This is a genomic window from Enterovibrio paralichthyis, from assembly GCF_019209835.1.
In the GTDB taxonomy this organism is placed as follows: Bacteria; Pseudomonadota; Gammaproteobacteria; order Enterobacterales; family Vibrionaceae; genus Enterovibrio; species Enterovibrio paralichthyis.
This window is the reverse complement of sequence record NZ_JAHUTS010000015.1, coordinates 1-57,671: the sequence shown is the minus strand read 5'-3', so window position 1 is coordinate 57,671 and position 57,671 is coordinate 1. Positions and strand designations below refer to the sequence as shown.

Annotated in this window: 46 protein-coding genes and 2 tRNA genes (1 of these 48 running past the window's edge); 34 read left to right on the top strand and 14 right to left on the bottom strand. The window is 50.8% G+C overall.

Going from position 1 to position 57,671, the window contains the following annotated elements:
- On the top strand, positions 1 to 837 hold the 3' portion of the coding sequence (gene cysS, locus KU854_RS16615) for a cysteine--tRNA ligase (protein ID WP_218359553.1). The gene continues 549 nt to the left of window position 1, outside the view; the window shows 837 of its 1,386 coding nt (coding positions 550–1,386); its start codon lies beyond the left edge, outside the window; the stop codon is at positions 835 to 837.
- Positions 838 to 870: 33 nt separating this feature from the next.
- Here cysS and KU854_RS16610 read toward each other — a convergent pair whose 3' ends face one another.
- Positions 871 to 1,710, bottom strand: a complete 840-nt coding sequence (locus tag KU854_RS16610; RefSeq protein ID WP_218359552.1) for an ion transporter — start codon at positions 1,708 to 1,710, stop codon at positions 871 to 873.
- A gap of 120 nt (positions 1,711 to 1,830) precedes the next feature.
- Positions 1,831 to 2,682, bottom strand: coding sequence for a MurR/RpiR family transcriptional regulator (locus tag KU854_RS16605; protein WP_218359551.1), 852 nt, complete (start codon positions 2,680 to 2,682; stop codon positions 1,831 to 1,833).
- A 234-nt stretch (positions 2,683 to 2,916) separates the two neighbouring features.
- Here KU854_RS16605 and murQ point away from each other — a divergent pair, with 234 nt between their 5' ends.
- The gene (murQ, locus tag KU854_RS16600) at positions 2,917 to 3,819 is read left to right on the top strand and encodes an N-acetylmuramic acid 6-phosphate etherase (RefSeq protein ID WP_218359550.1); all 903 of its coding nucleotides are present in this window, start codon (positions 2,917 to 2,919) and stop codon (positions 3,817 to 3,819) included.
- A 31-nt stretch (positions 3,820 to 3,850) separates the two neighbouring features.
- Complete coding sequence (gene murP, locus KU854_RS16595) at positions 3,851 to 5,296, top strand: PTS N-acetylmuramic acid transporter subunit IIBC (RefSeq protein WP_218359549.1); 1,446 nt, start codon at positions 3,851 to 3,853, stop codon at positions 5,294 to 5,296.
- A gap of 81 nt (positions 5,297 to 5,377) precedes the next feature.
- On the opposite strand, the gene KU854_RS16590 is transcribed toward murP, so the two are convergent.
- On the bottom strand, positions 5,378 to 6,016 hold the full coding sequence (locus tag KU854_RS16590; protein ID WP_218359548.1) for a YchE family NAAT transporter: 639 nt from the start codon (positions 6,014 to 6,016) through the stop codon (positions 5,378 to 5,380).
- A gap of 606 nt (positions 6,017 to 6,622) precedes the next feature.
- Here KU854_RS16590 and adhE point away from each other — a divergent pair.
- Positions 6,623 to 9,331 carry a bifunctional acetaldehyde-CoA/alcohol dehydrogenase gene (adhE, locus tag KU854_RS16585; RefSeq protein WP_218359547.1) on the top strand — a complete coding sequence of 903 codons (2,709 nt, stop codon included), beginning with the start codon at positions 6,623 to 6,625 and terminating at the stop codon, positions 9,329 to 9,331.
- 173 nt (positions 9,332 to 9,504) lie between these two features.
- On the opposite strand, the gene KU854_RS16580 is transcribed toward adhE, so the two are convergent.
- The gene (locus KU854_RS16580) at positions 9,505 to 10,194 is read right to left on the bottom strand and encodes an SDR family NAD(P)-dependent oxidoreductase (RefSeq protein ID WP_218359546.1); all 690 of its coding nucleotides are present in this window, start codon (positions 10,192 to 10,194) and stop codon (positions 9,505 to 9,507) included.
- Between the two features lie 267 nt (positions 10,195 to 10,461).
- A complete protein-coding gene (locus KU854_RS16575; protein ID WP_255555611.1) occupies positions 10,462 to 11,079 on the bottom strand; it encodes a VC2046/SO_2500 family protein in 618 nt (205 codons plus the stop codon).
- Positions 11,080 to 11,209: 130 nt separating this feature from the next.
- Here KU854_RS16575 and KU854_RS16570 point away from each other — a divergent pair, with 130 nt between their 5' ends.
- Positions 11,210 to 12,703, top strand: coding sequence for a helicase HerA-like domain-containing protein (locus KU854_RS16570; protein ID WP_218359545.1), 1,494 nt, complete (start codon positions 11,210 to 11,212; stop codon positions 12,701 to 12,703).
- Positions 12,704 to 12,768: 65 nt separating this feature from the next.
- On the opposite strand, the gene KU854_RS16565 is transcribed toward KU854_RS16570, so the two are convergent.
- The 3 genes from KU854_RS16565 to KU854_RS16555 all read right to left on the bottom strand — a co-directional run bounded on the left by KU854_RS16565 (position 12,769) and on the right by KU854_RS16555 (position 15,245).
- Positions 12,769 to 14,037, bottom strand: a complete 1,269-nt coding sequence (locus KU854_RS16565) for an O-acetylhomoserine aminocarboxypropyltransferase/cysteine synthase family protein (protein WP_218359544.1) — start codon at positions 14,035 to 14,037, stop codon at positions 12,769 to 12,771.
- Between the two features lie 82 nt (positions 14,038 to 14,119).
- Positions 14,120 to 14,797: a YoaK family protein gene (locus KU854_RS16560; protein WP_218359543.1), complete on the bottom strand. Its 678-nt coding sequence runs from the start codon at positions 14,795 to 14,797 to the stop codon at positions 14,120 to 14,122.
- 160 nt (positions 14,798 to 14,957) lie between these two features.
- The gene (locus tag KU854_RS16555) at positions 14,958 to 15,245 is read right to left on the bottom strand and encodes a 2Fe-2S iron-sulfur cluster-binding protein (protein WP_218359542.1); all 288 of its coding nucleotides are present in this window, start codon (positions 15,243 to 15,245) and stop codon (positions 14,958 to 14,960) included.
- 165 nt (positions 15,246 to 15,410) lie between these two features.
- Between KU854_RS16555 and KU854_RS16550 the strand changes: the two genes are divergently transcribed.
- Together KU854_RS16550 and KU854_RS16545 are read left to right on the top strand one after the other, a co-directional pair.
- Positions 15,411 to 16,901: an FAD-binding domain-containing protein gene (locus KU854_RS16550; RefSeq protein ID WP_218359541.1), complete on the top strand. Its 1,491-nt coding sequence runs from the start codon at positions 15,411 to 15,413 to the stop codon at positions 16,899 to 16,901.
- A 72-nt stretch (positions 16,902 to 16,973) separates the two neighbouring features.
- Complete coding sequence (locus KU854_RS16545; RefSeq protein WP_218359540.1) at positions 16,974 to 18,068, top strand: GGDEF domain-containing protein; 1,095 nt, start codon at positions 16,974 to 16,976, stop codon at positions 18,066 to 18,068.
- A 7-nt stretch (positions 18,069 to 18,075) separates the two neighbouring features.
- On the opposite strand, the gene KU854_RS16540 is transcribed toward KU854_RS16545, so the two are convergent.
- On the bottom strand, positions 18,076 to 18,546 hold the full coding sequence (locus tag KU854_RS16540; RefSeq protein WP_218359539.1) for a hypothetical protein: 471 nt from the start codon (positions 18,544 to 18,546) through the stop codon (positions 18,076 to 18,078).
- A 280-nt stretch (positions 18,547 to 18,826) separates the two neighbouring features.
- Between KU854_RS16540 and KU854_RS16535 the strand changes: the two genes are divergently transcribed.
- From KU854_RS16535 to KU854_RS16420, 24 genes are all read left to right on the top strand, one after another.
- A complete protein-coding gene (locus KU854_RS16535; RefSeq protein WP_218359538.1) occupies positions 18,827 to 19,867 on the top strand; it encodes a PstS family phosphate ABC transporter substrate-binding protein in 1,041 nt (346 codons plus the stop codon).
- Positions 19,868 to 19,970: 103 nt separating this feature from the next.
- Positions 19,971 to 21,353, top strand: a complete 1,383-nt coding sequence (gene pstC / locus KU854_RS16530) for a phosphate ABC transporter permease subunit PstC (protein WP_218359537.1) — start codon at positions 19,971 to 19,973, stop codon at positions 21,351 to 21,353.
- On the top strand, positions 21,346 to 22,647 hold the full coding sequence (gene pstA / locus KU854_RS16525; RefSeq protein WP_218359536.1) for a phosphate ABC transporter permease PstA: 1,302 nt from the start codon (positions 21,346 to 21,348) through the stop codon (positions 22,645 to 22,647). The genes pstC and pstA overlap by 8 nt, the downstream gene beginning before the upstream one ends.
- Before the next feature lie 109 nt (positions 22,648 to 22,756).
- Positions 22,757 to 23,524, top strand: coding sequence for a phosphate ABC transporter ATP-binding protein PstB (gene pstB / locus KU854_RS16520; RefSeq protein ID WP_472848986.1), 768 nt, complete (start codon positions 22,757 to 22,759; stop codon positions 23,522 to 23,524).
- Positions 23,525 to 23,692: 168 nt separating this feature from the next.
- Positions 23,693 to 23,783 (top strand) — tRNA-Ser (locus KU854_RS16515).
- A gap of 85 nt (positions 23,784 to 23,868) precedes the next feature.
- A complete protein-coding gene (locus tag KU854_RS16510; RefSeq protein ID WP_255555610.1) occupies positions 23,869 to 24,786 on the top strand; it encodes an integrase in 918 nt (305 codons plus the stop codon).
- Positions 24,787 to 25,393: 607 nt separating this feature from the next.
- Positions 25,394 to 26,359: a hypothetical protein gene (locus tag KU854_RS16505; protein WP_218359534.1), complete on the top strand. Its 966-nt coding sequence runs from the start codon at positions 25,394 to 25,396 to the stop codon at positions 26,357 to 26,359.
- A gap of 451 nt (positions 26,360 to 26,810) precedes the next feature.
- Positions 26,811 to 27,590, top strand: a complete 780-nt coding sequence (locus tag KU854_RS16500) for a DUF4355 domain-containing protein (RefSeq protein WP_218359533.1) — start codon at positions 26,811 to 26,813, stop codon at positions 27,588 to 27,590.
- Positions 27,591 to 28,098: 508 nt separating this feature from the next.
- Positions 28,099 to 28,189: transfer RNA gene (locus tag KU854_RS16495), tRNA-Ser, on the top strand.
- 537 nt (positions 28,190 to 28,726) lie between these two features.
- Positions 28,727 to 29,170 carry a PTS sugar transporter subunit IIA gene (locus tag KU854_RS16490; RefSeq protein ID WP_218359532.1) on the top strand — a complete coding sequence of 148 codons (444 nt, stop codon included), beginning with the start codon at positions 28,727 to 28,729 and terminating at the stop codon, positions 29,168 to 29,170.
- Positions 29,171 to 29,180: 10 nt separating this feature from the next.
- Positions 29,181 to 29,444 carry a PTS sugar transporter subunit IIB gene (locus tag KU854_RS16485; RefSeq protein WP_002536881.1) on the top strand — a complete coding sequence of 88 codons (264 nt, stop codon included), beginning with the start codon at positions 29,181 to 29,183 and terminating at the stop codon, positions 29,442 to 29,444.
- A gap of 14 nt (positions 29,445 to 29,458) precedes the next feature.
- A complete protein-coding gene (locus KU854_RS16480) occupies positions 29,459 to 30,811 on the top strand; it encodes a PTS ascorbate transporter subunit IIC (protein ID WP_218359531.1) in 1,353 nt (450 codons plus the stop codon).
- A 52-nt stretch (positions 30,812 to 30,863) separates the two neighbouring features.
- Positions 30,864 to 31,700: a transketolase gene (locus tag KU854_RS16475; protein WP_218359530.1), complete on the top strand. Its 837-nt coding sequence runs from the start codon at positions 30,864 to 30,866 to the stop codon at positions 31,698 to 31,700.
- Complete coding sequence (locus tag KU854_RS16470) at positions 31,697 to 32,635, top strand: transketolase family protein (protein WP_218359529.1); 939 nt, start codon at positions 31,697 to 31,699, stop codon at positions 32,633 to 32,635. The genes KU854_RS16475 and KU854_RS16470 overlap by 4 nt, the downstream gene beginning before the upstream one ends.
- A 161-nt stretch (positions 32,636 to 32,796) precedes the next feature.
- Positions 32,797 to 33,525, top strand: coding sequence for a GntR family transcriptional regulator (locus KU854_RS16465; RefSeq protein ID WP_218359528.1), 729 nt, complete (start codon positions 32,797 to 32,799; stop codon positions 33,523 to 33,525).
- A gap of 515 nt (positions 33,526 to 34,040) precedes the next feature.
- Positions 34,041 to 35,024: a galactose/glucose ABC transporter substrate-binding protein MglB gene (gene mglB, locus KU854_RS16460; protein ID WP_218359527.1), complete on the top strand. Its 984-nt coding sequence runs from the start codon at positions 34,041 to 34,043 to the stop codon at positions 35,022 to 35,024.
- Positions 35,025 to 35,164: 140 nt separating this feature from the next.
- Complete coding sequence (mglA, locus tag KU854_RS16455) at positions 35,165 to 36,673, top strand: galactose/methyl galactoside ABC transporter ATP-binding protein MglA (RefSeq protein ID WP_218359526.1); 1,509 nt, start codon at positions 35,165 to 35,167, stop codon at positions 36,671 to 36,673.
- Between the two features lie 9 nt (positions 36,674 to 36,682).
- On the top strand, positions 36,683 to 37,690 hold the full coding sequence (gene mglC, locus KU854_RS16450; RefSeq protein WP_218359525.1) for a galactose/methyl galactoside ABC transporter permease MglC: 1,008 nt from the start codon (positions 36,683 to 36,685) through the stop codon (positions 37,688 to 37,690).
- Positions 37,691 to 38,186: 496 nt separating this feature from the next.
- Positions 38,187 to 40,358 carry a catalase/peroxidase HPI gene (gene katG, locus KU854_RS16445; protein WP_255555609.1) on the top strand — a complete coding sequence of 724 codons (2,172 nt, stop codon included), beginning with the start codon at positions 38,187 to 38,189 and terminating at the stop codon, positions 40,356 to 40,358.
- A 249-nt stretch (positions 40,359 to 40,607) separates the two neighbouring features.
- Positions 40,608 to 42,341: a sensor histidine kinase gene (locus KU854_RS25065; protein WP_218359524.1), complete on the top strand. Its 1,734-nt coding sequence runs from the start codon at positions 40,608 to 40,610 to the stop codon at positions 42,339 to 42,341.
- Positions 42,319 to 43,683: a sigma-54-dependent transcriptional regulator gene (locus KU854_RS16435; protein ID WP_218359523.1), complete on the top strand. Its 1,365-nt coding sequence runs from the start codon at positions 42,319 to 42,321 to the stop codon at positions 43,681 to 43,683. The genes KU854_RS25065 and KU854_RS16435 overlap by 23 nt, the downstream gene beginning before the upstream one ends.
- Positions 43,680 to 44,915 (top strand): ABC transporter substrate-binding protein, encoded by a 1,236-nt coding sequence (locus KU854_RS16430; RefSeq protein WP_218359522.1) that lies wholly within the window; start codon positions 43,680 to 43,682, stop codon positions 44,913 to 44,915. Before KU854_RS16435 ends, KU854_RS16430 begins: the two co-directional genes overlap by 4 nt.
- 319 nt (positions 44,916 to 45,234) lie before the next feature.
- On the top strand, positions 45,235 to 46,605 hold the full coding sequence (locus tag KU854_RS16425) for a solute carrier family 23 protein (protein WP_218359521.1): 1,371 nt from the start codon (positions 45,235 to 45,237) through the stop codon (positions 46,603 to 46,605).
- A 53-nt stretch (positions 46,606 to 46,658) separates the two neighbouring features.
- Positions 46,659 to 48,281 (top strand): acyl-CoA synthetase, encoded by a 1,623-nt coding sequence (locus KU854_RS16420; protein ID WP_218359520.1) that lies wholly within the window; start codon positions 46,659 to 46,661, stop codon positions 48,279 to 48,281.
- A gap of 143 nt (positions 48,282 to 48,424) precedes the next feature.
- Here the strand turns inward: KU854_RS16420 and KU854_RS16415 are convergent, their stop codons facing one another.
- A complete protein-coding gene (locus KU854_RS16415) occupies positions 48,425 to 49,888 on the bottom strand; it encodes a sugar porter family MFS transporter (RefSeq protein WP_218359519.1) in 1,464 nt (487 codons plus the stop codon).
- 533 nt (positions 49,889 to 50,421) lie between these two features.
- Between KU854_RS16415 and KU854_RS16410 the strand changes: the two genes are divergently transcribed.
- Positions 50,422 to 51,249: a sugar phosphate isomerase/epimerase family protein gene (locus KU854_RS16410; protein ID WP_218359518.1), complete on the top strand. Its 828-nt coding sequence runs from the start codon at positions 50,422 to 50,424 to the stop codon at positions 51,247 to 51,249.
- Between the two features lie 69 nt (positions 51,250 to 51,318).
- Positions 51,319 to 52,305, top strand: a complete 987-nt coding sequence (iolG, locus tag KU854_RS16405; RefSeq protein WP_218359517.1) for an inositol 2-dehydrogenase — start codon at positions 51,319 to 51,321, stop codon at positions 52,303 to 52,305.
- Positions 52,306 to 52,387: 82 nt separating this feature from the next.
- Here the strand turns inward: iolG and KU854_RS16400 are convergent, their stop codons facing one another.
- From KU854_RS16400 to KU854_RS16385, 4 genes are all read right to left on the bottom strand, one after another.
- Positions 52,388 to 53,080: a 3-oxoacid CoA-transferase subunit B gene (locus KU854_RS16400; protein ID WP_218359516.1), complete on the bottom strand. Its 693-nt coding sequence runs from the start codon at positions 53,078 to 53,080 to the stop codon at positions 52,388 to 52,390.
- Complete coding sequence (locus KU854_RS16395; RefSeq protein WP_218359515.1) at positions 53,080 to 53,733, bottom strand: CoA transferase subunit A; 654 nt, start codon at positions 53,731 to 53,733, stop codon at positions 53,080 to 53,082. Before KU854_RS16395 ends, KU854_RS16400 begins: the two co-directional genes overlap by 1 nt.
- Positions 53,734 to 53,742: 9 nt before the next feature.
- Entirely contained in the window at positions 53,743 to 54,951 is a 1,209-nt protein-coding gene (locus KU854_RS16390; protein WP_218359514.1) for an acetyl-CoA C-acetyltransferase, read from the bottom strand.
- A 210-nt stretch (positions 54,952 to 55,161) separates the two neighbouring features.
- Positions 55,162 to 56,052, bottom strand: a complete 891-nt coding sequence (locus KU854_RS16385; protein WP_218359513.1) for a LysR family transcriptional regulator — start codon at positions 56,050 to 56,052, stop codon at positions 55,162 to 55,164.
- A gap of 578 nt (positions 56,053 to 56,630) precedes the next feature.
- On the opposite strand from KU854_RS16385, the gene iolE reads away from it, so the two are divergent.
- A complete protein-coding gene (gene iolE / locus KU854_RS16380; protein WP_218359512.1) occupies positions 56,631 to 57,524 on the top strand; it encodes a myo-inosose-2 dehydratase in 894 nt (297 codons plus the stop codon).
- Positions 57,525 to 57,671: the final 147 nt, after the last annotated feature.

The following is a 57,671-nucleotide window of genomic DNA, read 5'->3' as shown; positions in this document are numbered from 1 at the left end:
TGGAAAATGTCCAAACCGGGTGAGCCAACGTGGGAATCACCATGGGGCCCAGGCCGTCCTGGCTGGCACATTGAATGTTCTGCAATGAACTCAGCAATTCTGGGTAACCACTTTGATATTCACGGTGGCGGTTCAGACCTGACGTTCCCGCACCATGAAAACGAAATCGCACAATCTTGCTGCGCACACGACACCCAGTACGTAAACACCTGGATGCACAGCGGCATGGTAATGGTTGACCGCGAGAAGATGTCCAAGTCACTGGGTAACTTCTTTACCATCCGTGACGTACTTGCTCACTACGATGCAGAAACCGTGCGTTACTTCCTGATGTCCGGTCACTACCGCAGCCAGCTGAACTACAGCGAAGAAAACCTGAAACAGGCACGCGCGTCTATGGAGCGTCTGTACACGTCGCTGCGTGGTCTTGATACCTCTGTAGCCGCAGAGGGCGGTGAAGAGTTTGTTGAGCGCTTTAAAGTGGCGATGGATGACGATTTCAACACCCCAGAAGCTTACTCTGTACTGTTTGATATGGCGCGCGAGATCAACCGCCTGAAAGCGGAAGACGTAGAAGCTGCGTCTAAGCTGGGTGCCCGTATGCGTGAACTGGCTGAAGTGCTGGGTCTGCTGGAGCAAGATCCTGAATCCTTCCTGCAAGGCAACTCGGAAGGCGGCGATGACGAAGTGGCGCAAATCGAAGCCCTGATCAAAGCACGTAACGATGCCCGTGCAAGCAAAGACTGGGCAGCCGCTGACGCCGCGCGTGATGCACTGACCGCGATGGGTATTGTGCTGGAAGATGGTGCTCAGGGTACAACCTGGCGTCGCAAGTAAGCCAAACCAGATTTGAACCTTGAAAAGCGAAGCTCAGGCTTCGCTTTTTTTATGGGTGGAATCGGCCGAGAGATCACTGCCGCAGTGTTTGCAAAAACTGGCGTCATTGTCGTGTCCTGAGCGCGAGCAGTTCGGGCAGCGGATAAGCTGGCGCTGGCGTTTCAGATCCTGCCCCATCTGTGCGGTAATAATCCCTGTTGGCACAGCGATGATGGAATAACCCATCAGCATGGTGATTGCTGCCAGTGATTTACCGATACTGGTTTGCGGCACGATATCGCCATAACCCACCGTTGTCATGGTCACAATCGCCCAGTAAATCGAATAGGGGATGCTGGTAAAACCGTGCTCCGGCCCTTCAATCACAAACATCAGCGAACCGAACACGGTCACCAGCACCATCACTGAAAAGAAGAAAATAAAAATCTTGCGGCTCGACATCCGGAGCGAAGAGAGCAGTGCATCGGACTCCTGCAGGTAGCGCATTAACTTGAGGATCCGGAAAATCCGAAGTACCCGCAGCAAACGGATCACCATCAGGTAGTTTGCACCAGGCAGGAATACCGCAATGTAGGTGGGCAGGATGGCGAGCAGATCAATGATGCCGTAAAAGCTTCTCACATAGGCTTTAGGAGCAGGGGAGCAATAGAGCCGTAGGGCATACTCAATGGTAAAGAAAATGGTAAATCCCCACTCAAGGGCATAAAACAGATGCCCATGCTTCGCCTGCATGTCACTGACAGATTCCAGCATCAGCACCAGAATAGACGCAAGGATGATGACGATGAGCGCCACATCAAACGCTTTCCCGTGTTGGGTTTCTGTACCGAAAATGGTGGTGTAGAGATAATCCTGAACAGCATTCCTGCTCATGTCATGTCCGCTAAAACTCTATGAGATATGAAAAGTTTAGCAGCCTGAGCCCGCTTTATTGGTCAAGTGGCAGACGGGCACAGGGATTTTGTTGGGCAATGCTAATCAACGGGATCGGCATCACTTCAGGATTTGGCGAATATCGGAAGAGATATCGTCAATCAGTTGTCTCGCAGAGGCCTCTCGCAGCTGTACCAAAGAGAGAAAAATCAGATCGGTCAGCACGTTTTGCGCGGTGCGTGAGGCAATGGCCGAAGTGCGATACTGGTTTTCATCAGCAATGGTATCGAGCGAAATATCCGCCAATTCGCGGAGTTTGTTTTTTCTCGGCGCAGTGAGGGCAATCAAGGTTGCACCCTGCTGTTTGGCGGCTTCCGCTGCCACCAGAATCTCTTTCCGTTCGCCGGAAAACGAAATGGCGATCTGTACATCTCCGGCGCTTAAAATCCGCGCCGTTGCGATTTGTACGTGGCTGTCCTGCTCGGTGAGCGTTGTGATGCCAAGCTTCAGTAATTTGAAGGCGAGATCTTTGGCGGTGAGGGCGGAACCGCCGATACCCGTGATTTGAACCCGCTTGGCCTGATCCAGCCACTCAATAACTTTTGAAAACTCATCCAGACGCAATGCATTGGTGGTGTGGAACATTGCGTCAGTTTTGGCCTGTACCAGTTTTTGCGCCGTCACCGCCAGCGGATCATCCGCCAGAATGTTGCTGTGCAAGGGCTGGCTTTCCAGCGCCGTTTTCCTTCCCAGCTCCTCAGTGAGTGCCAGTTTAAATTCGCTGTAACCTTTAAATCCCAGGCGCTGGGTAAATTTAACAATGCTGGATTGGCTGACCCCTGCATTGGCAGCCAAAACCTGGCTGGTCAGTGTCGTGCTGAGGGCTGGGTTAGCAAGCACCCAGTCTCCAATCTGGCGCCCGGCATCAGACAATTGGGTACGGCGGCTGACAATTCGTTGAAGGACAGACATTCTTTTCCTGATTTCTTGAATAAATTATTCCAAATGGAAAATTGCCATGAATACTGTGTGGTTTATTTTTATCAACACGTTATGGCCGATTCTTCATTTCTGATACTGCAATTAGACACCATTATTCCAGCGTATCACGCCAATAAGAATAACTTCAGCTGTGATTTTTATCACTAAATGGGAATATTTTATTCCGTACGATTGCCCGCAATTCTCCTGACGAAGAGACAGAAAATGAAGATTGATTTAACCCAACTGGTCACTGAAAGCCGTAATCCTGCCAGCGCACAAATAGATACCCTGACAACCCAGGAAATGCTGCAGGTGATTAACCAACAGGACCAACTGGTAGCCCTGGCGGTAGAAAAGACGCTGCCGCAGATCGCGCAAGCAGTGGACGCCGTCGCTGCGGCGTTCGCGCAAGGTGGACGCCTGATTTATATGGGCGCCGGTACGTCTGGCCGTTTGGGTATTTTGGATGCCAGTGAATGTCCGCCGACCTACGGCAGCGATCCCAATATGGTGATAGGTCTGATTGCCGGTGGTCACAAAGCCATCCTCAAGGCGGTGGAAAATGCCGAAGACAACCGCGAGCTGGGTAAAGCGGATTTGGTGGGTCTGAACCTTTCAGCCTGCGATGTGGTAGTGGGTATCGCTGCCAGCGGCCGCACACCGTATGTCATTGCCGGGATGGAGTACGCACAGTCAGTCGGTGCAAAAGTCGTCTCTCTTGCTTGTAACCCTGGCTGTCCGATGGAAGCGCATGCAGACATCGTAATCACACCGGTTGTTGGCCCAGAAGTCGTCACGGGTTCATCGCGTATGAAAGCCGGTACGGCGCAGAAGCTGGTGCTCAATATGCTTACCACGGGCGCAATGATCAAAAGCGGCAAGGTCTTCGGCAACCTGATGGTGGATGTCGAGGCGACCAACGCCAAGCTTATCCAGCGCCAAACCAATATCGTTGTAGAGGCTACCGGTGTGTCTGCCGAAGAAGCGGAACAAGCCCTGTCTGCCTGCAACCGTCACTGCAAAACCGCAATCCTCATGCTTCTTGGTGGCTTTGATGCTGAAGAAGCAAAACTAAAACTGGCTCAACACCAAGGCTTTATCCGCGCGGCACTCAATGACCGTTGATAGGTGCGGGTAATTGTAAGGAGTTCCTTGTATGGCAAAAATAACCAAACCCATGATAGCGGAAGTGCTGTCACTGGTTGGTGGCAGTGGCAACGTCACCAAATGCGGAAACTGTATGACCCGGCTGCGTTTGTCGCTGGCAAATCCTGACTTGGCCGATCACACGGCGATCAAGAAAATCGCCGGTGTGATGGGCGTCATTGAAAGTGATTCACAGCTACAAATCATTTTAGGGCCAGGGAAAGCACAATCTGCTGCCGAGATGATGAATGCAATGATTGAATCCGGCGAAGTGGTAGAAGCGACGGCGGTGAATAACGATCTGTCTGCGATTGCTGCCGAGCAGAAAAAGCAGATGAAAAGCAAACAGACCAGCGCGGTGCAACGTTTTCTAAGCAAATTTGCCACCATTTTTACCCCGCTGATCCCAGGTTTTATCGCTGCCGGTTTGCTATTGGGTATCGCCACTCTTCTGGAACAGGTCTTTATTGTTGGCCAAACACCCAGCGAGTTCATGGTCGATTTGGTTGCTTACCTGAAAGTGTTCGGTAAGGGCTTGTTTGCCTTCCTCAGCATCCTGATTGGCTACAACGCCCAGCAGGCGTTTGGCGGTTCTGGTGTTAACGGTGCCATTCTGGCGTCGCTCTTTGTCTTGGGCTATGACCCGGAAGCAACCCGGGGCTTTTATTCCGGGATGAGTGAGTTTTTCGGCTTCGCGATCGACCCACGCGGTAACATCATCGGTGTGTTGCTGGCAGCAATACTGGGGGCACAGGTGGAGCGCAAGGTGCGCGAATACATGCCTGACGACCTCGACATGATACTCACGTCGGTGGTGACCTTGCTCATTATGGGCGCGGTAACCTTCCTGGTGATCATGCCTATCGGCGGTGAGCTGTTTAAAGGTATGTCCTGGCTGTTCCTGAACCTGAACGACAACCCGTTGGGCGCGGCAATTCTGGCAGGCCTGTTCCTGATTTCGGTGGTGTTCGGTATTCACCAGGGGTTTGTCCCTGTGTATCTGGCGCTGATGGAAGCGCAGGGCTTTAACTCCCTGTTCCCAATTCTGGCGATGGCGGGTGCCGGTCAGGTCGGTGCCTCTCTGGCGCTGTATGCCAAAGCGAAGAAAGATGCGGTGATCCGTACTCAAATCAAAGGTGCCATCATTCCGGGTATTCTTGGGATTGGTGAGCCATTGATTTACGGTGTGACCTTGCCGCGCGTGAAGCCCTTTATTACAGCGTGTATCGGCGGGGCGGGCGGTGGCTTCTTTATCGGTCTTATTTCGACCCTGGGCTTGCCAGTGGGTTTGAACACCGTATTCGGCCCTTCCGGCATAGTGGCTATCCCGCTGATGACGTCACCGGATGGGATATTCGCGGGGATGGCAGTGTTCACAGGTGGTTTGTTGGTGGCCTATACCGTGGGCTTCCTGGTGACATATTTCTTTGGTACCAAAAACATCGACCTTAGCTGATAAACAAACCCCAATAAAAAACGCGCCGGACAGTGCCCGGCGCGTTTTTTTGTTCTCGGTATCCCAACCAAACCTTGCGGTTTAACTCAGGCCTGGGAACAGTGCACGTAAACCATTGGTGATAAATTCAATACCCAACGCCGCCAGGATAAGACCCATGATACGTGTGATCACGTTGATACCGGTCTGGCCGAGGAATTTCACGATGGTTGGAGCCAGACGCAGCAAGCCCCAGATACCTGCAGCAAACAGACAGATACACACAATCAAACCGACGGTGTCTACTGAGCTTGGATAACGGCTGGCGTATACAATTGTCGAACTGATCGCACCCGGGCCTGCCAGCAAAGGCATCGCCAAAGGCACAACGCCGATTTGCTCACGGCTGACTGATTCCGACTGCTCCTGTTTGTTCTGCTTATCCTCACCCAGCTTACCGCTCATCATGGTAAAGGCGATGCTTACCAGCAGCAGGCCGCCCGCGACGCGGAATGAGTCCAGAGAGATGCTAAAAAAGTCCAACAGTAACTGACCGGCAAGCAGAGACACCACTAGAATGGCAGCAACAGCAATACTCGCGATGTAGGCGGTTTTATTGCGTTCTACCGGTGCCTGATGTGCAGTCAGCGAAACAAAGATTGGCATGATGCCCAGCGGGTTCACCGCAGCAAACAAACCGATGAAAAACTGAAAAAATATTACAAGCTCGATGCTGTTCATTCCCAAACACTCGAAATCTGAGAAACGGAAGGATTAGACGCAGATCGCACAAAGTGCATTCGCGGGCGCTAGTATAGCGCCGAAAGAGTAAATGCCAATCACAAGCAGCGGGATAGGTGTGAATATTTTTTGGCATATCTTTTTTAGGGTTTTCAAGGCGAAAAAGACCAATAAGTGTACTAAATATAATCCGTTGCATTTGTGTGGAAAATTACCTGTACAAAAATTACAACAACCATATGCGTGATAGTGATCACATAAAGAAATCTTGCCGCGACATTGAAAACAAAAGGGGTTATACAAGTGTATGAGACACAATGCGCATGTGTTACATTCACGTGGTTTTTTTGGGGTTTTTGGCTTTCAGGACGTCGATTACAGGGTGTTTTGCTTAAAAATTGACCGTGTGGTGAAATTCTTTGTGAAAGTTTACTACACATGATCCGGATCAATTTTCTGCTTTTATGAAATCCTATAATCAGTTTTGAAAGTTATTTACTAAATGCTTGCCAAGGCACACAGGGGAGTTGTGTTGCTTAGGCCTCTAACCAAATGAGCATGTAGTTACTAAATAATTTTCAAACTTTAGGTATGTAGGAGACAACTATGCCTGTAACTAACGTAGCCGAACTCAACGCAATGGTTGAGCGTGTTAAGAAAGCGCAAAAAGAGTTCGCAACTTACTCTCAAGAGCAAGTTGACAAAATCTTCCGCGCTGCGTCTTTGGCTGCTAACAACGCCCGTATTCCTCTGGCACAACAAGCTGTCGAAGAATCTGGCATGGGTATTGTCGAAGACAAGGTCATCAAAAACCACTTCGCTTCTGAATTTATCTACAACAAATACAAAGACGAAAAAACCTGCGGCATTCTGGAAGAAAACGAAGAATTCGGTACTTTCACTATCGCTGAGCCTGTAGGTATCATCTGTGGTATCGTTCCAACCACCAACCCAACCTCAACCGCGATCTTCAAATCTCTGATTTCTCTGAAGACCCGTAACGGTATTATCTTCTCGCCACACCCACGTGCGAAAAACTCTACTAACGATGCAGCAAAACTGGTTCTTGACGCAGCAGTAGCAGCGGGCGCACCAAAAGACATCATCGGTTGGATCGACCAGCCTTCAGTAGAACTGTCTAACGCACTGATGAAGCACGACGACATCAACCTGATCCTGGCAACAGGTGGCCCAGGCATGGTTAAAGCGGCTTACTCTTCTGGTAAACCAGCTATCGGTGTTGGTGCGGGTAACGTTCCAGTTGTTATCGATGAAACTGCTGACATCAAACGTGCAGTAGCTTCTATCCTGATGTCTAAGACTTTCGATAACGGTGTAGTGTGTGCGTCTGAGCAGGCTGCAATCGTTGTTGACGCAGTATATGACGAAGTGAAAGAGCGCTTTGCTTCTCACAAAGGTTTCGTACTGAGCAAAGAAGAAGCGGACAAAGTACGTAAAGTGCTGCTGATTGATGGCGCGCTGAACGCAAACATCGTAGGTCAGCCTGCAGTGAAAATTGCAGAAATGGCGGGTGTAACTGTTCCTGCTGACACTAAAGTACTGATCGGTGAAGGCCTGGGCAAAGTTTCTTACGACGACGCATTCGCACACGAGAAACTGTCTCCAACACTGGGTCTGTTCCGCGCAACTGACTTCGAAGACGCAGTAGCTCAAGCGGTAACTATGGTTGAAATCGGTGGTATCGGCCACACCTCTGGTCTGTACACCAACCAGGACGTAAACCAAGACCGTATCAAATACTTCGGCGACAAGCTGAAAACCGCACGTATTCTTGTGAACATCCCAACCACTCACGGTGGTATCGGTGACCTGTACAACTTCAACGTTGCACCATCACTGACTCTGGGTTGTGGTTCTTGGGGCGGTAACTCTATCTCTGAGAACGTGGGTCCTAAGCACCTTATCAACAAGAAAACTGTAGCGAAGCGAGCTGAAAACATGCTGTGGCACAAACTACCGAAATCTATCTACTTCCGTCGTGGCAGCCTGCCAATCGCTCTGGGTGATCTGGAAGGCAAGAAGCGTGCATTCGTGGTAACTGACCGCTTCCTGTTCAACAACGGTTACTCTGATGAAGTGGTTGCCCTGCTGAAAGCGCAAGGCATGGAAGTTCAGACTTTCTTCGAAGTTGAAGCTGACCCAACGCTGACTGTTGTTGAGAAAGGCGCAGAAGCAATGAAGAGCTTCCAGCCAGACGTAATCATTGCCCTGGGCGGTGGTTCACCAATGGATGCAGCGAAAATCATGTGGGTAATGTACGAGCACCCAGAAACGCACTTCGAAGAACTGGCAATGCGCTTTATGGACATCCGTAAACGTATTTACAAGTTCCCTAAAATGGGTAAGAAAGCGGAACTGGTTTGTATCACTACCACTTCAGGTACGGGTTCAGAAGTCACACCTTTCGCGGTTGTAACTGACGACAAGACTGGTGCGAAATACCCACTGGCTGACTACGAACTGACACCACAAATGGCAATCGTAGATGCGAACCTGGTGATGAACATGCCTAAGTCGCTGACCGCATTCGGTGGTTACGATGCAGTGACTCACGCTCTGGAAGCATACGTATCTGTTCTGGCGAACGAATACTCTGACGGTCAGGCTCTGCAAGCACTGAAGATGCTGAAAGAATACCTGCCATCAAGCTACGCGAATGGCGCGAAAGACCCAATCGCTCGTGAGAAAGTGCACAACGCAGCAACTATCGCTGGTATCGCGTTTGCGAACGCCTTCCTGGGTGTATGTCACTCAATGGCGCACAAAATCGGTGCTGAGTTCCACCTGCCACACGGCCTGGCAAACGCACTGCTGATTTCTAACGTTGTTCGTTACAACGCAAACGACAACCCAACCAAGCAAACTGCGTTCTCTCAGTACGACCGCCCACAAGCACGTCGTCGTTACGCAGAAGTGGCTGACCACCTGGGTCTGAGCCAAGCTGGCGACCGCACTGCTCAGAAAATTGAGCGTCTGCTGGCATGGCTGGACGAGCTGAAAACTGACCTGGACATCCCAATGTCTATTCAGGAAGCAGGCGTGAAGGAAGCAGACTTCCTGGCGAAAGTGGACGAGCTGGCTGTTGAAGCGTTCGATGACCAATGTACTGGTGCGAACCCACGCTACCCACTGATTGCAGAACTGAAAGAAGTCCTGCTGGCGGCTTACTACGGTAAAGCGTTTGTAGAAGGTGAAACTTTCGAAGGCACTACCGTTATCAAGAAAAGCGAAGACCGCACTGCAGCCGCCGCTAAACCAGCAGCGAAAGCAAAAAAAGAAGCAGCTAAAGCATAATTGCTGATTCAAATCCAAAGAGAAAGCCCGCGTTAGCGGGCTTTTTTTTGGCAGTGGCATTACCCAATTGAGGAAAACTGTCCCTAATGATGAGTGGTAATACTCATCACCGGAAAACAGAGAACTTCAAATTAAATGGGCTAGAAGCGGCTACGGCAAATTTCACCGGCCGTTCAACTTGCAGCTTCTAAGATACGGCCAGTGAAACTGTCGTTTTCAACGATGTAAGCGGCACCATCAATCATGTCGTAGTTTACCGCGGGGTGGTAACGCACGTTACCGTCTTCAGAATGTCGCATACGCGGCAATACACCACCTACGCGAATGTTTGCGTGCTCCAGTTCTTGCGCCCAGCTTTGGGTGAGCCCCTTAATTACCGCGTTCGAACTATCAAGCGCCTGATTAACGCCTTGATCAGACATTACGCCGGGAATGTTTACAATCACCCCTTTACGGCCCTTGTCCAGCATATTGAAGGCAGCGCCCCGCCCAAACAGGTAAAGGTTTGATGCCACATCAGCAATAGTGTCTGCAATGCTGTCGTTTGCTGGGTGTTTGTGCGTCAACAATCCTGGAACAGAGCTGCCAGCTTGCCAATAATTAATCAGCACATCCACAGCACCCATTTCACGGTTAATCTCTTCAAACAGATAAGCAATGTTATCCACACTGCGATTGGCAAGGAAAAACGAAAAACAGATCCCACCCGCCTTCAGGCACGCTTCATAAGTTGCCTGAAGTTTCTGGCAATCTGTATCAACCAACGCCACGCGAGCGTTGAGTTTGCAGAAGTGTTCAGCCATAGCTCGCCCCGTTGGGGTTCCTGCTGCAGTGATCACAATGACAGATTTGGCGATATTCATTGTTTGACCTTTGTTGTCTGTTTACCACTTTTGAGATTGTTATACGGCTTAACTAACAACTTATACCCAGCTTTTTCAAGGGCGGATAACAATCTTGGACCATGATCTGTGAAAGTGGTGTGAAATTGTTCAAAAAAGGTTGTGTAAACTGTGTGCAAAATTAATTTTTTAGTAAGTGATCACAGTTTGATTTTTTATGACGCAAGAAGTTGAACCTGAAACTTGACTATGATAGCCAGAGTGGTCAATTCGTTTATAAACAGAGGGTTAGATGGCGACGTGTAGCTCGTTAAAGCGTTTTGCGGATACCAATTGGTCGTAGAGGGCAGCAGTGCTGAGGCCTGCGACTTTGTTATTTTCGCTATCCAGCTTTCTTCGTAGGTGGCCGTCTAGATTGTGATAGACATCTTCGCCCAAACCATGGGTTCCTACCGCAGGAAAATGCAGGGCAGACGGTGAAACGCAGTGATTAAGTTTGGCACTTGCCAATCCGGCGCTATGGAATGATGCGGCTTGAGTGCCACAAAGTTCATAATCCCTTTCTTCTGCGCTCAGTCGGGCAGGTTGAGGCAAACTCAGCGCTTTACGCAGATCATCTTCTGTTGAAGTTTCTGGATAGGGTGGTTCAAGCGGGGTTGTCTCTGTGGCATCACCAGACAGTAGCGCCAGCATCAATGCAAAATCCGAACGACGGCCCTGAGTAACAGCATGATTTAGGTTATCACCTAGCTGTACATCGGTTATTAACTGGGCTTTGTCGAGCGCGTGAATTTGCATGGTTACCTGAGACAATGTTCTGACCCTTTCTTTATCGGTAACCCGCTGTATTACTTTAACTAAAAAGTGAAAAAAATTGCGATGTTGACCCGTTTGGGCATTCGCCAACCTTTTGCACCTGCAAAATCAGCTTCTGACGCTCCAAAGCCTTCTGCTATCAGTCTCACCGTCACAACATATCAACCCCGCAACCTGCTCTATCTTTTGCCTTACAACAAGGCAGATAAAGGTTCACCGGATGAACAGTGAAAAAGCGTTTACCATTGGCGGCGCGCGCGGCGAAGCGATCCCCCAGTTGGGCAAGATGAGTAACCGGCACGGGATGATTGCCGGGGCGACAGGAACAGGGAAAACGGTCACTTTGCAGGTATTGGCGGAAGGCTTCAGCCAGCTGGGCGTACCTGTGTTTGCCGCTGATATTAAAGGTGATCTTTCTGGCATTGCTGAAACGGGCAAGCCCCATCCCAAAATTGACGAGCGTCTGGCGCAAATTCCGCTTCCTCATTACAGCCGTCAGGGGTTTCCTGTCAGTTTTTGGGATATCTATGGTGAAACGGGACTGCCGGTCAGAACCACCATTTCAGAGATGGGGCCCTTATTGCTGGCGAATTTGCTCGAGCTGAATGACACCCAGGAAGGCGTTCTCTATGCCGCTTTTAAGATTGCAGACGATCAGGGCATGTTAATGCTGGATCTGAAAGATTTGCGCGCCATGCTCCAGTGGATGGGGGAAAACGCCAAAAGCCTTTCGCTCGATTACGGCAATATCTCCTCCCAGAGTATCGGCGCAATTCAGCGCAGGCTTTTGGTGATGGAAGAACAGGGCGGCGACAGGTTTTTCGGTGAGCCCGCGTTAGAACTTCAGGATCTGATGCAGGTGGACTTTTCCGGCAAGGGAGTGATTAACCTGCTGGATGCGACCCGCCTCTATGCCGAATCGCCCCGACTTTACAGTGCTTTCCTGCTGTGGATTCTGTCTGAACTCTTTGAGCAATTGCCCGAGCAGGGCGATGCAGAGACGCCAAAACTGGTGTTCTTTTTCGATGAAGCGCATTTGCTGTTTGAAAATGCTTCCAAGCCTTTACTGGAAAAACTGGAACAGGTCGTCAGGCTGATCCGCTCCAAAGGCGTTGGGGTGTATTTTATCAGCCAAAGCCCGATGGATATTCCTGACGATGTTCTGGGGCAGCTGGGCCTTAAAATTCAACATGCTCTGCGTGCATTTACCCCAAAGGACAGGAAAGCGATTAAGTCTGTGGCGGAAAATTTCCGCGCCAATCCAGATCTCGATACCGCTTCTGTGCTGACTGAGCTGGGTATTGGTGAAGCACTGGTCTCCCGCCTTGATGCGAAAGGAACACCGACAGTCGTAGAAAGAGTGCTTATTGCGCCGCCCCAATCAAGAATTGGCCCTTTAACAGAGAGCGAACGTGAAAGCCGCGTTGAGCGTTCACCGCTTAAAGCTAAGTACACGCAAGCTATCGACAGGCACTCCGCCTATGAAGCGTTAAAGCAAAAAGCCGAGCAAATTGCGGCGGAAGAAGCGAAAGCGGCAGAGGTGAAACCGGCTGCAACGAGGTCGCGTTCTGCATCGTCGCGCAGCACCAGTTCAGGCGGGATGGATATTGTCGATTCGCTGGCAAAAAGTGCTGCCCGTGCGATGGGAAGTCAGCTTGGCAGGCAGATTGTCCGCGGCTTGTTGGGCTCTCTGTTTGGTGGCCGGAAACGTTGATCTGATATGGGCATATAAAGAAAACCCGCCGGATATGGCGGGTTTCGCGTTTAATCTAGGTGCTATCAGGTGTTCAGCGCCTGCTCCAGATCCGCAATGATGTCATCAATATGTTCAATACCGACCGACAAGCGGATCATCTCCGGAGATACACCTGCTTGCGCCTGCTCTTCCTCACTCAACTGACGGTGAGTGGTAGATGCCGGGTGGCATGCCAGTGATTTGGCGTCTCCAATGTTCACCAGACGTTTGAACAATCCCAATGCATCATAGAAACGCACGCCCGCGTCATAGCCGTCTTTCAGACCGAACGAGAGAATAGCGGAAGGCTTACCCTTCATATATTTCTGTGCCAGTGCATGGTGCTCGGACTCCGGCAAACCGGCATAGCTGACCCAGCTCACCTTCTCGTGCCCTTTCAGGAACTCAGCAACCTTGAGCGCATTTTCCACATGGCGCTCCATACGCAGTGGCAGGGTTTCCAGCCCCTGCATCAGCATAAAGGCATTCATTGGTGACAACGCAGAACCTGTGTTGCGAAGAGGCACTGTACGCGCACGGCCAATAAAGGCCGCTTCACCAAAAGCTTCGGTATAGACCACGCCGTGGTATGACGGTTCTGGCTGGTTAAATACCGGGAAACGGTCTTTGTGCTGCGCCCACGGGAATTTGCCTGAGTCAACAATCACGCCGCCAAGGGTAGTGCCGTGGCCGCCAATATATTTGGTCAGCGAGTGCACCACGATATCAGCGCCAAACTCAATTGGTTTGCAAAGGGCAGGGGTGGCGACTGTGTTGTCCACAATCACGGGAACGCCTTTGGCGTGCGCAAGCTCTGCAACACGGGCGATGTCGATGATGTTACCCGCCGGGTTACCAATACTTTCGCAGTAAACTGCCTTGGTATTGTCATCAATAAGCTCAGCCAGGGATTCTGGCTTATCATCTTTTGCGAACTTCACCGCGATGCCCTGTTTTGGCAGCATATGCGCGAACAGGGTGTAAGTGCCGCCATAAAGCTGCGGGGTAGAGACGATATTGTCACCGGCTTCAGCCAGAGTCAGGATGGCATAGTTGATGGCTGCGCTGCCTGCACTGACCACCAAAGAAGCAAGGCCACCTTCAAGTGCTGCCATGCGCTGCTCAAGTACATCATTGGTTGGGTTCATGATGCGGGTATAGATGTTACCCGGTACCGCGAGGTTAAACAGATCTGCACCGTGCTGGGCACTGTCAAATTCGTAGGCAACGGTTTGGTAGATAGGGGTAGCGACTGATTTAGTCGTTGGGTCGGTTTGGTATCCGGCGTGAATGGCGAGGGTTTCGTCTTTCATGTTTCATCCTTGTGAACATTTTTTCCGCAAACCCTCACTATGGCACAAAGGGCGACAGTGTAAATTGTCGCCCCTCAAGAAATTAGATGTCCCGCAAACGCACGTGCACGTGTCTCATATGTAGACGGTACACAATCGCCAGAATCACGCAAACACCCGCAGGTACGGCAAAAGCGTATGAGCCCATCACAGGGAAGATCAGGGCGCTTATCACCCCACCAAGCACAAAGCCTATGGCGATAACTGTGAACAGCACCAACTTGCGCTTGTTGAGCGGTTCGCCGCGGATAAATGCCCCAAACATCAATCCCAAATCGGTAATGACTCCGGTTATATGGGTGGTACGCACAATCGCCCCACTGTAGCCGGTAACCAAACCGTTTTGGATACCACAGGCGGCAGCGGCAAAATAAAGGCCGTAGTAGTCATTGTTTAGCAGCGGGTAAATGGCACCAAGCAGCAGCGCAGCTTCGGCCAGCAACAGCAAATCATAACGGCGGCCGAGTGCCAGCGTACCGTCTTTCAGTACCAGACCGGATAAGGTGGCACCGGCAAAAAAGCCAATCAAGATCATCGACAGATGGATCAGTTTGACGGACTGCTCATTCACCAGATCTGTGCCTATCAGGGTGGCCGTTCCTGATAAGTGAGAAATAGCCTGATGCTCAAAGCCAAGCAGGCCAATGCCGTTAACAATACCGGCAGACAGGGCGAGAACAAAAGCCCCGTACTCTACCCATTTAGGCAGTTTGGTAATCACACTTTTACCTTAAGAGAGTTATTGCGGAAAAGAAGACGTTGGTGAGAACACCGGAAAGGCGAAATTTTACCGCAAACTTTCCGGTGGCATAGGGTCTGGATCAAAATGCGGGACACTAAATTGCGCGTTTGTGCGCCGATTAGACACGTAACTGTCAAAACTACCCATTCACCGGGTCAATTTCTACATCACCATAAACGGAGCACTGGCATGCCAAGCGTCGACGGGAGCCATCCAAGTCGAGGTCATCTAACAGTTCCTGCTCTTCAACACCTTTAGGGCTGAGGTTATTCATGCCGCTAATAACATCAATGGTGCAGGTGCCACAGGCGGCAGAGCGGCATCCAAAAGGTACTTCACTGAGCCCTTTATCTTCTAAATCCAACAAGGTGCTGCCACTGGCAACATCAACACGTTTTCCTGATTTACTGAACGTTACAGTTGGCATAACGGTGTTTTCTCCTGCATCACGTTTTCCCCGGCTGTTGTGTTCAGCATAGATTCAACGCACTGAACTTTCCGTTCCTTTTTTCAAAACTTGCCGGGATGGGCAGATCGCATCGCGGGGTGAAAACGTAACTTTTTCATCCTTTGACGATTAACCGGACAGATTATGGAAGAAAGCCCACTAACGGTGAATTCACGGGTCAGTGTTGTTTGGCTGAAGCGTGACCTTCGCCTTACAGATCATGCGCCTCTGGCGGCGGCTGTCCGGTCGGGTTTTCCTGTTTTGTTGCTCTACGTGTTTGAGCCCATGTTGCTGGATGACGAACATTATGATGAAAGGCACTGGCGTTTTGTCTGGCAATCACTGGAGGATTTGAACGCCCAGTTGGCGGACTTTGATGCAACGGTGACGATTGTTTATGGCGAGTGTGGCGATATTTTCAGACGTCTGGCGAGCAGCGTAGATATCGATGCTATTTATTCCCATGAAGAAGTGGGTCTTGCATCCACTTTCATTCGCGACAGGCAAATACAACAATGGTGCAAGCAAAAGGGCATTGCTTGGTACGAATATCAGCATGGAGCGGTGCAGCGTGGCGCGACAGACCGGAAAATGTGGGACAAGGCATGGGACACTTACATGCGTGCACCGCTGGAAACACCACGGCTAGATGGCGCCCAGTTCTGCACGGTGCCGGAGCAATGCTTACCGCACTATACTGCGCCTGAGAGCTGGCAGATAAAACGTAAAGGCATGCAAACCGGTGGGGCAACACTGGCGCGGAAAACCCTCGACAGTTTTTATGAAGGGCGGGGGAAAGACTACGCTTTCTGCATTTCCAAGCCAGCCCAAAGCCGTAACCATTGTTCTCGTCTGTCACCGTATCTGGCGTGGGGCAATATCAGTGTGCGCGAGGTTTACCAGACGTTGCTCTCAAATTGGTCAAGAGCGGGCTGGCGTCGGGCGCTTTCCGCTTTTTCTTCCCGTTTGCATTGGCATTGTCATTTCATCCAAAAGTTCGAGAGTGAATGCGAGATGGAGTTTCGCCATGTGAACGCCGGATACAGCGGTTTTCCCTATCGGGATGATGACAAAGCCGCAGAGCATTTAAAGGCCTGGAAAGAAGGGCGGACAGGCTTTCCGCTAGTGGATGCCTGTATGCGCTGCCTTCAAGCGACGGGGTATATCAATTTCCGCATGCGGGCGATGTTGGTGAGTTTCCTGTGTCATCACCTGAATATTGACTGGCGCCTGGGTGTTAAACATCTTGCAGCCTTGTTTCTGGATTTTGAGCCCGGCATTCACTACCCCCAATTCCAGATGCAGGCGGGCGTGACAGGTACCAATACCATCCGCATTTACAACCCCACCAAACAAGCCCAGGAACATGACCCGGAGGGCGCATTTATTTGTCGCTGGCTACCGGAGCTTCGTGGTGTACCCGTGCCATTGCTGTTCGAACCATGGAAATTGACGCCAATGGAGCAGCAGCTTTATGGCATCACGGTCGCTGCCGACGGTGAATATCCCCTTCCGGTTGTTGAGTTGGAACAAGCGGCGCGCGAGGCAAGGGAGAGGCTTTGGGGCTGGCGTAAACGGGCGGAAGTGAAAAAGGAGAATAGCCGGATTCTGGCGAGGCATGTGAGGCCGGAATGAAGTATCAAGATCAGATCGTTTGGGCGTAAATGTGCTATTTATTTCTTACTGATAAAACAAAAAGGTAATGCCATGGAAGCCAGTGCGCCACAGTCATCTACCCTTGCCGTGACCATCGAAAAGTTGCAACAACTCACCCGCCGCAAAGAGCTGACATTTTCAGAATGGGTCAAAGAGCTGCTGAGCATTGCGGCATGGCAGTTTGACGCAGATTGTGCCTGCCTTTCCCGAATTGATGCGCAGGAATTGCAGGTGATCGAATGCTACTCCAATGGCAATGTGATCAGCGCCAAAGCGGGGGAGGTGGTGTCTCTGAACAGTGCCTTTTGCAGCGTGGCTGCGGGGTTGGAAAAACCGCTCATGGCTCCAAACACGCGACAACACAAAAAGCTGGCGGGTCATCCTGCGATTAACCGCTTGCCTTCAGCGTATTGGGGGGTGGCGATTTATTACTGTGGCACCGTGTGGGGCACGCTCAGTATTTCTGCCGATTCCAACGCTAATGCTACGGGGGATGAAAATACGCTGCTGCTGTTTGCCGGGTTGATTGAACTTAAACTGGAAAACGAGGAATACCGTGAAGAGATCATGGGGGCGCGGGAGTCTTACCGGGCGCTCAGTGAGCGGCTGAACAACCTGCAACAGGTTGACCCATTGACAGAATTGCCAAGTCGCGCTGCGCTTTTTGATTATCTTCACCGGGAGTTGAACCAGCTTATCCGCCGTGATGGGGAAGGGGCAATTGCCTTGGTGGATATCGACCTGTTCCATATGTTCAACGAAAAGCATGGCCACGAAGAGGGCGACCGTATATTAAAAGCGGTGGCGACGTCGCTTCGTCAGGCACTTCGCAATTATGACTATGTCGCCCGCTATAACGGTACGCAGTTTCTGGTGTGGCTTCCAGATACGTTGCAATCGGAAGTAGTGAAAGTGTGTGAGCGGATGGCTGAAAAGGTGGCGTTGTGCGAAGTCGAAGGCCAACCGGTGACACTCAGCATTGGTTATTGCGCGTTTCGCAGCGACAGTGAAGAACATATTCCATTCAGCAGGGCGCTGGATGCCTTAATCAACCTTGCCCATACAGCGCTGAAAGAGGCCAAATCGAACGGGAGAAACTGCGCGGTATCGGCATCCCGTCGTCCTGTCACCATTACGTCAGTTTGACGCAGCCTTACCGGTAGAGGTAGACCGAAAGGAAATAGTTTATCTGGTCGTTAATGTATTTGATCACCCGCTGTTTATCGTCAGTGCTGCCCCCTTCGGTGATATCCCAGGGAATGAATTTCTTGTAGCTCGGCAGGGGTTTGCCTGATTGCACTGAGCCGGGTGACAGGGCGATCAGAAAATCCATATGTTCTTCTTTATAGGCATCGACCGGCTGAAAACGTTCATCCGTACAACGGATATTGTACTGGTGAAGTAGCTGACAGGCGGGCTGGACATCACTGTCTGTCCCGGTGTGGGCGCTGTACCCGACAAAATGACTGTCCGCCTTGTGCGCAAGAATCGATTGCGCCACCAAAGCATGGCCCTCCTGACCATCACACAAAAACAGAACCCTGGGTTTTTGCTTTCCATGATGGGCTCTTACCGTCTCGCCAGCATCATGGTCTACCCGTTCGGTACTCACGGAATGCGCCATTCGTTACATCCTCCTTGTTAAAGCCACATTTAGTTATGCACGCTTAACACTGCTAATAAGCGCTGCTTTACGCTATGGCGGTGATGTTGCAATGGGATGACGAATTCATTTCATGAATGGTGGGATGTGTTCGTATTGCTTGTCGTAATCAAATGTTCACATTTCGTTCAGCGGAGTGTCACAAGGGTCTTCTAATTTTATGTTCAGTTTTTGAGCGAAAATCACTTTGCGGCAGGTTGAACTGCTGCTGAATCTAAAAGATATCGACTTGGAGGTTGATGTGAAACTTAAGGCCCTGATTGCGGCATCGACGGTATGCCTGTCTGCTTTCGCAGTAAACAACGCTGCTGCTGCAACCCGTGACTACATCAGTATTGTTGGTTCTTCAACAGTCTACCCATTTGCCACTGTTGTCGCGGAGCGCTTCGGTCGCACTTCAGAGTACTCAGTACCGAAAATCGAATCCACCGGTTCCGGCGGCGGTCTCAAGCTGTTCTGCCAAGGTGTGGGTGAAAACACACCGGATATCACCAACGCATCGCGCAAAATCAAGAGCTCTGAAATCGAGCTGTGTGCAAAGAACGGCGTGAAAGACATCATCGAAATCAAAATCGGTTATGACGGTATCGCTTTCGCTAACTCTAAAAAGTCTGAGCAGTTCGATATCACTCTGAAAGATCTTTTCACTGCACTGGCTAAATTGGTTCCTGATGCGAACGGCAACCTCATCGAAAACCCGAACAAAACCTGGAAAGACGTCAACCCTTCTCTTCCAGCGACCAAAATTGAAGTTCTGGGCCCACCACCAACGTCTGGTACCCGCGATGCATTCGTAGAGCTGGCAATGGAAGGCGGCTGTAAGCAGTACCCAGAGCTGAAAGCGATGAAGAAGCAAGACAAGAAGAAGTACAAAGCAGTATGTCACGGCATTCGTGAAGATGGCGCATTCATCGAAGCGGGCGAGAACGACAACCTGATCGTACAGAAACTGGATGCTAACCCGAATGCGTTCGGCATTTTCGGTTACAGCTTCCTCGACCAAAACTCTGACAAAGTGCAAGGCGCACGTATTGCAGGTGTAGAGCCTACGTTTGAAGCCATCGGTGACGGTTCTTACCCGGTTTCTCGCTCACTGTACTTCTACGTGAAGAAAGCACACGCAGAGGTGATTCCTGGCCTGAAAGAGTACGTGTCAGCGTTTACGTCTGAAGATGCGATTGGTGACGAAGGTTACCTGGCTGACCGCGGCCTGATCCCACTGTCAGCGCGTGATTGGAAACTGGTTCGTAACGATGCGGTGTCTCTGACGCCAAACCTGTAATAACCAAAACCCAGGGTGGTGCATCCAATGATGCGCCGCCTTTGCAGTATTTATCCAGACCGCCCCAGAGGCGGTTTGGGTGAAAAGGAATTAAGGATAAGGGATGCAGACGTCGACTTTATTAGTGGTGGTGTTGGTACTTACGTTCAGTGCCTATCTGCTGGCTAAAAAACGCTCCCGTGACATTGCCACTGCCGAAGGCGGGTTGAGCAAACTTCACTCCCGACCCGCCTACTATGGCTCTTTTGCTGCCATTCTCGCAGCAATCCCCGCTGTACTCTTGATGTTAATCTGGCAAGCCGTTGAGCCAGAACTCGTGCGCACGCTGGTGATGGCACAAATACCCAAGGCGGTCATTGACGCACAGGAGAACCCGCAGCTTCTGTTCGGCCAGATCATTCATATTGCCCACGGCATTCTTCCGGCTAAAACCCCGGAGCTTCAGGCTGCAGCCAACCACTACCTGGAATTAGAAAGCATCGGCAAAACGTTGAAATTTGTCGCTGTGCTAAGTTTGTCTCTGGTGGGGTTAGCACTGGGCTGGCGTGCGGTAAGACCCAAACTCAGAGCACGTCATTACGTTGAGAAGACACTGCAGTTCTTTTTGATGTTCTGTTCGACTCTGGCAATCCTGACTACCCTCGGCATCGTGTTGTCGGTGCTGTTTGAAGCCATCCGCTTCTTTCAAATTATTCCGGTTACCGACTTTTTATTCGGTACTGAATGGTCACCGCAGATAGCGCTGCGTGCTGACCAACAAGGTGCCAGCGGCGCGTTCGGCGCCATTCCGCTTTTCGCCGGTACCCTGATGATCTCCTTTATCGCCATGTGTATTGCCGCACCAATCGGTTTGATGAGTGCGATATATCTATCTGAATACGCATCGCCTAATGTCCGGAACATTGTTAAACCTGTGCTGGAAGTGCTGGCCGGTATTCCTACTGTGGTTTACGGCTTCTTCGCCGCCCTGACCGCAGCACCCTTTATCCGGGATGTTGCTGAGTCCATTGGTATTTCGGGCGTCTCTTCAGAAAGTGCACTGGCGGCAGGCGCCGTCATGGGCGTCATGATTATCCCGTTTGTTTCATCATTGTCTGACGATGTCATTACTGCGGTTCCCCAATCGCTGCGTGACGGCTCGCTGGGGCTTGGGGCAACGCGCTCTGAAACCATCGTCAATGTCGTGATACCCGCGGCCTTGCCCGGAATTGTTGGTGGCTTATTGCTTGCCGTCTCCCGCGCGATTGGTGAAACCATGATCGTGGTAATGGCGGCGGGGCTTTCCGCCAACCTCACAGCAAACCCGCTGGATTCGGTAACCACAGTGACGGTGCAAATCGTGACGTTGCTGGTGGGTGATCAGGAATTCGACAGCCCGAAAACCCTGGCAGCCTTTGCCCTTGGTTTAACCCTGTTTGTCGTGACACTGGCGCTGAACTTTGTCGCACTCCGTATCGTGAAAAAATATCGAGAGCAGTATGACTGATAGATTACTAAAAATCGCCGAGACCAAGCGCGAGCGCGTAAAGGCTGGTGTTGCACGTCGGCGAGGAAAGGAAAAGCGTTTCCGCTTTTACGGTATCGCCTCGATCTCCATGGCGTTCGCCTTTCTTATCGTATTGATGACGACCATTGTCGGGGAAGGCTATACCGCCTTTTTCACCACAGAAATTGAGCTCAAGGTTGACTTGTCTGCCGAGGCGCTCGGCGTTGACAGCAACGAAACAGACCAGAAAGCCCTGATGCAGGCAAGCTATCGCAAAGTCCTGCGTAAAGCGTTGTTGGAGGCAGTGCCAGTTGAAGGGCGCAAGCAAAAACGCGAGCTTTACCGCTTCATTTCAAATGGCGCGGAATACGACTTACGTGACCGCGTGATGGCAGACCCGTCCCTCGTTGGTCAAACCATTACCTACTGGGCACTGGCCGGTGACAATTTCAACCAGTACAACAAAGGCAACATCAAAGCCAGCACGCCGGAAGATGGCCGCCAGTTCAAGAACCAGCAAATCGAATGGTATGACGAACTGGTAAAAGAAGGGCGGGTACGTACCGTCTTCAACACTAACTTCTTCACCCATGGCGACAGCCGTGACCCGGAGCTAGCAGGGATCTGGGGAGCAACCGTCGGCTCGTTCTACACCTTGTTGGTCACCCTGGTACTGAGTTTCCCGATTGGTGTGGCTGCAGCGATTTATCTGGAAGAATTCGCGCCACGGAACCGCGTGACAGAGCTGATTGAAATCAACATCAACAACCTGGCTGCGGTGCCGTCTATCGTGTTCGGTTTGTTAGGTCTTGCTGTGTTCCTGAATGTGGCAGATTTACCGCGCTCCGCACCGTTGGTAGGCGGTCTGGTACTCACGCTGATGACGCTGCCGACGATCATCATTTCCAGCCGTGCATCCATCAAAGCAGTGCCACCCTCAGTGCGCGATGCCGCGCTTGGCGTGGGCGCATCAAAAATGCAAATGGTGATCCATCACGTTTTACCGCTGGCAATGCCCGGCATGCTGACCGGTACCATCATTGGTATGGCTCAGGCGCTGGGTGAGACGGCGCCGCTGCTGATGATTGGTATGGTGGCGTTTATCGTTGACGTGCCGTCTGGGCCCTTGGATGCCGCGACCGCGTTGCCGGTTCAGATTTACCTTTGGGCGGAAAACCCAGAGAAGGGATTTATCGAAAATACGTCTGGCGCAATCATGGTGTTGCTTGCGTTTTTGGCAGTAATGAATGCATGCGCAGTGATCATGCGTAAGCGCTTAGAGCGCAGATGGTAGGAGTAGAACTATGACAACTGTAATTACTCACGCAGGCCAGATGGCAAATACTAAGCAAAAGGCCGCAGAAAAAACCGCTGCACCCAAGCAAACCTGCGGCGTAGCCTTTGTGGATGCGCCTCGTATGACAGCCCGCAATGTGGGTGTCAGCTATGAAAATGGCGCTAAACCTGCGATTCGCAATGTGAACCTCGACATAGGCGAAAAGCAGGTACTGGCGATGATTGGCCCATCCGGCTGTGGTAAGTCGACGTTTCTTCGCTGCCTTAACCGTATGAACGACACAGTGCCAGGCTGTGAAGTCACCGGTAAAATCATGCTGGATAATCACGATATTTACGCCAAGGATCAGGAGATTGTTGAACTGCGCTCTCAGGTTGGCATGGTGTTTCAACGTCCGAACCCGTTTCCAAAATCCATCTTTGACAACGTCGCTTATGGCCCCCGTATTCATGGTCTGGTAGATAACAAAGACGAGCTGGAAGAAGTGGTGGAACAATCGCTGCGCCGCGCTGGCTTGTGGATGGAAGTGAAAGACCGTTTGGATCAGCCAGCGACCGGTCTTTCCGGTGGTCAGCAACAGCGCCTGTGTATTGCCCGAACTATCTCTATTGCGCCAGAAGTGATTTTGATGGATGAGCCATGTTCTGCGCTCGACCCTATCGCCACTGGCATCATTGAAGATCTGATTGAAGAGCTGAAAACCAACTTCAGTATCGTGATTGTGACGCACTCCATGTCGCAGGCATCGCGTGTTTCCGACCGCACCGCTTATTTCCATCTTGGCGATCTGGTGGAAGTGAACACAACCGAGCAGGTTTTCAACGCCCCAGAGCACAAACTGACCCGTGATTACATCAGCGGACGCTTTGGTTAAGGGCAAAACTGAAGAATAAGGGCAGGGCGGCTTAGGCTGCCCTGTTCATTTTTTATTGGATGTGATGCGTCATTGCGCAAAGTGTCTAAAGCCCGCTCAAACGAACGTAAATCCTTAAATTTAGGCTTTACAGCGTTGCCTTACCCTTATAATATTCGCCGCACCTACGGAGGGATGGCTGAGTGGTTGAAAGCACCGGTCTTGAAAACCGGCATACGTTAATAGCGTATCTAGGGTTCAAATCCCTATCCCTCCGCCAAATTGAAAGATTAAACCGCTGTTTTTACAGCGGTTTTTTCGTATCTGGGTTCTCAAAAATCACCTTGCACAGAAAGGTGGTACAGATGTACTTATTGAGACTCCCCAACAGCGTTTACTACATACGTATTGCAACTCCACTTTCACTGCGTGAAAGTGGTTACCCCAAAGAGTTCAAATTCTTCCTTCTGACCCGCGAGCGCAAGACTGCTTACCTGCGAAATATCGAGCAAGTTCAATTGCTTCACGGTTTGTTTGAAAAGGCCATCAGGCTGTCGCTGTGTTTCGTTGATTTTAAAGCGGAACTTGCTGACGCGATTGATGTATTACGTCAGGATTATCGAAAACAACCAGAAGTCCAAACTCGCGCACCTCAGCTGAGTACAACGGTCAGAAAGCCTGAGGCAAAAGGCGGCATCGACAGTGTGACGCTAGAGCAGTTTGTTGCCACTAAACAACTAGAAGGGGTCACTCAGCTTACCCTCAAGCAACTGACACAACGCTGCGATGATTTTCTGGCATACATGAGAGCGCAGGGGGCAATTAAGCCGACCAATGGCATTGCCATGGAATACCGTGGTGCATTGCTTCGCAGAGGGTTAAGCCACAAAACCCTTAAAGACTACCTTGCAGCCAATAAACAGTTTTTCAACTGGTGCGTTGCCAAAGAGCAAGTCGCCAGCAACCCATTCACTGTAATTAAACCGCCGACAAAGCTTAACCATCATGCACATGATGAGCGACAGCGCTGGGATTTAACCGATTTAAAGCGGTTATTGCAAAGCGATGCGTATACAAAGCAATCACAACAGTTCAAATGGATAACCTTACTGATGATGTATCAGGGATGTCGGCCTTCTGAAGTGTGTCAGCTTCGTGTTCAGGATATTCAGTTGGACGGGCAGCCCTGCATTCAATTTACCGACACAGGAAACACACGACGGCTTAAAAACGCCTCTTCGCGGCGAGTCATACCTATTCATCCCACGTTACTGGAACTCTAGGGTTTGTTGCTTATGTAAACCAACGCAAACGCACCAAGAAGACCCAACTGTTTGACCTTACTCCGCGAGGTGATGACCACGACTGGTCAAAAGATTATCGCGATACATTTGGTCGCGTTCTGGATAGCCTCGGATTCAAAGCAGGAGAGCGTGCTACTGCGTATTCTTTTCGTCATACCTTCATTGACGAGATGAAACGGGCGAATTTCGAAGAGCATATTGTGTCGCAACTTGTCGGGCATAAATATCAAGCCATGACCTATGGCAGGTATGGTAAACCACTTGAGCCTGGACAGTTGATGGACGCGCTTGGCTGTTTTAGTTTGGGTGATATTGGGGCAATGCTGACGGTGTGACAGCTGCGGAGCGTGGCCGAAAACAACGTCCACAGGAAAATGTGACGGTTACGCAACCCGCTGCGCTTGAGTCACACTTTTGCTTCGCAAAAGATGCACGCAAGCTACGGGCAAGAGAAGTATCTCTTGACTCTCTGACTCTACCTCTAGGAGGTCGAGAATGAAAGCAATCCGATTTTTCCATCGACGCTTCAATTATACGGCCGCCACCTAACCGAAATATTACCCGCCTTCAGGAGGGAATAATAAAAGTGCCGCATCAATGGAATGTGAGTAATTGCGAGATCACGTTGGATGAATACATTGAAGCAACGGTCGGCTTTCTAACAAGCTATTTCCCCAACTATCAGATTAGTGCGGTATTTGGACATGATGACGAGCGTGAAACCAACGAAGATACGGGGGCACATACCCACTACTTTCTTTCGGGGTGCAATAGTGAAACGGGTGAATACGACTTGCTTAAGATGCAACGTGCTATGGCCAATAATTACATTCTTCAAACAGGAATGGATATTGATTTATTCTCGTTAGATGGAAGTCTAAATAGCTCTCAAACAAAAGTGTTTGGTGAGGTTTTTCAGACAATGGTGCGTAGTTATTTTAACAAGAACCTTTTTCACCCTAAGGGGCTCACAGCTGAACTTGCACCAGAAACTGAGCGTCGCTCAAAGCAACGAGCCAAAATGAACTTACAAGCAAAGCTGCCCAAAGAGCAACGCGAGTACAATCACCATAATAGGATGATCTCAAAGCAGCGTGAACTTTTGGAAAGTTTAACTCATGAGAGTGAGCAGGTAAGAACAGAGCTGTCAGAGCGCCAATTTCAACTAGAGATGACCAAGGGCGAGCAGATGATGTTAGAAGATGAGGTGGAGTACTTGGAGCAAGAAAGATCAACGTTGCTTAAAGCTAAAAGCTTATTGCGAGATGAGGTGGCGCAAATGTTAGTAGATAGAGAAAAGTTAACTGACATCTTGCAAAAGCTGACCGATCAGGTCGTTGGAAGATTGACCAAATTTAGCCATAGCCTTTTCATGACTCTTCACGCGAATGATCTTGGATTGCAGAAAAAAGTTGATGTGTACATTAACAAGACGGTTGAGCATTTATTTGCGTTACCTGAACCACTTAGATCGCGTGGGGAAGCATTTTGGGAAGAGGCTAAGCACAGCGTAGCGCAAAAACGTCAGGCTGCACTGGATAAATCGAACTAATTGCGTAAGGTGTGAAGTAACTTGTTAGGAGACCCTAGCAATAACTCGGTGTAAACGGCCATGTATTCATGGCGAACGCGTGAACGTTTTTTGCTCAATTATGGTATGGGGTCTTAAGTAAAGATCGTTCCATATTTGAATGATTCGGCAATTGTTATTCAGCCGTTAAAAAGAAAGTTATCTCATCTGCTGAAATGTTGAACATGGTTTGATAACAGCGATGCTACGTAGATCTTGCGATGACGCTAAACAATTGCTTAGATAAATATTCAATTTATGAATGTTTGAATTAAAAGTAATTAATTTAAATGTTAAATGAATATTTTTTGTTTGGGGTGAGGTTTAAAATAAAAACGCTACTAAATATATTTTGGATTGCGCACGTTTTAAAAATAAGCTTTATTGTAAGTTTAGATCTTTAGTTAAATTATTCTAATTTTTGAGGCTTTGCATGAAAAAAACCGTTGTGATGTCAGTCGCTCTTTTGTCTGTTTCTGGTTGCGTGAATCAATTTTCTTCTATGCCAGACAAGAATGTTGTTTCAAATCCAGTTAAATATACCGAAAAATATGCAAGTGCATCTGAGAAAGGACTAATAAACCCGTTAGCGTTTGTTGGTGGACGGGACGATACAGATGAGTATCAAAAGTATCGAAAATCTTGGTGTGCTATTGATGGAACGGGGCCAACACTTCTTTTGGCTGAACTTTCTGATATTTGCACCTCGAAAGGTGGTGTGGTTCGTGATGATTGGTGTGTGAATGCTGAAAAAGATTTACCTCTATTCAAAATGAATATCGGTAACTCTACGTTAGGATGTTCGACGGGCATAAGCACATATGCAGAAGTAATTTCTCCAGTCTTAGACGAAGACAATGACGCAGCATGGCTAGAAGTGTCAAAATTGAATGGCTTCAAAGACGAAGATGAACTCAAGGCAGAGCAAAAGGCCAAAGTTGAGCGAGAAAAAGCGTTAGCAATAGCGGAGCAAGAACAGCAACGATTGGCAGCAGAGCAGAAACGTGCAGACGTTCGGAAAATGCTTTCTGTCCGTGGGTTAAGAATTTGTCAGAAGGGGAATTTAGGGACTTATGTAGGGTTCATCGAGGATTTCTCAAAGGAAAAAGTTAAAGTTCACGTAGCAAACTACGGTGGAGATGGATGGACTGTGGGCAACTTTCGAGAGACCACCATTTGGGATTACCCAAGCAACTGGTATGTTTGTGAATGAACTGCAATCTGACTCAGTTCTAGTCTAAATTGGAGTTGCTAATGTGTACACTTCAACGCTTTCTAACTCGGTTTAACTAAAAACTTCTTTTGATCATTCCAATTAGTGCTTTCAACTGGACAGACCTCCAAAATTAATTAAGATTAAGGGGTTGATATTAAAAGGTTTAATGAGCACCACTGGAAGTGGTTGTAGGGTTTCAGCCGAGCGATGCGACCGCGTAAATCCCGCTATATTTTCGTTCTTTGGCTCCGCCAAATTAGAGAAGGTCGCTGAGAAATCAGCGGCCTTTTTGCATTTTGTCTATTCATCAACTTTCAAATTGTTGTCCTATGGCATTCAGGGGTTTGAAGCTTTTCTTCCCTGGTTTGAGCTTCACAGACACTTCTTTTCCTCACTTTTAAAATACATTTTGACCAAAGTGTCTAAAGCCTGTCCAAACGAACGTAATTCAACAAATTTAGGCTTTACAGCTTTGTCGTCCCCCTATAATATTCGCCGCACCTACGGAGGGATGGCTGAGTGGTTGAAAGCACCGGTCTTGAAAACCGGCATACGTTAATAGCGTATCTAGGGTTCAAATCCCTATCCCTCCGCCAAATTAGAGAAAGCCCGCTCATCGAGCGGGCTTTTTCGTATCTGGGATATGCCTTTGGGGATAGGGATGCAGAATCCTAGACTCTAGGGGTTCAGCCGAGCGAAGCGAGACAACGTTGCGCGGCGAAGCCGGAGAAGCAACGGCCCGAAGGGCAAGGGAGCAAAGCGACCGCGTAAATCCCGCTACTGTTCGTCCTTTGGCTCCGCCAAATTAGAAAAGGCCGCTGAGAAATCAGCGGCCTTTTTGCGTTAAGTCTGCCCAAGAAATTAATACATTAATAGCTGGTGGTTGCCAAATATCCCAGAAGTGTTTGCATCACTCTCCTTACCATTAGATAAGCTAAATAACCCTGAGATTGTTCTCACTTTTATTTAAATTTATTGCAGAATATATCTCTATTGTGATGACTGGAACGTTATAGAAACTTCTGATTTTTCACTACACATAGATCAGACTTTCGTCACGAAAAACAGTTCTTCAAACCAGTAAATTCCACCTGTATAGACAACTTATTAGCTGTATAAGCATGGTGGTATGTATGCTTTCAACCTTACTCTCCGAGCACCGCATCGCGGTGGTAGATTCCGTTTCTGACTGGAAAGACGCCATTCATCAGGTGTGTGCGCCTTTAGTCATATCCGGCGATATCGAGCCTGATTACCAGTCCGCCATTATCGACACCACTGAGTCGCTTGGCCCTTATTACGTGCTGGCACCTATGATTGCCATGCCACATGCCCGCCCAGAACAGGGCGTGAACAATAACGCACTTTCTCTGCTCGTTGTCCGCAACGGTGTCGAATTCCACAGTGAAGAAAACGACCCGGTAAAGCTGCTGCTTCTGTTAGCGGCGAAAGACAGCGATCAGCACATCGAGCTCATCACCAAAATCTCTGAGTTCTTCTGCTCCGACGAAGATGTTTTAGCCGTCACTGAAGCGAAGAACACACAAGACATCATTGAAATTATTAACAAATATTGAGGGTAACACTATGCGTATCATGGCCGTTTGTAGCACAGGTCTGGGTTCTTCTTTCATGATCGAAATGAAAGTGAAGGAAGTTATGCGTGAGTTGGGCGTTGAGGCAGAAGTGAACCACACCGATTTGGGTTCAGTGACGCCAGACATGGCTGATGTGTTCATCTGCACCCGCGATTTGGCAGACAGCATTCATGCCGGTGACGTGATTTCTATTCCTAACATCACCGACAAAAATGCAATGAAAGAACAGCTCGTCGCTTACATGAACCGTTAATTGAGGGTTTCGCTATGCTCGACTTCATCACTGACATTCTAAGTACACCTGCGATCCTTATCGGTATCGTGGCCCTGATTGGTCTTGCTATCCAGAAAAAATCGAGCTCTGACGTCATCAAAGGCTCGATCAAAACTGTCCTTGGTTTCATCGTTATTGGCGGCGGTGCTGGCATTCTGGTGAATGCGGTTACCCCAATGGGCGTACTGATGGAAGAAGGGTTTAACCTTCGCGGCGTCATCCCGAACAACGAAGCAATTTACGCGACGGCAATGGCGGACTTCGGTGCGGCAACGTCACTAATTATGGCGTTCGGTATGGTGGCGAACATCTTCTTTGCCCGTTTCAGTAAGTTCAAATACATCTTCCTGACTGGCCACCACACCCTGTACATGGCATGTATGATTGCGATCATCCTGAGTGTGGCAGGCTTTAGTGGCGCGTCTCTGGTGTTCCTAGGCTCGGTTTCTCTGGGGCTTATCATGGTGCTGTTCCCAGCGATGGCGCAGCCATTTATGCGCAAGATCACTGGCAGTGATGATGTGGCATTCGGTCACTTCTCCACCGTGGGCTACGTGGCATCTGGTCTGGTGGGCAAACTAGTCGGTAAAGGCTCTAAGAGCACCGAAGAGATGAACCTGCCGAAGAACCTGGTGTTCCTGCGCGACTCCTCTATCTCTATCTCACTGACCATGGGCATCATTTACCTGATTCTGGTGATGGCAGCAGGCAGTGAGTTCGTCACCGAAAACCTGAGTAATGGTCAGAACCCAATTGTTTACGCCATTCTGACGGCTATCGGCTTTGCAGCGGGTGTGTTCGTTATCCTTCAAGGTGTTCGTCTTGTGCTGGCGGAAATCGTCCCTGCATTTACCGGTATCTCCCAGAAACTGGTGCCAAACGCAAAACCGGCGCTGGACTGCCCAATCGTATTCCCTTACGCACAAAATGCGGTACTGATTGGCTTCCTGTGTAGCTTCCTTGGCGGTCTGGTGAGCATGGGTGTGCTGGGTGTGATGGAGCTGACACTGATCCTGCCGGGCGTGGTTCCTCACTTCTTCACCGGTGCAACCGCAGGTGTATTCGGTAACGCAACGGGTGGCCGTCGCGGCGCGGCAGTAGGTTCATTCATCAACGGTGTGGTCATTACTTTCCTCACCCTGTGGCTGCTGCCTGTGCTGGGCGACCTTGGCTTTGCGAACACCACCTTCTCTGACTCTGACTTCGCGGTAACCGGTATCTTCCTGGGCTATCTGGCAATGCTGGGCAAAGAAGCTGTGATTCTGGGTGTGGCAGCCGTTGCCGCACTGGTTCTGAGCACTAACTTCATCGGTAAGAAATCTGCCGAAACTGCAGAAAACATCTAATTCCAGCGCGGGCTGATCACCAGCCCGCCTTTCTCTTTCTCCCGAGGTAACTATGCAATCTTTACTCGATCTGCGTCAGATTGAGGCCTTCAATCTGTCCATCAAAAAAGAAATGGCAAAGGCTTTACTGAACATGGGTTACGGACACTTTGGTGGTTGTCTGTCTGTTACGGAAACGCTGGCTTGCCTGTACGGTCGCTATTTGAAGCACGACCCCGCCAACCCGAAAATGCAAGACCGTGATTTGTTTGTGTTGTCTAAGGGCCATGCAGGTCCTGCGCTTTACGCTACCCTGGCCCTTCGCGGTTTCTTCGACATCGAATGGCTGAAAACCATCAACGGTAACGGTACGAATCTGCCAAGTCATGCCGATATGAACAAAACGCCGGGCGTAGACATGACCACAGGTTCGCTGGGGCAGGGCATCTCCTGTGCAGCAGGCATGGCGGCAGGAACCACATCAACCGTTTACACGATTGTTGGTGACGGCGAGCTTCAGGAAGGCCAGTGCTGGGAAGCGGCGCAGTTTGCCGCGCACCACAAACTGTCGAATCTGGTGGTGTTTGTCGACAACAACAAACGCCAGCTTGATGGCTACATCGACGAGATTCAGGCATCTTTCGATATCCGTGAGAAGTTTGCCTCGTTCGGTTTTAACGCCATCGATGTTGATGGCGAAAATATTGAGGCTATCTGCGCGGCGATTGAAGCGGCGCACGCAGAAACTCATCGCCCAACTGCCATCATTCTCGATACCGAAAAAGGTCAGGGCATGCCAACCGTCGAAGCGATTGAAGCCAACCACCATTTGCGTTTAGACGACAAACTGCGCGCAGCCATTGAAGCTGATATTGCGATGCTGGAACAAAAAATCGAGGAGCTGAAATGAGCAAAGAACTTCGCGTTATCCACGCAGAAATGCTGATGGAACTGGCTGAGCAACACGACAATGTGATGGTGCTGGAAGCCGACCTTGCGGGCAGTGTGAGTACCAAGAAATTCGCAGATGCTTTTCCGAATAACTTCGTGAACTGCGGCATTGCCGAAGCCAATATGATTGGCGTGGCGTCCGGCCTCTCCGCCGTTGGCAAAGTGCCTTTCGTTCACTCGTTCGGTTGCTTCGCGACTCGTCGTTGTTACGATCAGATTTTCCTCGCAGGCGGATACGCTGGCCAACATATCAATATCTTCGGCAGTGATGCGGGCGTTACCGCTGTCACCAACGGCGGTACTCACATGCCGTTTGAAGACACGGGATTGATGCGCTTGGTGCCGAATGCGACAGTCATTGATGTCTCTGATGAGTCTGTGCTTCGTGCTGCGATGCGTTACGCCTACGAACACAAAGGTGTGAACTATATCCGCTCTACCCGTAAAGATTTACCGGCGATTTATGGCTCGGAAGACGAGATTGAAATCGGTAAGGGCAATCTGTTACGAGAAGGTGCGGATCTCACCATCATCGCTGCGGGTATCTGTGTGCATGATGCGCTGGAAGCGGCCGAACAAATCGAAGCTAACACCGGCAAGACAGTTGCGGTTATCGATATGCACACCATTAAACCACTGGATACTGAGCTTTTGATTGCACAGACGCGCAAGACGGGTCGTGTGGTCACCATTGAAAACCACAATGTGATTGGTGGTCTGGGTGACGCTGTTGCATCTGCTCTTCTGTCAGGCGGTGTTGCCCTGCAAAGCTTCCATAAGCTGGGCGTGCAGGAACAATACGGTCAGGTGGGCTCACTCGACTTCCTGAAAGATGTGTACGGAATCAGCGCCGAACGCATTACAGATTTCTGTACCACGTTACTGAGTGCGTGAGCACGAGTTATCGCTAAATAAAAGTGACAGTTTGTATTCACCTAGCGATAACATAAACTAGGCGGCGGATCAGGGATCCGCCGTTTTTGTGTCTACAAACTAAAAAAACACCCAATAACATTGCAGTCAGTCGGCTAACAGATAACGAAAAAAGAGACGCTATGACGTTTAAAGTGACAGGGAAGCAACAGGAAGTCATCGACTTCATTGAGCATAAAATTGCGGGCAGCAACCTCTCGCCTGGCGATAAACTCGACACTGAAGCTGGAATTGCCAAACACCTCGGTATCACACGTGTTACTGTGCGTGAAGCCACCCGCTATCTTGTTGAGCAGGGGATAGTCTATCGTGTAAAGGGCTCAGGTCTGTACGTCGGCTCGGGTCAGGCAGCCCGGAGCGGGAATTTTCACGTTCTATCTCCGTTTGATGAACAGGCACAGAAAGCAGGGCAAAGTGCAGTCAGACGCGTGATTTCAAGTGCTATTATCGAAGTACCAAGTGTGCAAATTGCCCATGCTCTTCGGATTAAACCTAATGACAAGGTTTACTACATCGAACGCTTGATGAGCTTTGGCAACATGCCTGTATCGTTTGAACAGACCCATATTCCCGTGGCAGTTTGTGACGGCTTTAAGTTCAACCAGATTGAACACTCAAAGTATGGTTACATGGAGCTGATGACGGGCAAGAAAGTGCAAACGCGGGAACAGGATATTTCTGCTTTCAACCTGAGAGATGCCGAGATAGCTGAGCTGTTAAATGTAGATGAAGGGCAAGCAATGATTGAGTTGCGCGAAGTGGTCTCTTTTGACGATGGGACACCTTTCGAATACACAGTGGCGATAATCAACAGTGATCTTTTCAATATCCATCAAGTCACGAGAAGGTGAACGTTTATACAGCAACCTAATTGGCAGGGATGTTTGATACAGTAATTGTACATCGGGTCAAAAACAGGGCTTGGTGTGCTTTACTACTTGTCTAATTCTGCACAAGCAGCTAACAGCTCCTACTTCTAATAGAGCATCTAGACCAATGAAGTCTGCCAATCCCTCACTCCCACTAAACTCCATTCAACAAAAATTTCACGCGTCAAACGCAACTGAGCGAATATGAGATCTGCATGATTTTTCGCCTTGCTGCTATTCCACTTCACGTTTTAAATCTCGGCTCAAATTCACACGATTAGTATACGTTTACACCCACTTTCGATAATTATTTAATCGATCACATATTGTGAACGAACATCTTAATTTCAAAGAGATGGAAGCAAATTCACCATCCCGGTCACGTTAATTGAGTTGCAACTAAATATACTCCGTTAGGGAAAACGTTTACATAAGCAACGATCTGCTTATATAGCACCCTGACCCTACATAAAATAACAACACTTAGGATGTAACCTATGAAAAAGCTGACTGCACTAGCAATGCTTACCGCTGGATTGGGATTTGGCGCGCCTGCTATGGCTGACACCACTTTGGGCTTCACCATTTATAAGTACGACGACAACTTTATGTCCGTGGTTCGCCAGGCGATTGAGAAAGAAGCAAAAGCTGATGAAAACACCCGTCTGCTGATGAACGACTCCCAAAACAGCCAGTCAATGCAAAACGATCAGGTTGACGTCATGCTGGCTCGTGGCGTTCAGGCGCTGGCGATCAACTTGGTTGACCCGGCTGCGGCACCAACCATCATCCAGAAAGCGAAAATGGATGATGTGCCAATCGTCTTCTTCAACAAAGAACCCACCCAATCTGCGATGGCGAGCTATGACAAAGCCTATTACGTGGGTACAGATTCAAAAGAGTCCGGCATCATCCAGGGTGAGCTGATTGCGAAACAGTGGAAAGCGAATCCAAGCTGGGACAAAAATGGCGACGGCGTTCTCCAGTACGTGATGTTGAAAGGTGAGCCTGGCCACCCAGATGCAGAAGCACGTACCAGCTACTCAGTGAAGACCCTGAACGACAAAGGTATCACGACTGAAGAGCTTCACATGGATACCGGCATGTGGGATACCGCGATGGCGAAAGATAAGGTAGACGCTTGGTTGTCCGGCCCTAACGGCAACAAGATTGAAATCGTTATCGCCAACAACGACGGTATGGCGATGGGTGCGGTGGAAGCGCTGCGCGGCGCAGGCGTGAAACTGCCGGTTTACGGCGTGGATGCACTGGCAGAAGCGCTGGCGCTGGTTAAATCCGGCGACATGGCGGGTACTGTACTGAACGATGCAACCAACCAGGCGAAAGCGACCTTCGAACTGTCCCGCAACCTGGCAAAAGGTAAAGCAGCGGCTGAAGGCACCCAGTGGGTTATCCAGAACAAAGTGGTTCGCGTTCCTTACGTGGGCGTAGATATCGAGTCTATCGACAAGTTCATGTAACAGCCCGGTAGGAGGGGGAGTTCCTCCTCCTACACCTTTCTATTTATTTTTTCCTCAACAAGTACCAGATGAAGAGTTCGCCACCTGATGGATGCGAACTCCCGCAAAGTACTTGTTCATCAGAATAATAAAGAGACGCCATGCAAGAAACAGCACACGAATTTCTGTTAGAAATGACTGGCGTGAGTAAGTCATTTCCGGGGGTTAAGGCACTCGATAACGTCAACCTGAAAGTCCGTCCGCATTCTATTCACGCCCTGATGGGCGAAAACGGCGCAGGTAAATCGACGTTACTGAAATGCCTTTTTGGGATTTACGAGAAAGACCAAGGCGATATCGTCTTTCTTGGCAAACACATCAATTTCTCATCATCGAAAGAAGCACTGGAATCCGGTGTTTCCATGGTTCACCAAGAACTCAATCAGGTTAAGCAATGTTCGGTGATGGACAATATCTGGTTGGGGCGTTATCCCAAGAAAGGCTTCTTTGTCGATCACGATAAAATGTATCGCGATACCAAAGCCATTTTTGAAGAACTCGACATCAAGATCGACCCGCGCGTGAAAGTCGCGACCCTGTCGGTTTCGCAGATGCAGATGGTCGAAATCGCCAAGGCGTTTTCCTACGATGCCAAGATCGTGATCATGGACGAGCCGACGTCGTCCCTTACAGAAAAAGAAGTTAACCATCTGTTCACCATCATCAACAAGCTGAAGGAAAAAGGCTGTGGTGTGGTGTATATCTCCCACAAAATGGAAGAAATCTTCGCGATCTGCGATGAAATCACCATCCTGCGTGATGGTCAGTGGGTTGATACGCGTCCGCTTCAAGGGCTGACGATGGACAAGATCATCGCCATGATGGTTGGCCGTGAATTAACAAACCGCTTCCCCGAAAAAACCAACACGCCTAAAAACGTGATTCTGGAAGTGAAGCACCTTACTGCGCTCAACCAACCTTCCATAGAGGACATTACTTTCGATCTGCGTGCAGGGGAAATTCTCGGTGTGGCGGGTCTGGTCGGTTCGCGCCGTACCGATATCGTGGAAACCCTGTTCGGGGTGCGCGAATGCAGCCACGGACAAATCTTGCTTCACGGTACGGAAATGCGAAACCGCGATGCACATGAAGCGATTAACAACGGTTTTGCGCTGGTCACAGAAGAGCGCCGTTCAACGGGCATCTATTCCAATCTCGACATCACGTTTAACTCGCTGGTTGCCAACGTCAACGAATACAAAACCCCTTATGGGCTTCTCAGCAACGCAAAAATGAAAAGCGATACCCAGTGGGTTATCGATTCCATGCGCGTGAAAACACCTTCCCATCAAACGCCTATCGGTTCGCTTTCCGGCGGTAACCAACAGAAAGTGATCATCGGTCGCTGGCTGCTGACCCAGCCTGAAATCCTGATGCTTGATGAACCGACACGCGGCATTGATGTGGGCGCGAAGTTTGAGATTTACCAACTGATCCTGGAGCTGGCGAAAAAGGACAAAGGGATCATCATCATCTCGTCCGAAATGCCCGAGCTTTTGGGGATCACAGACCGGATTCTGGTGATGAGCAACGGTCGCGCCGCAGGCATCGTCAACACCAAAGAAACCTCGCAAAACGAAATTTTAGAGCTGGCCTCTCGCTATCTGTAGGACTGAATCATGGATGCAGTAAAATCTTTTGCCTTAAAGCACTTAAAAGAAGGTGCTATCTACGCCGTACTTTTGATCCTGTTAGCCGTTATCGTTATTCAGGAACCCTCATTTTTAAGCTTGCGTAACCTAAGTAACATCCTTACCCAATCGTCGGTTCGCGTCATTATCGCGCTGGGTGTGGCGGGTCTGATTGTGACCCAGGGTACCGACCTTTCAGCCGGTCGCCAGGTAGGTTTGGCAGCGGTGCTGTCAGCGACCTTGCTTCAGTCTGCTGACAACGTGAACAAGGTGTTCCCGAGCCTGGGTGAGATCCCTATTGCAGGCGTGATCATTGCGGTTTGTTTGGTTGGTGCCGTCATTGGTCTGGTGAACGGTATTATCGTGGCTTACCTCAAAGTGACACCTTTTATCGCCACATTGGGCACCATGATCATCGTCTACGGCATCAACTCGCTGTATTACGATGCGGTGGGCGCATCACCTATCGCAGGCTTTGACCCGCGCTTTACCGAGTTCACCCAAGGCTTTATCCGTCTCGGGGATTTCCGTTTCTCGTACATCACCTTCTACGCCATTATCGCTATCGCCTTTATGTGGATACTGTGGAACAAAACCGTGTTCGGGAAGAACATTTTCGCGGTAGGTGGTAACCCTGAAGCGGCGCGTGTATCCGGTGTTAACGTACCCATGACACTGCTGAAAGTGTACGCGTTGTCAGGCGTGTTCTATGCCTTCGGCGGTATGCTGGAAGCCGGCCGTATCGGCAGTGCGACCAACAACCTCGGTTTCCTGTATGAGCTTGATGCCATCGCGGCCTGTGTGGTGGGCGGTGTTTCGTTTGCCGGTGGTGTCGGCAGTATTGCCGGGGTGGTGACGGGGGTGCTTATCTTCACCGTTATCAACTACGGCATGACCTATATCGGTGTCAGCCCATACTGGCAGTACATCATTAAAGGCAGCATCATCATCTTCGCGGTCGCGCTGGATTCGATGAAATACGCCAACAAGAAATAACGCTCCCCAACCAAAAGGCCGCTTAATTTACAGCGGCCTTTCTTATCCTCGTTGATCCAAAACGCCTTTGTTTTCATACCCAACCTATTCGTGGTGGGGTGAGAAGTTCATTGCATAGCCCCAGTCTTGCGCTACCCGTATCTGTTTTGGCGAATAGGTGGAAATAGTCACTCCTGGTAATGGTTATTTGCGTTTTTTAAACGCATGATTTTCAGAATACATGTTAGTTATCAAAGGTTAATGATGATTCGAATTGGTAAGGAATCGTAATTCAGCACGTTGATTTCATGCTTCTATTGCGCACAATTTATTATCAAATGCACGCCTGTGGAAAACAAAAATCACCCACCGTTAACATAGATCAAACCAATCACAGATAGAGGTAAAAGCAATTGTTCTTATTCTCAGCAAGGCGCTAACTTTACCCATGAGCAGAAAAAATCTGCATTCAAATCCTTCGACGTGAAGAAGATAACAAAACAAAAGGCTCAGAATTATGGATAGCAAAAACGGTACGTCGGGCAAATGCCCTGTGGTACATGGTGCAGTGACCAACGGCAGCAACCCTAATGCGGTTTGGTGGCCAAAATCACTGAATCTGGACATTCTTCATCAACACGACAACAAAACAAACCCACTGGGTGCGGACTTCAGTTATCGCGAAGCAGTAAAAACACTGGATGTGGACGCACTGAAAAATGACCTAAAAGCCTTGATGACTGACAGTCAGGCTTGGTGGCCTGCAGACTGGGGTCACTACGGCGGTCTGATGATCCGTATGGCATGGCACTCTGCTGGTACTTACCGTATTGGTGATGGCCGCGGTGGTGCAAGCACCGGCAACCAGCGTTTTGCGCCCCTCAATTCCTGGCCTGACAACGGCAACCTCGACAAAGCGCGTCGTCTGCTTTGGCCAATCAAACAAAAATACGGCAACAAGATCAGCTGGGCAGATTTGATGATCCTTGCGGGCAACATGGCGTATGAATCAATGGGTCTGAAAACCTTTGGTTTTGCTTTTGGCCGCGAAGATATCTGGCACCCAGAGAAAGACATTTACTGGGGTTCAGAGCAAGAATGGCTGGCACCGAGTAATACGGAAAACAGCCGCTACTCAGGCGAGCGCGACCTGGAAAACCCGCTGGCCGCGGTCATGATGGGGCTTATCTACGTCAACCCAGAAGGTGTGGACGGTAACCCTGATCCGCTGAAAACCGCCCACGATATGCGTGTAACCTTTGAGCGCATGGGTATGAACGATGAAGAAACGGTTGCCCTGACTGCAGGTGGTCACACTGTGGGTAAAGCCCATGGTAACGGTGACGCTGCAAACCTTGGCCCAGCGCCGGAAGGTGCAGATCTTGAAGAGCAAGGTTTGGGCTGGCAAAACCACAAATCCCGCGGCATTGGCCGTGACACAGTCACCAGTGGTGTAGAAGGTGCGTGGACAACCCATCCAACGCAATGGGACAACGGCTTCTTTGACATGCTGCTGAACCACGAGTGGCAACTGACCAAGAGCCCGGCAGGCGCATGGCAGTGGGAACCTGTCGACATCAAAGACGAAGACAAGCCTGTTGATGTTGAAGACCCAAGCATCCGTCATAACCCAATGATGACAGACGCTGATATGGCGCTGAAAATTGACCCGGATTACCTCAAGATTTCCCAGAAGTTCTATGCAGATCCTGCGTACTTCTCTGAAGTGTTTGCGCGAGCCTGGTTTAAACTGACCCACCGCGATCTGGGGCCTAAAACCCGTTATATCGGCCCTGATGTACCGGCGGAAGAGATGATTTGGCAAGACCCAATTCCTGCTGGCAACACCGGTTATGATGTCGCTGCAGTGAAAGCGAAAATCGCCGCAAGTGGCCTGTCTGTAGGTGACATGGTATCAACAGCCTGGGACAGCGCGCGCACATTCCGAAGCTCGGACAAACGCGGCGGTGCAAACGGTGCGCGTATCCGCCTTGCGCCGATGAAAGATTGGCAGGGCAACGAGCCTGAGCGTCTGGCAAACGTGCTTGCAGTGCTAGAGCCTATTGCGCAGGAAATCGGAGCAAGCCTGGCGGATGTGATTGTGCTGGCAGGTAATGTCGGTATTGAGCAGGCAGCCAAAGCGGCAGGCGTCAGTGTCGATGTGCCATTTGCCCCAGGTCGTGGTGATGCAACCGCAGAGCAGACTGATGTTGATTCGATGGGCGTACTGGAGCCGCTGGCAGATGGTTTCCGTAACTGGCAGAAACAACACTACGCTGTCACGCCGGAAGAGATGCTGCTGGACCGTGCTCAACTGCTGGGTCTGAGCGCACCGGAAATGACAGTATTGCTGGGCGGTATGCGTGTTCTTGGTACCAACCATGGCGGTGGTGCACATGGTGTATTCACCGACCGGGTTGGCACTTTGAGCAACGACTTCTTCGTGACGCTGACCGACATGAATTACCAATGGAAACCAACCGGCCGTAATTCTTACGACATCGTGTCCCGCGTCAGTGGCGAAGTGAAATACACAGCGACGCGCGTCGATCTGGTGTTTGGTTCTAACTCCATCTTGCGTGCTTATGCAGAGGTGTACGCACAGGACGACAACAAAGAGAAGTTTGTGAAAGACTTCATCGCCGTCTGGACCAAAGTGATGAATGCGGATCGATTCGACCTGGCATAATCATCGGCCAAACTATCCATAACCACACGAAAGCCCGCGAACATCGCGGGCTTTTTATTGCTTCCGGTATTTTTCCCGTCACCAGCCAACACCCAGCAAATGCCCTGTGTCACTAAACCTGAAATCCCTACACCGGATGTCGCTCATATAGACATAAGTCTTGTTACCGCCTGCCGCAGATCCTGCTAGTGTAGGGGGGTATATTGTTGTACTCCCTCGCAAAAGTTTATTTATTCAAAGGGTTAACTCGTGGATTACGCACAGACAGCCACAGGTACGCACGCCATAGGCTTTTGGAAAAACAGCCTGGTGAGGCGCTTTTTTCTGCTGTCTTTGCTGGTGGCAAGCGTACCCTTGCTAGTCACGGTGTTTGTCTATGACAGAATGACGGCGGGCTTAGTGTCTGATATGGCAAATGAGCGCGCGCAACAAAACCTGAGCCAGATAAGAAACAGCCTCTATCACTACAGCCGCCAGCACGTCCATGCGTTGGAAGCCATCTCCGAACTGCCGGATATCCCGCAGTTGTTCCAGACCTCCTTTGCTTCCTTCACCCAATCTTTGACTCAAAACCTGATCCACTTTGATATCGACCGTCCCGAGATGTATGGCGCACTGTTTTTCGATGCGGATTGGCAACTGGTCAACACCGTGCCGGGGCAAAGCGCCAGTGGGTATCCGTATTGGGGAGAGGGGCAGTTTGATATTGAAAGTCTGCCCCAAACCCAGTTTGGCGCTGCGATGTTGATTGGCCCCAAACCGGCCTCGCCGGGAAAGTCGGCCTGGTACTTGATGGTATTGCCCGTACAGAGTCCCCAGCAACAGGGGCGGGTTTCCGGGTATCTCGGCTTTCAGTTACGTCTGGCAAGTTTGACCAGCTACCTTGCCAGCTCACCCGGTGACGATGTCGTTCTCTGCCGCGGAAGCGGTGAAGCCAGTGCCTGTTTTGATGCGTTAGGAAGGTTAGTACCGAGCCCGAAAATCCGAAGTGCGGAACTTCCGTTGTTTTCCGACTGGTCCTTGGTCAACGTCAGCATTACGCCCCCGGTGCTTGAGCGTGATCAGGAACGTATTCTGGTTTTGATCATGGCAGGCTTGGTGCTCCTGTTGGTATCGGCATTTTTCTACTTTCTGGTGAAACGGGTACGTCGCCGCGTTTTCCCCTTGATTGACGCGGCGAATGCGGTGTCGGAAGGGCACTGGAAAACCACGCTGCCCATTTCGGGGAACGATGAAATTTCCTTGTTAGCGCGGGCGTTCAACCGCATGACGTCTCATCTGGATTCCCTGCTGCTGGCAAGGGGAGAAGCGGAACGCAAAGCGGTGTGGGGCGAGTTCGCCACCGGAATCGCGCACGAGATAAGAAACCCGCTGGCGACCATCAAAGTGTGTGTGCAAACCCTGCCGGACAGCCGGCCTGAAGATGCAGAGTTACAGTCTTTGATGGTGGGGGAGATTGACCGCATCAACCAGCTTATTACCGACCTGTTAGAATATGCCCGCCCGCCGGATCCCGAGACGAAAGCAGTTTGTCTGCAATCCATTGTTCGCCGTTTGGCGTCGCTGGTATCGCCCATGGCAAAAGAACGGGGGATCACATTACATGTAGATTGTGATAAAACGCGCCAGGTTTTTGCCGATGAAAATCAAATCCAGCAAATCCTGATGAACCTGTTGATCAATGCGCTGGATGCCTCCGCGCCCGGCAGCAACATTGGGTTGCGGGCGGTTGAGCAGGAAAACACGGTTTGTCTGGAAGTCAGTGATGAAGGTTGTGGGATGGATACGCATCAAATCGCCACAGTCAGCCAGCCGTTTTACACCACCAAGACCACAGGAACCGGGCTTGGCCTTTCTGTGTCACACCGCCTTGCTGAAATGAACAAGGCTGCTTTGGAATTTTACAGCCAGCCCGGAAAGGGCACTCAGGTTGTACTGAGATTTAACAGGGAGTCAATTTGTGAACCAGACTACCGCATCTGATCCTGACGTGAACCTACCGTCATTGCTGATCATTGATGACGAAGTGGCGCTGACCCGTTCGCTGCAAATCGCGTTGCGCGACCCCGCGATCCACATTGAAGTGGCCCACAGCGCCAAAGAGGGGCTGGGCAAAGCCATGTCGCTGAAGCCAAACGCCATCTTGCTCGATCTCAGGCTGCCGGACAGTGAAGATCTCAACCCCCTGCAACGCTTGATTGCCATGTTACCGGACAGCCCGGTGTTTATGATGTCAGCCCACGGGGATATCAAAACTGCGGTGGATGCAGTGAAGCAGGGGGCGAAAGACTTCATCACCAAACCTTTTGATATCAAGGCACTGAAATCCCAGCTTGCCAAACACCTGCGTGCAACAACCGGCGAACCGGAAGGTTTGATTGGCGAAACACCGGTGATGGCCAAGCTGGTAAAAGACCTGGCACTGATTGCCAAAAGCCCGGCCAAAACCGTGTTGTTGCTGGGTGAGTCGGGCACAGGTAAAACCGCCGCGGCTGCGGAAATTCATCGCCTCAGCGCGCTGGCGGATAAGGCATTTGTGGAAGTGAACTGCGCGGCGCTGCCGGAAAGCCTGTTGGAATCTGAGCTTTTTGGGGTGGAAAAGGGCGCTTATACCGGGGCGAACAAATCCCGCGCAGGGCTGATTGAAGTGGCCGATGGCGGCACCCTGTTTTTGGATGAGGTGGGTGAACTGACACTGCCTCTGCAAGCCAAGTTGCTCTCTTTTCTCGAAAGCCAGCGTTACCGCGCGGTGGGTTCGACTCTTGAAAAACAGGCCAATGTCCGCGTGATTGCTGCGACAAACCGTCAACTTTCCCAAGCGGTGGATGAAGGGCGATTCCGCGCCGATCTTTACTATCGCCTGAATGTGATGCCAATGACATTGCCAGCACTGGCCGAGCGGGCTGCGGATATTCCACTGCTTCTTACGCATTTCTCCCGCCAGTACACGGCAGCATCTGCGCCCATTGCTTTCACGCCGCAAGCACTTGCGTTGCTGCAGGCCTATTCATGGCCGGGCAATATCCGGGAGCTGAAAAACCTGGTTGAGCGGCTATCTGTCCTCTATGCCGGGCATGACATTTTGCCCGAATATTTGCCTGCAGAAGTGCTTGCCGATCAGGCAACGGCTAAAAGCTATGATGATGCTGAACCGGAACTGCCTCTTTCCGATGATATTTCCGCCCAACTCGCCAGCGAGGAAAAACGCATTATTCTGGGGGCGCTACGTGAAAGCGGTGGGCACAAAGGCAATGCCGCCAAACTGCTGAACATTTCCCGCCATGCGCTGAAACGGCGCTTGCAGAAGCTGGGCATTGAAGCATGAAACCCTGGAATTCCCATGTTCTGGCTATCGGCGTATTGCTATTTAGCAGCATAAGCCGGGCAGATATCGTGCTTGGGGCGAGTGAACGGGACGCAGACTTTGAGGTGGGCTGTATGTATCCGCTGACAGGGCCTTCTGCCCTTTGGGGCAACGATGCGGTTGTGGCGTTGGAGCTGGCACTCGAAGAATTAGAGGCAGAGCCGCTGTCGCCAAAGATGCGGGTGTATGTGGCCGATACCATGGGCAAACAGTTCCGTTCCAAGGAAATCGCGCAGGATTTTATCGACCGTGGGGTCGAAGTGCTGTGTGGTGTGGTCAATTCCAATATCGCCCTTGAGGTGTCCCAGCTTGCCCTAAAACACCAGCGGCTCTTTCTGGGGGCAGGGCACAGTTCAGCGCGGTTAACCGAAGGGGAGCGCCATCCCTGGTATTTTCACCTCAATAATGACGCCTCCCAGTCCAGCGATGCGGGTGCGCGTTATCTGCGTGATTTAAAGCAGTCAGAGGGATGGGAGACGGTTTCCTACATTGGGCCCGACTACGAATACGGCCACCAGATCTGGCAGACCATGATGGCGAGCCTTAAACGCCACAAGGTGGAGTACCGGGTTAAGGATGAGCTTTACAGCTTGCTGGGTGAAACCGACTATCACCTTTACATTAAAGCGTTGTTGGAAGACCCGCCAGATGTGCTGGTCAGCGGTCACTGGACGCGGGATTTGGTCAGTTTTCTGGAGCAGGCAGCCAACGCCGGATTGTTGGAGAAAACCCACTTTGTGAACTTTGATACCGGCGGTGGATACTTCGTCCTTTCCCGTCTGGGGGATACCTTACCGGAAGGGCTGGTATTGTCTGGCCGCTCCCATGTTAACTGGCCTGAAACTTCCCGGAACCAGCGCTATGTCAGCGCGTTTTTCAGCAAAACCCAGCGTTTTCCCACCTTTATTGCGCAGGATGCTTACACGGTGATCCGTGTGCTCGACACGGCCTGGCAACAATCCCCACAGAAAACCCTGACGGGAATGCGTGACGCCATCCCTGGCCTTGAAGTCGCTCTGCCGGAAGACCCGGAGGGATTCCGCTCATACATCGACCCAGAAACCCACAAAATCATGCAATATCACGCGGTGGGCACAACGGTGAAAACTGATGGATTCTGGCCAGCGACGCGCATGCTTGGCGAGTGGAAGATTTATCCGCCTGCCATCTCATCAACACCTGCCACCCCTTGAAAAACAGGTTGAGCGCACCGAGCGCATAGCGCTCAAACCTTTGAGCGGAAAGCGCTCAACCGCTCATCTTCGCGCTTAACCGTACACCTGATGGTATTACCATCTATTAACATTTTTGACTGGTCGGAGGGGTTGAATTTAAAACGGCCGGTTATTCGTTTTTGTCTTTTAAATCAAGGTGTGTAATGGGAATATTAAACATGCCATTTTTCGCGAATTAGCCAAATTGTCATCTTGGTGCTACAAGAAATTAACATTGGCACTGGCATTGCTCTGGTAGAGGCAAAGAACACAACCCTACCAATAAACAGGAGTAAGCATGTCAGTCATCAAACGCTCTCATGGAATGGAGCAACCTTACTGGCCGGCTGGGCCGTTTAAGATCCGTTTACCGTTTATTCACTACCGCTGGGAAATGGCGGAAACCATCCAGGGCATGATCATGTTTGTGGTCGGCATGGCGATGATCCCTTTACTGGAAAAATACCTCGGCCTGCCTTACGACGTCGCGCTTGCTTATGTGGTCGTGTGTGGCATCGGCTTTATGCTGCCAAACCTGCTTGGCGTGCCCATGGTGCCGGGTTGGATAACCCCAGCAATCCCCGTCGTGCTGCTCTTCCTGGGCAACTTTGAACCTGGCCCTGAAGCCATCCGCGCTTTGGTTGGGCTGCAGCTTCTTGTCACTGCCATCTTCTTTATTCTGGGTATTACCCGCCTTGGCAGTAAGCTGGTGGACTTATTCCCTGACTCCATCAAAGCAGGCATCCTGATGGGGGCGGGTATTGCAGCACTGACCGGTGAAATCAGTGAAGGCGGGCGTTTGGCTTCCACGCCCATCTCCCTCGTTATTGGTTTCCTGGTCACCGCTTACGTGCTGTTCTCCCTGAACTTCCGTGATTATGTCGACAACCACAAATGGGCAAAAGTGATTGCAGGATATGGCATGGTGCCGGGCACACTGGTTGCGATGGCAGTGGGCTGGATGGTCAGCGAATACCCACTTCCCAATATTGAATTTGGTTTTTCTACCCCAGCGTTTGGCAAAATGATTGATTACCTGCCGTTTACCGTCGGGCTGCCAACACTGGAAATGCTCTGGCTGGCGTTGCCGACTGCGTTGATCGCCTATGTGATTGCTTTTGGTGACATCATTGTCGGCAAGAGCTTGCTGGATCGCGTCGACCACCTGCGCCCTGACGAGCATATCGACGTTAACGTTGACCGTGTTCACCTGGTGACTGCGCTGCGCAACCTTATCCATTCCTTCTTTGCACCGTACCCAGGTCTGGCAGGCCCCTTGTTCACGGGCGCCATGGCGACCATTGCCGAACGTTACCGCCACGGACGCAGCGCCATGGACAGCATCTACAGCGGTGCAGGCGTGTTCTGGATTGTCGGCTTCATCGCCCTGTTCGCTCTGCCGCTCATCACGCTGTTCAAGCCCGTTCTGCCTATCGCCCTGTCTATCACCCTGCTTATCACCGGCTACCTGTGTATCTCTGTCGGTGTTGAGCAAGTGCGCAACGCTACCCAAATGGGTGTAGCGGGCACCATGGGCGTGGTACTGGCGGTCTATGGCGCAGGCTATGGCTTGCTGGCAGGTATCGCACTCTACTTCCTGATCGAATGGCGCAGAAAAGGCGCTGAAGAGAAAGCGGAAGAAGAACCGATTGAAGTGGTTGAAAGCTGATTAACTTGGGAATGTTTTGCCCGGTGAATGCCGGGCAATAAGGAAGGATCGCAATGAACAAACACAACATTTACGAAATCGGTCTGGAGAAGACCCCTGCCAATTATGAAAGCCTGAGCCCACTGAGTTTTCTGGAAAGGGCGGCCAGTGTCTACCCTGACTACACGGCGACCGTGCACGGTAGTATCCATAAAACCTGGCGTGAAACGGAAGAGCGTTGCCGCCGCCTTGCTTCTGCACTGCAAAAGCAGGGGATTGGTGAAGGTGACACGGTTTCAGTCGTGGCACCGAACCTGCCGGAAGTGTTTGAGATGCATTTTGGCGTGCCCATGTGTGGCGCTGTCCTGAACACCATCAATACCCGCCTTGATGCGGATGCGATTGCGTTTATGTTCCAGCACGCAGAAAGCAAGGTCGTTATCGTCGACAAAGAGTTTTCGGATGTCGTGCGCAAAGCGCTCAAGATGATCGCCCACCGCCCGCTGGTAATTGCCATTGACGATCCTCTGTTTGGTGAAGGCAGCCTGATCAGCGAACTGACCTATGAAGAGTTTATTCTCGACGGTGACCCAGATTACCAATACTGGCCTCCGAGTGATGAGTGGCAGGCGATTTCCCTCAACTACACGTCAGGCACCACTGGCAACCCGAAAGGCGTGGTGTATCACCACCGCGGCGCATACCTGAATGCGGTCAGCAACATCATGTCGTGGGATATGGGCTCACATCCGGTTTACCTCTGGACCTTGCCGATGTTCCACTGCAATGGCTGGTGTTTCCCGTGGACAATCGCGGCGGCGGCGGGCGTGAGTGTCTGCCTTCGCCATGTTCGCGCAGATGCGATTTTCGACTCTATCCGCGAGAACAAGGTCAGCCACTTCTGTGCAGCGCCCATCGTGCTGAACATGATGAACAACGCCGATGCCAGCCTGAAAGCGGGTATCGACCACCAAATAAAGGCAATGACCGCCGGTGCCGCGCCGCCAGCGTCAGTGATTGAAGGTATGGAAGCACTGGGTATTGAAGTGACCCACGTTTACGGCTTGACCGAAACCTTCGGTCCATGTGTGGTGTGTGACTGGCAGCGCAGCTGGGATGGCCTCAATAACCAGGAGCGTGCCCGGATGAAAGCCCGTCAGGGTGTGCGAGCGCCGATGCAGGGTGAGCTGATGGTCGCCAATCCGGTAACCATGAAACCTGTCGCTAAAAACGGCACGGAACTGGGTGAGATCTTCCTGCGTGGCAACATTGTGATGAAAGGGTATCTCAAGAACCCGTCCACCACAGATGAAGCATTGGCAGAGGGCTGGTTCCACACCGGCGATCTGGCGGTATGGCATGAAGACAACTACATCGAAATCAAAGACCGCTCAAAAGACATCATCATCTCCGGCGGCGAAAACATCTCCAGTATCGAAATTGAAGACGTGCTTTACCGTCACCCAGATATTGAAGAAGTGGCCGTCATTGCGATGAGCGATGAAAAGTGGGGCGAAGTGCCGTGTGCTTTCGTGAAGGTTAAGGAAGAGAAGTACCTGACCCAGGACGACCTAGTCGCGTTTTGCCGCAGCCAGATGGCGCACTTTAAGGTGCCGAAGAAATTTATCTTCACCGCACTGCCGAAAACCTCCACCGGCAAAGTGCAGAAATACATCCTGCGCCAGCAGGTGAATTAATCCGCGAAAGTTCAAATCCCGCATCAGCCAGACATTTACTGATGCGGGATTTTTCAAGATTTGTCGACCAAGATCCGAAACGATGAGAGATGACAAAGGCCGCTGATGACTCAGCGGCCTTTGTCTTTTATGGGAAGCAGCTATTAAACCGTTGCTTGCTCAGGTTGCTCAGGTTGCTCAGGTTGCTCTTGGGGCGCTTCTTTACCCAGTTTTTTCGCCATTGCGGCTTCCATTTTCTCCAGGCTGACCCCCTTCGTTTCAGGGACATATTTCACGACGATGTACATACAGATGATGGACAGTATCGCGAACAGCCAGAAACTGAAGGCACCGTTGAATTGCTCTTTCAGGTAAGGGTTTTCATTCAGCATTGGGAAGGACTGGGTCACGATGAAGCCGGTGAACCATTGGGCGCCGACGGCAATGGCCATCGCCCTTGAGCGGATGCTGTTCGGGAAGATTTCGGAAATCATCGTCCAGCATGCGCAGCCCCAGGATACCGCGTAGGAAACCACATACAGACACAGGGCAAACAGTGCAGCGTAGCCTTCGGTTTGTTGGTACAGCACGTAGCCAACAATGAACATGCCAAATGCACAGCCCAGGGTACCCCACTTCATCAGCGGCAGGCGGCCAACTTTGTCAATCAGGTACATACCCATCGCGTTACCGGCGATAAAGACAATACCGACAAACGTAGTCTGGAACAGAGCGTTTTCAGTTGAGCCCGTGATAGGTTTCAGGATTTCCGGTGTGTAGTACATGATGACGTTGATACCGGTCAGTTGCTGGGCGGCTGCCACGAAGGTACCGATAACCAAAATCGCAAACAGTAGCGGGGAGCGCAGGCTGACCTGGTTTTTCTTCACACCACGGGCTTCTTTGAGGGAGTCCTGAATTTCCTGAATCACTTTATCAGCGTGGGCAGGATTTGAGATACGGGCCAAGGTGTCTTTCGCTTGCGCCACTTTGCCTTTCAGCACCAGCCAGCGTGGTGATTCGGGAATAAGGAACAGTAAGGCTGCAAACAGTGCCGCCGGAATCACTTCCGAACCCAGCATCCAACGCCAGCCCATGTCCACCAGCCAAGTCTCAGACATGCCTTTTGCAATCAGGTAGTTGACGTAGAACACACCCGTTTGGCCAATAACAGCAGATTGCTGAAACATACTGACCGCGCGTCCACGGTAGTCTTTCGGGGCGACTTCAGACATGTACATGGGTGAAACCACACAGGCCAGACCGACGGCGACACCGCCAACGATACGAAGAACTGTGTAGAAGGTGAAGGTCGTGGCGAGGGCAGAGCCGATGGCGGAGATGATGAAAAGGATGGCAGCGATAAAGAGGGTGTTGCGTCGGCCGTATTTGAGAGAGACCCATCCGGCACCAACGGCGCCGAGAATACTACCCAAAACTACACTGGACACAGCCCAGCCAGTTTGGGCTGGAGTGAGTGCAAAATAGTCCCGGATTGGGCCAATTGCTCCAGATATTACGGCCGTGTCATAGCCCAGCAATATCCCACCCAGAGCGGCGATGCAGCAAATTCTCACGATGTAGGCAAAGTTATATTTTCGGGTTTCGGACTTGGATTTAGCTTCCATTTTTTAATCCTTTATTAGATCCCCAAGTAGGCGCTTAACCATCGAATAAGGTCCTTTTGGGTTACGGCCAATACGCCGGTTGTAGGGTACGGGTATTGGATGTCTAACAGGCCGACGTTTTATGTTTGTAGGTATGTTTGAAATATATTTTTCATTTGTCGGTTGCGATAATCTTATTCTTACTTTTGATACATCGACAAGGCTTTGTTCGTTTTTTGGCCTGAAGTGTTACGCCAATCAAATAAAAAGAAATTTATCACTTATCTGCATGTGATTTTAAATATATGAAAATTAAAGATAAAAATATTTGAGATCTGAGTCATGCTTGTCGTTGGAGGCTTGTGCAACGGGAAGTTTGACGGATTTCTGTTGCGACAAATTAGGCTACCATTGAGTGAAAAATATTTTTCATGTGATGGATTTTTGATTAGATTGATGGTGGGGGATAGAAGGCGTGCTGTTTCATGTCAGTGAACATCTTGCTATTTCGCTTTCATGCCAATTTGTCTATGAACTGAAGTGAGGAGAAGTCGATGCGTTTTGCACTCCATGGAATGTGTTCACTGCACAGCAATGTGATGTCTGATATCCGTCTGGCAAAAGAAACGGGCTATCAGGGGCTTGAGATTCATACTGAAAAGCTGTGGCGCTATATCAACGCCGGGTTGACTGCAGAGCAATTCAAACAGCGTCTGGCGGCGTTCCAGATTGTCCCCACCGCCATAGACATCATTGGCGCGATTGAAGTCACGGATAAGGCCGGACAGCGCCAGCTGTTTCAGGATGCTGAAATCCTGTGCCGGTTTGCCAAAGAGATTGGTGCGCCAACCATCCAGCTGAATGCGTTTGAAAGACTGAACGGTTTAACCACCGAGCAGAACATTACGCTGACCGCGCAGAACATCCGTCAAATCGCCGATATCGGTAAGGATTACGGCATCCGTTTCCAGTACGAAGGTGCAGCCTGGACGCCGATTGCCAAACTCGAAGACTATTACCGCCTTTATGACACGGTTGGTCGCGGGAACTTTGGTTTTGTGCTTGATACCTGGCACCTTTGGGCATGCCGTGGTGCCACATTAAACCAGATGGCCGCTATCGACCCTGAACTCATTTTCAACGTGCATATTTCTGACGGGAAGCGTCCCGCTGAAGGTGAAGCGTGGCCTGATGAAAAAGCCCTGCGCGGCTATTTGATCGGACAAGGCGAGATCCCCTTGAAAGAGTGGGTCGATGCGATACGCCAAACCGGCTACGACGGCTTCTACTCCGGCGAGTATCTCAACGACCAGATGTGGGAAGGGGATTATTACGATATCGCCACCGGCATGCTCGACGGTATGCAACGTCTGTTTGACTGATTTGGGCAGTACATGTGCCCGTGCCTGAAAGCGCGGGCTTTTTTGCGTGACAAGATAAGGAAACCTTCCATGTTTAACATTGCATTGTTCGGATCAGGGCGCATTGGCAAGGTGCATGCGGCCAACATAGAACAGAATCCAGAAACCAGAATTTATTCCCTCATAGAACCTTATGACGCTTATGCCGAGGCTTTCTGCGCCGCTTATCCCGGCGTGAAACGGCAAACTGTCGAAGAGGCCATGGCCGACGACAATGTTCACGCTGTCTGTATCTGCTCGTCTACCGATACCCATGCCGATTTGATTGAGCGAGCAGCCAAAGCCGGTAAAGCGATTTTCTGTGAAAAACCCATCGATCTGGATGCGGCGCGAGTCAGGGATTGTCTGGCCGTGGTGAACCAGCATCAGGTGCCTTTCCTTATCGGCTTTAACCGCCGGTTTGACCCCCATTTTTCTTCCCTGAAAAGTGCACTTGAACGGGGTGATCTGGGCGAAATCGCGAGTGTGATCATTACCTCCCGGGATCCAGCGCCACCGCCAGCGCAGTACAGCAAATCCTCCGGCGGAATGTTCAGAGATATGACCATACATGATCTGGATATGGCGCGATTCCTGGTAGGAGAAGAACCGATTGCCGTAACCGCCCACGGCAGTTGTAAGGTCGATCCTGCCATCGGCGAAGCCGGGGACATAGACACCGGTGTGGTTGTGCTGACGTTTGCCTCCGGGGCGATGGCGACCATCCACAACAGCCGCCGCTCCGGTTATGGCTACGATCAGCGTATTGAAGTCCATGGCGAAAAAGGCATGTTGCAGGTAGGCAACATCACGGAGAATGCCCTGGTTTCAAGCACCCAGCACGGCCAGCAATTGGCGACACCGAAACACTTCTTCCTCGAACGTTATGAACAGGCGTTTGCGGCGGAATGGCTGCATTTCGTAGAAGTGTTGAAAGGCGCCAAGCCAAGTTGCAGCGGTGACGATGGAGAACGCGCTCTCGCGCTCGCTGACGCCGCGATTTTGTCTATGCAAACTGGCGCGACGATAAAACTCTAACTTTGTTGCCGATAAAAGTGCCACCGCGAAGGTGGCACTTGTGTTTCCAGAGTGTGTGGAGGTGACTCTGGTTTTATGTGGGTTACGCTGCCGCAGGCGCATCCGGCGTCAACATAGTCTTCAGCGTTTCCGGCACAATCAGCGTCGCTTCCGTGGCAGCTTGCACTTCTTCCAGGGTAAATTCCGGCGCAATTTCGGTGATTTCCATTCCTTTCGGTGTGATGGTAAAGACGCCCATCTCAGTCACTATCATGTCCACCTGCGCGACGGCGGTGAGTGGCAAGGTGCAATCACGCAGCAGCTTGGGTTTGCCTTTGGCGGTGTGCTCCATGGCGATGATCACCTTTTTCGCGCCGACCACCAAATCCATTGCGCCGCCCATGCCTGGCACCATTTTCCCCGGGATAATCCAGTTGGCGAGGTTGCCTTTTTCATCCACCTGCAATGCACCCAGCACTGTGATATCGACGTGCCCGCCGCGGATGATGGCAAAGGAATCTGCACTGTTGAAGCAACAGGAACCGGTGACAGCAGTGATATATTGACCGCCTGCGTTCACTAAATCCGGGTTAATGTGCTCGCCTTCGGCGAGGCTGTCGATACCCAGCAGACCGTTTTCGGCCTGCAGCAGCAGTTCAATTTCTTTGTCGACTTCATTGGCGACAAGGGTAGGGAGCCCAATGCCGAGATTGACGATATGTCCATCCTTCATTTCACGGGCAATTCGCCAGGCAATGCGTCTGCGCAGAACGTTTTTGTCGAGTTGCTTGTCCATTAGTCGTTCTCCATCAGGATGTAATTCACAAACAGGCTTGGCGTATGCACCGCTTCCGGCGCAATCTCGCCCAGTTCGACCAACTGCCCGGCTTCGACGATCACTGTGTCGGCGGCGGTGGCCATCAGCGGGTTGAAGTTTTGCGTGGTGCCCTTGTAAACAATGTTGCCGCGCGTATCGACAAGAGAGCCGCGGATCAGGGCGATATCGGCACGAAGTGGTGTTTCGAGCAGATAGGGCACGCCGTTAACTTCCACCACAGGTTTGTTTTCCGCCACGGAACTGCCAAGACCTGTTGGCGTCAGTACGCCGCCAAGCCCAGCGCCGCCGCTACGGATGCGCTCTGCCAGCGTGCCTTGTGGGCAAAGTTCCACGTCCAGCACGCCGTCATTCATCTGCTGGCCGGTTTCCGGATTGGTGCCAATGTGTGAAGCGTAGAGTTTTTTTACCCGGCGCTCTGCAATCAGTCGGCTGGAACCTTTGCCGGGCGAGCCAGTATCAGTGCTGATCAGGGTGATGTCTTTGATATCCAGCTCAATCAGCAAATCAATCAGTTTTTCCGGGGCACCTGTCGCCATGAAGCCACCGATCATGATGGTCATGCCGTCTTTAAAAAGGGGCGCCAGTTGCGCTTTGTTGGCTGCTTTTTTCATGGCTTTTCCTTACTCGCAACGTTTGAGAATAATGGCTGTACCCATGCCACCACCAATGCAAAGGGAGGCGAGGCCGAACGTCGCGCCAGTGCGCTGAAGTTGGTAAACCAGAGTAGTGATAATGCGGTTGCCGGACGCACCAATTGGGTGGCCGAGGGCAATAGCACCGCCGCTGAGGTTGCTGCGCTCCAGCAGCCACTGTTCGTCTACCTGGTGCTGGGCGGCAAGTTCGCGGTTAACCCCGATAGCCTGAGCGGCAAACGCTTCATTGAGTTCAAACACACCGATGTCCTGCAGCGCCATGTCGGCTTTGGCAAGGGTGTTGGCGATAGCAGATACCGGCCCAAGCCCCATAAACTCCGGTGAGAGTGCGCCCTGACCATACTCCACCACTTCCGCCAGAGGTGTCAGGCCGTGGCGTTTTACGGCGGTTTCCGATGCCAGCAGGATAGCGGAAGCGCCGTCGTTGATGCCGGATGCGTTCCCCGCTGTCACGCTGCCCTGTGCATCAAAGGCAGGACGCAGGCTTTGCAGTCCTTCAAGTGTGCAGTCCAGTTTTGGATATTCATCGGCGGTGACGTCAGTCTGGCGCTTGCGGACAGTGACGGTAACAGGCACGGTTTCGGCTTCAAAGTCGCCGTTTTCCAGCGCCGCCGCGGCTTTTTGCTGGCTGGCGAGGGCAAAGGTGTCTTGCTCCAGTCTTGAAATGTCGAAGCGTTTGGCAATGTTCTCGGCGGTGATGCCCATGTGATAGTGGTGGAAGGCGTCAGTCAGGCCATCTTTGATAATGCTGTCTTCAAGGGTTTGATGACCCATGCGGTAGCCGCGTCTTACCTGCCCATCTGCAATGAATGGTGCGTTGGACATGCTTTCCATACCACAGGCCATAACAACTTCAGCATCACCGGCGCGGATGTGCGCTGCTGCATCCAGCACGGTTTTCATGCCGCTGCCGCAAATCATGTTCAGGGTGTAAGCGGGAACGGAATCAGGGATCCCGGCTTTTATCGCTGCCTGACGGCCCGGGCCCATGCCTGCGCCGCCGGTGAGCACGTTGCCCACAATCACTTCGTCAATGTGCTCAGGGGATAACTCGACTTGTTCCAGTGCGCCTTTCATCGCACAGGCACCCAGCTCAACCGCTGACACGGCGGAAAGTGCGCCGTTGAAGCTGCCAATCGGCGTCCGTTTTGCCGCCACGATATAGATTCGTTCCATGCCCTTTCTCCTGATGATGTTGTTTAACAGCAGTCTAAAAAGCTTGCCGGGTTTTTTATACGGACGGGAAATCAAAGCCTCTTTGCAAAAATGCAAAGTGCATTTGTGGGCTTAAACACACTGTTGATTGGATGCGTTGAAGGGCAGAAGAGGGAAAAGAAACAGCAGAAAAGAAGAATCAATCAGCCCCGTTCTTTGCCGGGGCAGGGTTTATAACGGGAAATCCAACAGGTGGTTTTTAAATTTGGTTGCAGCGGCAGACGCCGTCTGTGGCGAATGGTAATAGAGATTAAGGCTCCAGATGCTGGTTTCATAATCCGCCAGTAACACATCCAGCCTGCCATCCATGATTGCTGGCTCAACCACAAAGTTTGGCAGGTAAGCGATGCCCACCCCGTTCAATGCACCCTGAAGCAGAAGGTCACTGTCGCTGACCTCGATGGTTTTTGGCACTTTGATAATCAGGGTTTCCAGGTGCTGTTTGAAAATCCAGTCGTTACTGCCTGTCAGCGTGGTTGCGACAAGGCACTGGTGGGATTTCAGTTCGTCAGGGTGTGAAGGTGCGCCATACGCGCTTAGATAGCCAGGCGAGGCAACCACCACGAAAGGGGTTTGCAACAATTCGCGTTTGACCAGCATTAGGTCTTTCTCCCGATACCCCTGATAACTGGCGTTGGCACTGATCATCAAATCCGACGTGGCGGCATGGTCGAGTGCCCAAGGCGTGATGTTGAGGTTGAAGGTGACTTTGGGGTTATCCCGTGAAAAACCGGCCAGTTTTTCCATCAGGAAATGGTTGGCATACACCGGGGTGCAGGCAATGTTGAGGTGACCTTTTTCCGTGTCCTGAAAATCCTCCAGTTTCCGGGTGACCCGCTCGGCGCTGTCAACAATCGGCGAAAACTCTTCATAAAGGGTTTGGCCTGCCGGTGTTGCTTCCAGCAAACGGTTGGAGCGGTAACACAGCTGGGTGCCAAAGTGCTGTTCGAGATCCTGCAGCCAGCGGCTGCCGGCAGAGACGGAAATGTTGAACTGTCGTGCGGCCGCAGAAATCGAACCTGTGCGGATCACCGACACGAAAAACGCCATTTTATCGAGCATAGCTATACCTGGAATTTTCCCTCAAGGGGGCATGTTGTTGCTTTGTGTTTCTTGTAATGCATTCCGACATCTTATGCGCAGCGCCCTGTCATAGATTGCCAATCTGCTTCCCTGCAAGGTCGAGAAATGTGGCCTCGCTCCACTGCCTCCAGAATCAGTTTTCCCTGTTAGTTTTATTTGAAAATATTTTTCCAAAACAAATCAACACTCGAATGTTAATGGATTGTATAAGGTGGTTTTTCATTCTGTTTACTTGGCGGGTAAAGTGTTACCGCCATCAAATAATGGAAAACATTTTTCATCTGTCGATATTTAAGTAAATAATTGAAATATAACGATTTAATATTATTGAGATCTGTGTCAAATATGCAACCAAAGGCGCGTCGCGTCTGGCTTTTTTCATCTCCGTCTCCGGTTTTTCAGGTAAAAATCCAAAGGTGAAAAATATTTTTCATTTTCATTTTTTTTCGTTAGTGTGATTTCCAGATTAACGAAGATTGCTGTTACAGCTGCCATGCGAAAGCCAGCGTCTTATCGTCAAAACAAAAAATAGAACGCTTACTCTCTGGAGATTGATTATGAGCAATGTGCAATACGGAATTAGCCCACTGACCTGGACCAACGATGACATGCCTGAACTGGGCGGTGATATCCCACTGGAAACTTGCCTGAGTGAAATGGCAGAAGCGGGTTTTACCGGCACAGAACTGGGCACCAAATACCCACGTCAACCTGAAGTGCTGATCCCTCTGCTGGCTAAACACGGCCTGGTGCTGGCGTCTGGTTGGTACAGCGGCAACCTGATGAAACTGTCTGCTGACGAAGAAATCGCAGCCATGCAGGAGCACATCAAATTGCTGAAAGCGGCAGGCTGTAAAGCCATGGTATTTGGCGAAGTGAGCAACACTGTTCACGGCGACATCAACACCCCACTGTCCAAACGCGTCATCCTCTCTATGGAAGAGTGGAAGATGTACGGTGAGAAACTGACTTGTGTGGCGGATTACCTGCTGAACGAGCACGACATCAAACTGTCTTTCCATCACCACGTGGGCACCATCGTTGAAACCGAAGACGACATCAACATGCTGATGGAAATGACCGGTGACTCTGTATTCCTGACTCTGGATACCGGCCACATCACTTACGGCGGCGGCAACCCAGTCACCATGATCAAACGCTGGGGTCACCGTATCGGCCACATGCACTTCAAAGATCTGCGTCTGGACGTGATGAACGCGGCGCGCGCAGCAGACAAATCCTTCCTGAATGCAGTACTGGACGGTGTATTCACCGTACCTGGCACGGGTGACGTGAACTATGACGATGTATTCGCAGCACTGAAAGAGCGCGATTACAAAGGCTGGCTGCTGGTGGAAGCAGAGCAGGATCCTGCGAAAGCACACCCACTGACTTACGCGAAAACCGCCTACGAGAACATCACTGGCTACGCGAAGAAATACGGCCTGTAACAGAGATAAGGGGGGCATGTCCTAATGCCAGTCAGTTAAGCTGACTGGCTTTCTTTTTATTGGGGTATTTCTTTGCCTTAGGCTTCACGGCTCTCGGGTATATTCGATCTTCTCGCTTAATGGGCAACACATGATGTATCGCCTCCT

Bases quoted from the DNA above. Each gene is read 5' to 3' on its own strand.
- KU854_RS16465 (WP_218359528.1), top strand. From the start codon at position 32,797: ATGACGTTTAAAGTGACAGGGAAGCAACAGGAAGTCATCGACTTCATT.
- KU854_RS16605 (WP_218359551.1), bottom strand. From the start codon at position 2,682: ATGTCTGTCCTTCAACGAATTGTCAGCCGCCGTACCCAATTGTCTGAT.
- KU854_RS16400 (WP_218359516.1), bottom strand. From the start codon at position 53,080: ATGGACAAGCAACTCGACAAAAACGTTCTGCGCAGACGCATTGCCTGG.
- KU854_RS16590 (WP_218359548.1), bottom strand. From the start codon at position 6,016: ATGAACAGCATCGAGCTTGTAATATTTTTTCAGTTTTTCATCGGTTTG.
- KU854_RS16570 (WP_218359545.1), top strand. From the start codon at position 11,210: ATGAACAGTGAAAAAGCGTTTACCATTGGCGGCGCGCGCGGCGAAGCG.
- KU854_RS16490 (WP_218359532.1), top strand. From the start codon at position 28,727: ATGCTTTCAACCTTACTCTCCGAGCACCGCATCGCGGTGGTAGATTCC.
- mglC (WP_218359525.1), top strand. From the start codon at position 36,683: ATGGATGCAGTAAAATCTTTTGCCTTAAAGCACTTAAAAGAAGGTGCT.
- KU854_RS16475 (WP_218359530.1), top strand. From the start codon at position 30,864: ATGCAATCTTTACTCGATCTGCGTCAGATTGAGGCCTTCAATCTGTCC.
- KU854_RS16385 (WP_218359513.1), bottom strand. From the start codon at position 56,052: ATGCTCGATAAAATGGCGTTTTTCGTGTCGGTGATCCGCACAGGTTCG.
- katG (WP_255555609.1), top strand. From the start codon at position 38,187: ATGGATAGCAAAAACGGTACGTCGGGCAAATGCCCTGTGGTACATGGT.
- iolE (WP_218359512.1), top strand. From the start codon at position 56,631: ATGAGCAATGTGCAATACGGAATTAGCCCACTGACCTGGACCAACGAT.
- KU854_RS16555 (WP_218359542.1), bottom strand. From the start codon at position 15,245: ATGCCAACTGTAACGTTCAGTAAATCAGGAAAACGTGTTGATGTTGCC.
- KU854_RS16420 (WP_218359520.1), top strand. From the start codon at position 46,659: ATGAACAAACACAACATTTACGAAATCGGTCTGGAGAAGACCCCTGCC.
- KU854_RS16425 (WP_218359521.1), top strand. From the start codon at position 45,235: ATGTCAGTCATCAAACGCTCTCATGGAATGGAGCAACCTTACTGGCCG.
- iolG (WP_218359517.1), top strand. From the start codon at position 51,319: ATGTTTAACATTGCATTGTTCGGATCAGGGCGCATTGGCAAGGTGCAT.
- pstA (WP_218359536.1), top strand. From the start codon at position 21,346: ATGACTGATAGATTACTAAAAATCGCCGAGACCAAGCGCGAGCGCGTA.
- murP (WP_218359549.1), top strand. From the start codon at position 3,851: ATGGCAAAAATAACCAAACCCATGATAGCGGAAGTGCTGTCACTGGTT.
- KU854_RS16545 (WP_218359540.1), top strand. From the start codon at position 16,974: ATGGAAGCCAGTGCGCCACAGTCATCTACCCTTGCCGTGACCATCGAA.
- KU854_RS16485 (WP_002536881.1), top strand. From the start codon at position 29,181: ATGCGTATCATGGCCGTTTGTAGCACAGGTCTGGGTTCTTCTTTCATG.
- KU854_RS16470 (WP_218359529.1), top strand. From the start codon at position 31,697: ATGAGCAAAGAACTTCGCGTTATCCACGCAGAAATGCTGATGGAACTG.
- KU854_RS16610 (WP_218359552.1), bottom strand. From the start codon at position 1,710: ATGAGCAGGAATGCTGTTCAGGATTATCTCTACACCACCATTTTCGGT.
- adhE (WP_218359547.1), top strand. From the start codon at position 6,623: ATGCCTGTAACTAACGTAGCCGAACTCAACGCAATGGTTGAGCGTGTT.
- KU854_RS16580 (WP_218359546.1), bottom strand. From the start codon at position 10,194: ATGAATATCGCCAAATCTGTCATTGTGATCACTGCAGCAGGAACCCCA.
- KU854_RS16510 (WP_255555610.1), top strand. From the start codon at position 23,869: ATGTACTTATTGAGACTCCCCAACAGCGTTTACTACATACGTATTGCA.
- KU854_RS16410 (WP_218359518.1), top strand. From the start codon at position 50,422: ATGCGTTTTGCACTCCATGGAATGTGTTCACTGCACAGCAATGTGATG.
- mglA (WP_218359526.1), top strand. From the start codon at position 35,165: ATGCAAGAAACAGCACACGAATTTCTGTTAGAAATGACTGGCGTGAGT.
- KU854_RS16395 (WP_218359515.1), bottom strand. From the start codon at position 53,733: ATGAAAAAAGCAGCCAACAAAGCGCAACTGGCGCCCCTTTTTAAAGAC.
- KU854_RS16565 (WP_218359544.1), bottom strand. From the start codon at position 14,037: ATGAAAGACGAAACCCTCGCCATTCACGCCGGATACCAAACCGACCCA.
- pstC (WP_218359537.1), top strand. From the start codon at position 19,971: ATGCAGACGTCGACTTTATTAGTGGTGGTGTTGGTACTTACGTTCAGT.
- KU854_RS16500 (WP_218359533.1), top strand. From the start codon at position 26,811: ATGAAAAAAACCGTTGTGATGTCAGTCGCTCTTTTGTCTGTTTCTGGT.
- KU854_RS16540 (WP_218359539.1), bottom strand. From the start codon at position 18,546: ATGGCGCATTCCGTGAGTACCGAACGGGTAGACCATGATGCTGGCGAG.
- mglB (WP_218359527.1), top strand. From the start codon at position 34,041: ATGAAAAAGCTGACTGCACTAGCAATGCTTACCGCTGGATTGGGATTT.
- murQ (WP_218359550.1), top strand. From the start codon at position 2,917: ATGAAGATTGATTTAACCCAACTGGTCACTGAAAGCCGTAATCCTGCC.
- KU854_RS16415 (WP_218359519.1), bottom strand. From the start codon at position 49,888: ATGGAAGCTAAATCCAAGTCCGAAACCCGAAAATATAACTTTGCCTAC.
- KU854_RS16550 (WP_218359541.1), top strand. From the start codon at position 15,411: ATGGAAGAAAGCCCACTAACGGTGAATTCACGGGTCAGTGTTGTTTGG.
- KU854_RS16480 (WP_218359531.1), top strand. From the start codon at position 29,459: ATGCTCGACTTCATCACTGACATTCTAAGTACACCTGCGATCCTTATC.
- KU854_RS16390 (WP_218359514.1), bottom strand. From the start codon at position 54,951: ATGGAACGAATCTATATCGTGGCGGCAAAACGGACGCCGATTGGCAGC.
- KU854_RS16430 (WP_218359522.1), top strand. From the start codon at position 43,680: ATGAAACCCTGGAATTCCCATGTTCTGGCTATCGGCGTATTGCTATTT.